The 57,671-nt window shown below is 60.9% G+C and carries 47 protein-coding genes and 1 riboswitch (1 of these 48 running past the window's edge); of the genes, 35 read left to right on the top strand and 12 right to left on the bottom strand.

Annotated features, from left to right (window positions below; all coding sequences use genetic code 11):
* On the top strand, positions 1–477 hold the 3' portion of the coding sequence (locus ACTQVX_RS07360) for a M18 family aminopeptidase (protein ID WP_441063020.1). Its footprint begins 909 nt before the window's first position; 477 of the gene's 1,386 nt are visible here — the last part of the coding sequence; its start codon lies off the left edge, out of view; its stop codon occupies positions 475–477.
* A 285-nt stretch (positions 478–762) separates the two neighbouring features.
* On the opposite strand, the gene ACTQVX_RS07355 is transcribed toward ACTQVX_RS07360, so the two are convergent.
* The 3 genes from ACTQVX_RS07355 to ACTQVX_RS07345 form a co-directional block, all read right to left on the bottom strand.
* Complete coding sequence (locus ACTQVX_RS07355; RefSeq protein ID WP_441056356.1) at positions 763–1,704, bottom strand: D-2-hydroxyacid dehydrogenase; 942 nt, start codon at positions 1,702–1,704, stop codon at positions 763–765.
* Between the two features lie 123 nt (positions 1,705–1,827).
* The gene (gene map / locus ACTQVX_RS07350) at positions 1,828–2,715 is read right to left on the bottom strand and encodes a type I methionyl aminopeptidase (RefSeq protein ID WP_441015202.1); all 888 of its coding nucleotides are present in this window, start codon (positions 2,713–2,715) and stop codon (positions 1,828–1,830) included.
* Between the two features lie 169 nt (positions 2,716–2,884).
* Positions 2,885–3,661 carry a radical SAM protein gene (locus ACTQVX_RS07345; RefSeq protein ID WP_441560721.1) on the bottom strand — a complete coding sequence of 259 codons (777 nt, stop codon included), beginning with the start codon at positions 3,659–3,661 and terminating at the stop codon, positions 2,885–2,887.
* Positions 3,662–3,897: 236 nt separating this feature from the next.
* On the opposite strand from ACTQVX_RS07345, the gene ACTQVX_RS07340 reads away from it, so the two are divergent.
* Positions 3,898–4,695 carry an alpha/beta fold hydrolase gene (locus tag ACTQVX_RS07340; protein WP_441547031.1) on the top strand — a complete coding sequence of 266 codons (798 nt, stop codon included), beginning with the start codon at positions 3,898–3,900 and terminating at the stop codon, positions 4,693–4,695.
* A 211-nt stretch (positions 4,696–4,906) separates the two neighbouring features.
* A complete protein-coding gene (locus tag ACTQVX_RS07335) occupies positions 4,907–6,787 on the top strand; it encodes a diguanylate cyclase (RefSeq protein WP_441015197.1) in 1,881 nt (626 codons plus the stop codon).
* Positions 6,788–6,857: 70 nt separating this feature from the next.
* Here ACTQVX_RS07335 and ACTQVX_RS07330 read toward each other — a convergent pair whose 3' ends face one another.
* The 6 genes from ACTQVX_RS07330 to ACTQVX_RS07305 all read right to left on the bottom strand — a co-directional run bounded on the left by ACTQVX_RS07330 (position 6,858) and on the right by ACTQVX_RS07305 (position 13,530).
* Positions 6,858–7,667: a gamma-glutamyl-gamma-aminobutyrate hydrolase family protein gene (locus ACTQVX_RS07330; RefSeq protein WP_427718223.1), complete on the bottom strand. Its 810-nt coding sequence runs from the start codon at positions 7,665–7,667 to the stop codon at positions 6,858–6,860.
* Positions 7,668–7,754: 87 nt separating this feature from the next.
* Positions 7,755–8,519: an amino acid ABC transporter ATP-binding protein gene (locus ACTQVX_RS07325; protein WP_022094659.1), complete on the bottom strand. Its 765-nt coding sequence runs from the start codon at positions 8,517–8,519 to the stop codon at positions 7,755–7,757.
* Positions 8,520–8,555: 36 nt separating this feature from the next.
* Positions 8,556–9,389, bottom strand: a complete 834-nt coding sequence (locus ACTQVX_RS07320; protein WP_427747661.1) for an amino acid ABC transporter permease — start codon at positions 9,387–9,389, stop codon at positions 8,556–8,558.
* A complete protein-coding gene (locus tag ACTQVX_RS07315; protein ID WP_441560719.1) occupies positions 9,386–10,045 on the bottom strand; it encodes an amino acid ABC transporter permease in 660 nt (219 codons plus the stop codon). The genes ACTQVX_RS07320 and ACTQVX_RS07315 overlap by 4 nt, the downstream gene beginning before the upstream one ends.
* A gap of 138 nt (positions 10,046–10,183) precedes the next feature.
* The gene (locus ACTQVX_RS07310) at positions 10,184–11,179 is read right to left on the bottom strand and encodes a glutamate ABC transporter substrate-binding protein (protein ID WP_427718227.1); all 996 of its coding nucleotides are present in this window, start codon (positions 11,177–11,179) and stop codon (positions 10,184–10,186) included.
* 569 nt (positions 11,180–11,748) lie between these two features.
* Complete coding sequence (locus ACTQVX_RS07305; protein ID WP_441560718.1) at positions 11,749–13,530, bottom strand: 1-deoxy-D-xylulose-5-phosphate synthase; 1,782 nt, start codon at positions 13,528–13,530, stop codon at positions 11,749–11,751.
* Positions 13,531–13,757: 227 nt separating this feature from the next.
* Here ACTQVX_RS07305 and ACTQVX_RS07300 point away from each other — a divergent pair, with 227 nt between their 5' ends.
* The 9 genes from ACTQVX_RS07300 to ACTQVX_RS07260 all read left to right on the top strand — a co-directional run bounded on the left by ACTQVX_RS07300 (position 13,758) and on the right by ACTQVX_RS07260 (position 27,132).
* Positions 13,758–14,294, top strand: coding sequence for an HD domain-containing protein (locus tag ACTQVX_RS07300; protein ID WP_441560716.1), 537 nt, complete (start codon positions 13,758–13,760; stop codon positions 14,292–14,294).
* A 3-nt stretch (positions 14,295–14,297) separates the two neighbouring features.
* Entirely contained in the window at positions 14,298–15,317 is a 1,020-nt protein-coding gene (locus ACTQVX_RS07295; RefSeq protein WP_441560714.1) for a putative ABC transporter permease, read from the top strand.
* A gap of 198 nt (positions 15,318–15,515) precedes the next feature.
* Entirely contained in the window at positions 15,516–16,793 is a 1,278-nt protein-coding gene (locus ACTQVX_RS07290) for an ammonium transporter (protein WP_441560712.1), read from the top strand.
* Positions 16,794–16,945: 152 nt separating this feature from the next.
* On the top strand, positions 16,946–17,284 hold the full coding sequence (locus ACTQVX_RS07285) for a P-II family nitrogen regulator (protein WP_117629936.1): 339 nt from the start codon (positions 16,946–16,948) through the stop codon (positions 17,282–17,284).
* 84 nt (positions 17,285–17,368) lie between these two features.
* Complete coding sequence (locus ACTQVX_RS07280) at positions 17,369–18,226, top strand: HAD-IIB family hydrolase (protein ID WP_441560710.1); 858 nt, start codon at positions 17,369–17,371, stop codon at positions 18,224–18,226.
* Between the two features lie 120 nt (positions 18,227–18,346).
* Positions 18,347–19,057: a TetR/AcrR family transcriptional regulator gene (locus ACTQVX_RS07275; RefSeq protein WP_154514843.1), complete on the top strand. Its 711-nt coding sequence runs from the start codon at positions 18,347–18,349 to the stop codon at positions 19,055–19,057.
* Positions 19,058–19,068: 11 nt separating this feature from the next.
* Positions 19,069–23,850 (top strand): acyl-CoA dehydratase activase-related protein, encoded by a 4,782-nt coding sequence (locus ACTQVX_RS07270; RefSeq protein WP_441560708.1) that lies wholly within the window; start codon positions 19,069–19,071, stop codon positions 23,848–23,850.
* Positions 23,851–24,131: 281 nt separating this feature from the next.
* Positions 24,132–25,091 (top strand): 3-hydroxyacyl-CoA dehydrogenase, encoded by a 960-nt coding sequence (locus ACTQVX_RS07265; RefSeq protein WP_154514839.1) that lies wholly within the window; start codon positions 24,132–24,134, stop codon positions 25,089–25,091.
* Positions 25,092–25,395: 304 nt separating this feature from the next.
* On the top strand, positions 25,396–27,132 hold the full coding sequence (locus ACTQVX_RS07260; RefSeq protein ID WP_441560706.1) for an aryl-sulfate sulfotransferase: 1,737 nt from the start codon (positions 25,396–25,398) through the stop codon (positions 27,130–27,132).
* Positions 27,133–27,195: 63 nt separating this feature from the next.
* On the opposite strand, the gene ACTQVX_RS07255 is transcribed toward ACTQVX_RS07260, so the two are convergent.
* Both ACTQVX_RS07255 and ACTQVX_RS07250 read right to left on the bottom strand, forming a co-directional pair.
* A complete protein-coding gene (locus ACTQVX_RS07255; RefSeq protein WP_441015161.1) occupies positions 27,196–28,335 on the bottom strand; it encodes a DUF389 domain-containing protein in 1,140 nt (379 codons plus the stop codon).
* A gap of 209 nt (positions 28,336–28,544) precedes the next feature.
* Positions 28,545–30,245 carry an OPT/YSL family transporter gene (locus tag ACTQVX_RS07250; protein ID WP_441560704.1) on the bottom strand — a complete coding sequence of 567 codons (1,701 nt, stop codon included), beginning with the start codon at positions 30,243–30,245 and terminating at the stop codon, positions 28,545–28,547.
* A 306-nt stretch (positions 30,246–30,551) separates the two neighbouring features.
* Between ACTQVX_RS07250 and ACTQVX_RS07245 the strand changes: the two genes are divergently transcribed.
* The 11 genes from ACTQVX_RS07245 (at position 30,552) to ACTQVX_RS07195 (ending at position 40,991) form a co-directional block, all read left to right on the top strand.
* On the top strand, positions 30,552–31,403 hold the full coding sequence (locus ACTQVX_RS07245; RefSeq protein ID WP_154514831.1) for a type III pantothenate kinase: 852 nt from the start codon (positions 30,552–30,554) through the stop codon (positions 31,401–31,403).
* Positions 31,404–31,491: 88 nt separating this feature from the next.
* Positions 31,492–32,016, top strand: coding sequence for a deoxycytidylate deaminase (locus ACTQVX_RS07240; RefSeq protein ID WP_154514829.1), 525 nt, complete (start codon positions 31,492–31,494; stop codon positions 32,014–32,016).
* A gap of 188 nt (positions 32,017–32,204) precedes the next feature.
* Positions 32,205–32,483: a NifU family protein gene (locus ACTQVX_RS07235; protein WP_370450539.1), complete on the top strand. Its 279-nt coding sequence runs from the start codon at positions 32,205–32,207 to the stop codon at positions 32,481–32,483.
* A gap of 109 nt (positions 32,484–32,592) precedes the next feature.
* A complete protein-coding gene (gene lgt / locus ACTQVX_RS07230; protein WP_441056382.1) occupies positions 32,593–33,414 on the top strand; it encodes a prolipoprotein diacylglyceryl transferase in 822 nt (273 codons plus the stop codon).
* Between the two features lie 146 nt (positions 33,415–33,560).
* The gene (locus ACTQVX_RS07225; RefSeq protein WP_441540260.1) at positions 33,561–35,744 is read left to right on the top strand and encodes a DUF6020 family protein; all 2,184 of its coding nucleotides are present in this window, start codon (positions 33,561–33,563) and stop codon (positions 35,742–35,744) included.
* Positions 35,745–35,909: 165 nt separating this feature from the next.
* Positions 35,910–36,716: a YebC/PmpR family DNA-binding transcriptional regulator gene (locus ACTQVX_RS07220; protein WP_154514825.1), complete on the top strand. Its 807-nt coding sequence runs from the start codon at positions 35,910–35,912 to the stop codon at positions 36,714–36,716.
* A 165-nt stretch (positions 36,717–36,881) separates the two neighbouring features.
* Complete coding sequence (locus ACTQVX_RS07215) at positions 36,882–37,427, top strand: hypothetical protein (protein WP_441540261.1); 546 nt, start codon at positions 36,882–36,884, stop codon at positions 37,425–37,427.
* Positions 37,420–37,797, top strand: a complete 378-nt coding sequence (locus ACTQVX_RS07210) for a DUF2273 domain-containing protein (protein WP_441040759.1) — start codon at positions 37,420–37,422, stop codon at positions 37,795–37,797. Before ACTQVX_RS07215 ends, ACTQVX_RS07210 begins: the two co-directional genes overlap by 8 nt.
* A gap of 44 nt (positions 37,798–37,841) precedes the next feature.
* Positions 37,842–38,363 carry an Asp23/Gls24 family envelope stress response protein gene (locus ACTQVX_RS07205; RefSeq protein ID WP_154514821.1) on the top strand — a complete coding sequence of 174 codons (522 nt, stop codon included), beginning with the start codon at positions 37,842–37,844 and terminating at the stop codon, positions 38,361–38,363.
* Positions 38,364–38,570: 207 nt separating this feature from the next.
* Positions 38,571–39,593 carry a YitT family protein gene (locus ACTQVX_RS07200; protein WP_441540262.1) on the top strand — a complete coding sequence of 341 codons (1,023 nt, stop codon included), beginning with the start codon at positions 38,571–38,573 and terminating at the stop codon, positions 39,591–39,593.
* 150 nt (positions 39,594–39,743) lie between these two features.
* Complete coding sequence (locus ACTQVX_RS07195; RefSeq protein ID WP_441540263.1) at positions 39,744–40,991, top strand: DUF4013 domain-containing protein; 1,248 nt, start codon at positions 39,744–39,746, stop codon at positions 40,989–40,991.
* A gap of 140 nt (positions 40,992–41,131) precedes the next feature.
* On the opposite strand, the gene ACTQVX_RS07190 is transcribed toward ACTQVX_RS07195, so the two are convergent.
* Positions 41,132–42,595 carry a M20 family metallopeptidase gene (locus ACTQVX_RS07190; protein WP_441540264.1) on the bottom strand — a complete coding sequence of 488 codons (1,464 nt, stop codon included), beginning with the start codon at positions 42,593–42,595 and terminating at the stop codon, positions 41,132–41,134.
* 304 nt (positions 42,596–42,899) lie between these two features.
* Between ACTQVX_RS07190 and ACTQVX_RS07185 the strand changes: the two genes are divergently transcribed.
* The 12 genes from ACTQVX_RS07185 (at position 42,900) to ACTQVX_RS07130 (ending at position 57,440) form a co-directional block, all read left to right on the top strand.
* Positions 42,900–44,543, top strand: coding sequence for an amidohydrolase (locus ACTQVX_RS07185; protein WP_441536872.1), 1,644 nt, complete (start codon positions 42,900–42,902; stop codon positions 44,541–44,543).
* Between the two features lie 920 nt (positions 44,544–45,463).
* Entirely contained in the window at positions 45,464–45,757 is a 294-nt protein-coding gene (gene groES, locus ACTQVX_RS07180; RefSeq protein WP_427718293.1) for a co-chaperone GroES, read from the top strand.
* 96 nt (positions 45,758–45,853) lie between these two features.
* On the top strand, positions 45,854–47,491 hold the full coding sequence (groL, locus tag ACTQVX_RS07175) for a chaperonin GroEL (RefSeq protein ID WP_154514811.1): 1,638 nt from the start codon (positions 45,854–45,856) through the stop codon (positions 47,489–47,491).
* Between the two features lie 368 nt (positions 47,492–47,859).
* A riboswitch (FMN riboswitch) is annotated at positions 47,860–48,052 on the top strand.
* A gap of 5 nt (positions 48,053–48,057) precedes the next feature.
* On the top strand, positions 48,058–48,648 hold the full coding sequence (locus ACTQVX_RS07170; RefSeq protein ID WP_441540266.1) for an ECF transporter S component: 591 nt from the start codon (positions 48,058–48,060) through the stop codon (positions 48,646–48,648).
* On the top strand, positions 48,645–50,549 hold the full coding sequence (locus ACTQVX_RS07165; RefSeq protein WP_441560702.1) for an energy-coupling factor transporter ATPase: 1,905 nt from the start codon (positions 48,645–48,647) through the stop codon (positions 50,547–50,549). Before ACTQVX_RS07170 ends, ACTQVX_RS07165 begins: the two co-directional genes overlap by 4 nt.
* Positions 50,549–51,349, top strand: a complete 801-nt coding sequence (locus ACTQVX_RS07160) for an energy-coupling factor transporter transmembrane component T family protein (RefSeq protein ID WP_441560700.1) — start codon at positions 50,549–50,551, stop codon at positions 51,347–51,349. The genes ACTQVX_RS07165 and ACTQVX_RS07160 overlap by 1 nt, the downstream gene beginning before the upstream one ends.
* A gap of 30 nt (positions 51,350–51,379) precedes the next feature.
* Positions 51,380–51,826 (top strand): pyridoxamine 5'-phosphate oxidase family protein, encoded by a 447-nt coding sequence (locus tag ACTQVX_RS07155; protein WP_441560698.1) that lies wholly within the window; start codon positions 51,380–51,382, stop codon positions 51,824–51,826.
* Positions 51,827–51,880: 54 nt separating this feature from the next.
* On the top strand, positions 51,881–52,291 hold the full coding sequence (locus ACTQVX_RS07150; RefSeq protein ID WP_427718303.1) for a pyridoxamine 5'-phosphate oxidase family protein: 411 nt from the start codon (positions 51,881–51,883) through the stop codon (positions 52,289–52,291).
* 261 nt (positions 52,292–52,552) lie between these two features.
* Positions 52,553–53,623 carry an N-acetyl-gamma-glutamyl-phosphate reductase gene (argC, locus tag ACTQVX_RS07145; protein WP_427795080.1) on the top strand — a complete coding sequence of 357 codons (1,071 nt, stop codon included), beginning with the start codon at positions 52,553–52,555 and terminating at the stop codon, positions 53,621–53,623.
* 134 nt (positions 53,624–53,757) lie between these two features.
* Positions 53,758–55,026 (top strand): bifunctional glutamate N-acetyltransferase/amino-acid acetyltransferase ArgJ, encoded by a 1,269-nt coding sequence (argJ, locus tag ACTQVX_RS07140; protein WP_441560696.1) that lies wholly within the window; start codon positions 53,758–53,760, stop codon positions 55,024–55,026.
* Positions 55,027–55,107: 81 nt separating this feature from the next.
* The gene (argB, locus tag ACTQVX_RS07135) at positions 55,108–56,088 is read left to right on the top strand and encodes an acetylglutamate kinase (RefSeq protein WP_427718310.1); all 981 of its coding nucleotides are present in this window, start codon (positions 55,108–55,110) and stop codon (positions 56,086–56,088) included.
* Positions 56,089–56,156: 68 nt separating this feature from the next.
* Entirely contained in the window at positions 56,157–57,440 is a 1,284-nt protein-coding gene (locus ACTQVX_RS07130; protein WP_441560694.1) for an aminotransferase class III-fold pyridoxal phosphate-dependent enzyme, read from the top strand.
* Positions 57,441–57,671 lie beyond the last annotated feature (231 nt).

Raw genomic sequence — 57,671 nt, 5'->3', positions numbered from 1 at the left:
TTGCGTCGCATTAACGGGTCGCTGGGCTTTGATGACGAGTCGTACCACCGTGCGCTTGCCGCCTCGATGCTCGTGAGCTGCGACAACGCGCACGCCGTGCATCCCAACCACGCCGAAAAGTGCGATGCTCACAACCAGGTCGTGCTCAACGGCGGTATCGTCATCAAGGAAGCCGCCAACCAGCACTACTGCACCGATGCCTTTAGCCGCGCAGTGTTCCAGGCCATCTGCGATGACGCAGACGTGCCCACGCAAGCCTTTGCCAACAAGAGCGATATGGCGGGTGGCTCCACGCTCGGCAATCTGTCCAATATGCAGGCGAGCATGCACGCCGTGGACGTGGGCCTGCCGCAGCTGGCCATGCACTCGAGCTACGAGACCGGTGGCGTGCGCGACGTGATGTACGCGATTCGTGCCCTCACGGCTTTCTACGAGCGCGACCTAAACATCAACGGCGCCGAAAGTGTGGAGCTCTAAAACCTGCCAAAAAAGGACGGGGTTATTTTGGCAGGTTTTATCTGGGCAAATGCCGCAATGTCAACGGTAAGACGGAGCTGCTAAGGCTTGCAGATGAAGCCGACGCCAGCGGAACCGCCGCAGGTAGAGCAAAAGTCAGCGAGAGCCCGCCGTTTGAGCCAAGGTGCCGTGAAATGAAAAGGCGCTGACCTTCTGGTCGCGCCTTTGAAATTGAACGGCAGATTGGCCAAACGGCGGGCTCGCAGCGTCGAGGGGTTCCGGCGTTTGGTAAAACGCCGGAACAATCTAATGCTCAATCCAACAACGTAAAGTTTCGCCGGCCAGCAGGTGACGCAGATTCTCCGCGGCGATGTCGACCACGTTATTGAGCGTGGCGGCCAGGTGGAACCAGCCCGAGACATGCGGCGTGATGAGCATGTTGGGTGCATCCCACAGCGGGCTTGTGGCGGGCAGCGGCTCGGGATCGGTGACGTCGACCGCGGCGCCGGCGAGATGTCCCGATTCCAGAGCGGCAACCAGGTCGTCGGCGACCACAAGATCGCCGCGGCCGCCGTTGGCAAAGAACGCGCCCGGTTTCATCGCGGCGAAGAACTCGGCGTTCGCCAGACCGCGGGTCTCGGGCGTGCTGGGCATAAAGGATGCGACGATGTCGGCCTCTGCCAGGCGCTCAGACAGGGCATCCATGCCGTCCATGTCCTCAAACACAATGGGGTAGACGAGCGGATGGCGCTTGATGCCGCGGACGTGCGCACCCATGCTGCGGCAGAGCGTGGCAAAGTGGCCACCGATATCGCCTGCGCCCAGCACCAGCACGTTGGCGTTTTTGAGCGAGGTGACCGGCCCCAAATCCTCCCAGCGATGCTCGCGCTGCAAGTCGTGATAGCCGGGCAGGCGCTTCATCATGGAAAGGACCATGGCAAACATGTGCTCGCTCACGGCCTGACCGTAGGCGCCGATCGAGCAAGACAGCTTGGCTTCAGCCGGCACGGTGCCGGCGGCAAGGTAGTCGTCATAGCCGGCGGTCTGCAATTGCAACAGCTGGAGATGGTCGCATGCCGTGAGCATGTCAGGGTCGATGTTGCCCAGGATCACGTCGGCATCGGCGACCTGTTCGCGCGTGATATCGCCGGCGCTCGTGTAGATAAAATCCTCGCCCGGAGCGCTCGACTCAAGAATTGCACGATGGCGGTCGTTGACGGGCAGCAAAACCAGGATGTTCACAAGCATTCCTCTCCGCTCAACCTGCCAAAAAGGGACAGGTTTATTTTGGCAGGTTTTATCTGGCAAAACGTTCAAATAAAACGCCGGATGTAAGACGAGCGTGCCCGTCAGCATCCGGCGCATCTACGGCTACCAGCTCAGCAGCTCGTAGCCGTCCTCGGTCACCACGAGCTGTACCTCGCACTGGGCCGAGTCGCTGCCGTCCTTGGTGCGCACGCACCACCCATCGCCCTTGCTGATCTTAATGTCGGGTGCTCCGGCGTTGACCATGGGCTCGATAGTAAAGACCATGCCCGGAACCATGATAGTGTCCACGTCGGGCGCCTCGGTGGTAAAGCCCACAAACGGGTCCTCGTGGAACTCCTTGCCAATGCCGTGGCCACCGTACTCGCGCACCACGCTAAAGCCGGCGTCCTCGACCGTCTTTTGTACGGCCTCGGCCATCACGGACAGCGGCAGCCACGGCTTGACGGCTGCCAGACCCGCCTCCACGCTGGCGCGGGTGACGTCGACCAAGCGCTGGCGCTCGGCCGAGACCTTGCCGATGCAGAACATGCGGCTCGAGTCGCTAAAATAGCCGTCTAAGATCGTTGAGCAGTCCACGTTGATGATGTCGCCCTCGTGCAGTACGTCCGTATCGCAGGGAATGCCGTGGCAGACTACGTCATTGATCGAGGTACACACGCTCTTGGGGTAGCCCTCGTAGTTGAGGTCGGCCGGCGTTCCACCATGCTCGACGGTGTAGTCGTAGATCATCTGGTCGATCTGGTTGGTGGTCATGCCCGCGGTGATATGCTCACCCACATAATCGAGCACGCCCACGTTGATGGCGGCCGAGCGCTTGATGCCCTCGATATCGGCAGGAGTCTTATAGAGCGTGCGGGGCAGGACGTTCCAGCCCTCTTCCCACAGGCGCTCGAGGCGCTCATCAAAGGAGCTGTGACATTTCTTGTATTTTTTGCCGCTGCCGCACCAGCAAGCGTCGTTGCGGCCAGGCACGGGTCCATTGTCAAACATGGCTAACTTCCTTTCATTCGCAGCTAGTATAGCCCACCCGCAGAGCAGCTAATTTGGGACGGGGCTTTTTTGACTGCTTTTGTCCGCGCGGCCTTGCGCCGCCCATATCGCTCCCAAAAGCAGTCAAAAAAGCCCCGTCCCAAATTAGCTGCTCTTGGGCAGACGGGTGCTAGTAACTCACCTGGCAGGGGATGCCGAGGGCTTGGACGCGCGCGGCAATGGCGTCGAGCACCTCAGGCGCCGCTTTGGCAAGGCCAGCGACTGGTGTCTCGCGCGCCACCGTGTAGATGGTCGCCTCCTGCGGACGAATGCGCTCGAGCGCCGCAAGCCAAGGGCCGACGTATTCGTCGCCCGTGTTGTCAATAGACTTGCCTTGGTACTCGCCGGTTAGGAATAGCGTCTGAATGATAACGTGGCCCTCAAAGCTCGCGAACGTCTCAATCTGGTGCTCGACGTCGTAGGGACCAACGGGCTGGTCGAGCAGCTGGATAAATGCCGGATCGACCGTATCGAGCTTGAGGATGTTGTCGTCGACCATCATGAGCGCATCATGCACCTGGGGACGGTCGGCGCGCGTGCCGTTGGAAAGCACGGCAATCTTGGTGTTCGGGGCCAACTGGTCGCGAAGCGCGACAGCGCCGGCGATAGCCTGCGGGAACTCCGGTGCGGCGGTGGGCTCGCCGTTGCCGGCAAACGTGATTACATCGGGCAGCTCACCCTCGACTGTCATCTCGCGTAGTTTGGCTTCGAGTGCGTCGAGCACCACGGCAGCCGTGTTGTGTGGCTCGTGGCAGGGGCGTTCGGCGTTGAGTCCGTTTTCGCAGTAAATGCAGTCAAAGGTGCAAATCTTGCCGCTGACAGGCATCATGTTGACGCCGAGCGAGAGTCCAAGGCGTCGGCTGCGGACGGGCCCAAAGATGGGGCTGGCATTCAAAAACGTAGACATAGGCATATGCTCCTCGGGACAGTTGCACTTAAGCATAGCATTGGCCCCCGTGCCAATCGCGGGTCTGGACACTGTTGTCTAAGCCGAAACTGTGCAGCCTGGTGAGTTTTCGGAACCCTATCATGAAAGGGTGCGAGTCGGGTACAGTAAACGCATTTAAGTATGCGCAACATGGCGCCAGACTGTCCAAGTCGCACCTCGGTGCGGCCTGATGGCGTTGACGATAGGATCACAACATGGATTTTACGGTCGAAAATGCGGGCACCACGATTGCCTGCCGCGAGTATGCCGGCCCGGATGTATCGTCCGATGCGCCCGCCTTGGTGTGCGTGCACGGTGCGTGCGTCGACGGCACATTTTTTGACGGCATCGCCCGCGAGCTCGCCTGTGGCTATCGCGTCATTGCCTATGACCGCCGTGGTTGCGGCGAGAGCGACGATGCGGCAGACGGACGCTACGATCTGGCAGTTCAGGCTGCCGACCTGCGAGCTGTTATCCAACATGCCGGCGCCCCGGCAAATGTCCTCGCGCACAGTGCCGGTACGTTGGTGGCCCTGGAGCTTCTCCGTGCAAACCCCGCCATAATCTCGCGTGCGATTCTGCATGAACCTGCCGTGACGGATGAGGGCGCCGGCCTGGGCGCGGCCCCGGTTTTGCTCGAGATGATCGCTGCGGGAAAGGTCTCCAGGGCGTTACGGGCCTTCCTTGGCGCCATCGGCGATTCGGACCCTGAGGCCCCCAAGTTAACCGAGGCAGAAGCCAAGCATGCCCTGCGCAACGGCCGCAGTTTCATGGCAAACGAATACGGGATTACTATGACCTGCGTTCCCGATTGGGATAGCGTTCGCGCGTCGAAAACGGTGGCCGCCGTGCTCTTGGGTGAACTCTCGATTGGCACGCCCCGCGAGGCGGGCACGAGGATGGCGGCTGAGCTTTTGGACTGTCCACTCGTAATGGTTCCCGGCGCGCACAACGGCCTGCGCGATCGCCCGGCAGCGGCTGCCCAGACTGTTCGTGGCATCCTGGGGCTCTAGCGCTTGCAATAGCCGAAACAGCCTTCACCCGCAAACGTTTCGGCCGTGTTAACAAATGTGCTCAAAACCTCACGTCTGCGGCTTCAATCGCGTCGCCTGCCAACTCATAAAAATGTAACAGCATTCACGTGCTTACCTGCATCGGCAAGGTGTTACCCTTGTAACATTTGGAACCCATCGCTACCATGCGAAACTATCGAAAGGGCCCCATATGCTCAATAGTCACGAGGCCAATCTAACCGACGAGGAGGCTGCCGCTGAGGTCGCCCGCGTCGCGAAGACCTACCCCGTGGTGCGTTTGCTGTCGGCCGATCAGATTAAGAGCGAGCCTAACTGCTTGCTCGCCGGCGATCGCTGCCCTTGTCTGCGTCAGTCGAGTCTTGAGGCCTTGGCAGATTCGGGTGAGGTGTCGGAGCAACTGCTCAACGATGGTGTTGAGTACCGCGCCCGTCTGCGCCCTCTAAAGGTCGAGGGTGAGCCTCACGTCTTGCTGATGGTGCGTCCGATTGATGAGCAAGAGGCCACAGAAGAGGACCTTGTCTACACCGACGTGCTGACGGGCGTGCGCAATCGCCGATATTACGAGGAAAAGCTCCGTAGCGCCCGCATGAATGCCGGCGTTGCGATGATCGACCTTGATGATTTTAGGGTCGTCAATGATACGTGTGGCCGTCATGCCGGCGACCTTGCGCTCGGTGCTGTGGCGACAGCCATACGCAGCGGAATCCGTTCGACTGACGAGCTTGTGCGCTATGGCTGTGACAAGTTTGTGGTCGTCATGCCCAATATTCCCTCCGATGACTTCACCCGTCGCCTGCATCAGGTATCCGATGCCGTTCATGCCACGATTATTCCGGGCCATGAGTACGTGAGCTTGACGGCATGTGTTGGTGGCGTTCGCATTCATGGCGAGACAGTCGATGAGGGCGTTGGCCGCGCTGTCCAGTTACTGAGCCACGCTAAGACAAAAGCCGGTACGGTCGTGACCGATGCCGATTCCATCGAGGCCTTCCAAAGCCAAAAGCCCCTGGTGCTGATTGCCGACGATTCCAAAGTGAGCCGGTCCATCCTCGGTGAGATGCTCAAGGACGACTATCGCATTCTAGAAGCCGATAGCGGTCGCGCCACGCTCGATGCGGTTGACCGTTATGGTGGCGACCTGTCCCTCGTGCTGCTCGATATTGTCATGTCGGACATGAGCGGCTGTGAGGTGCTGGCCGAGCTTTCGCGTCAGGCAGCCCTCGATAGCCTACCTGTTATTATGATCTCGAGCGAAGATACCGACGACGTGGTGTTACGTGCTTACGATTTGGGCGCCTCGGACTATATCAGTCGCCCGTTCGATGACCGCATTGTGCGCCGTCGCGTCAACAATATTATTCGACTGTATACCAAACAGCGTCGTCTGACGAGTCTGCTGTCGCAGCAGTACAATGCGCGCGTCAATAACAGCCGTATACTCGTCGACATCATGGCGAGCGTCATGGAAGTCCGTAATGGCGAAAGCGGCAGGCATGTCACGCATATCGAGAAGTTGACTGAGCTGCTGCTTGGCGACTTGGCGCGACGGAGCGACAAGTACTCTCTTGGCAACGAGGAGCGTTCTTCGATTGCGTTGGCGTCGGCGCTGCACGATATCGGCAAGATGTCGATCGACGATGCGATTCTCAACAAGCCCGGACGTCTGACGCCCGAAGAGTTTGAAATAATGAAGACGCATACTACCATTGGCGCCGACATGCTGCGCAATCTGGGCAGAAACCATGAAGGAAGTGCCCTTTTGGACTATGCGTACCAAATCGCCCGCTGGCATCATGAACGTTGGGATGGTACGGGCTATCCTGACGGTCTTAAGGGCGACGATATCCCCATTGCCGCTCAGGTGGTCTCGGTGGCCGATGTGTACGATGCGTTGACGAGCGTGCGTGTGTACAAGGACGCCATTTCGCAAGAAGAGGCGATTCGGATGATTTTGGACGGTGAGTGCGGCGCTTTCAATCCGCTGCTTATCGAGTGTCTGCTCGAAGTGCGCGATCGCATTGCCGAGACGCTGGAGCGCCCTGCGGACGTTGTCGCGTTCCCTTCGGTTTAGCTAGGCAAAGGGACGCCCCGTCGGACCATGTGGCCGGCGGGGCGTCCTTATCTGTTGTGCGGTTCGCGAGCTAGCGGGCCTGCTTTACCTTGGCCGCCGCCTCGACAAACGACTTCCACAGGTTAAAGTCGGTCTCGAGCGTCTGCCAGGTGTACTCGGGATGCCATTGCACGCCCAGGCAGAAAGGCTGGCCTTCGACTTCGATGCACTCGGGAACGCCGTCGGTTGCCTTGGCGACCAAGCGCGTGCTCTTACCCAGACGCTCGACGCAGCAGTGGTGTGCGGAGTTGGTCTGGATAAGCCTGTGCCCGCCAACCGCGCGCTCCAGAAGCGAGCCCGGCACGACCTCGACGGGATGCACGGGGTCGTTGAGCACGTGGGTATGGCGCCACTGCGTGCGGCCCTCGCGCGCGCCCAGGCTCGGTACGTCCATGCACAGGGTGCCGCCGGTGGCGACATTGAGCAGCTGTGTGCCGCGGCAGGTGGTAAAGAGCGGCTTTTTGGCGCGGAGCACCTCGTCGACCAGCTTAAACTCAAAGCTATCGCGGATCTCGCAGCAGAGGGTGGGGTCGTAGGGTCGATCATCGCCCCAACGTTTGGGATTGACATCGGGGCCGCCGGGAATGGCGATGCCGTCGGCGATATCGACGTAATGACGGATGACCTCAATGTCCTCGGTGATGGACATCTGCAGCGGCAGGCCGCCGGCGGCAAGGATGGCATCGACAAAGACACTGGCGATTTCCTCGTTGGGGGAGAGCGTCTCGCTTAAAAACGGCTTTGCCTCTTCCCAGCGCGGCGCCACCAGGATGAGCGGGCGGTCGGCGGGGGCAACGTCGACGTGCGGGGTATAGGACGAGGAAGTACGTGTTCCGATCATGGGTGCTGCTTTCGAATCTGAAGGTGACAGGGCGCATGAGAGACGTGGGACAACACTTTCAATGGATTTGTCCCACGGGGTTGCTGGTTAGTGGCCCTTGATGGAGTTGAGGAAGTCCTGGGCGCGCTTGGTCTGGGGGTGGTCGAAGAACTCGTCGGGCGTGCCGGTTTCCACGATTTGGCCGTCGGCCATAAACACGACGCGATCGGCCACGCGGCGGGCAAAGTTCATCTCGTGCGTAATGACGATCATCGTCATGCCCTGCTGGGCCAGACGGACCATGACCTCGAGCACCTCGTTGATCATCTCGGGGTCAAGGGCGCTCGTGGGCTCATCAAAAAGCATGGCCTTGGGTTGCATGGCAAGCGAGCGGGCGATGGCTACGCGCTGCTGCTGGCCGCCCGAGAGCTGTGCGGGCACCTTATCGGCCTGTTCGGCAACGCCCACGCGGCCCAGCAGGTCCATGGCGCGCTCGCGGGCCTCGTCCTTGGAGACGCCCAGCACGTCGACCGGTCCCAGCATGACGTTCTGCAGCACGGTCATATGTGCGAACAGGTTGAACTGCTGAAACACCATGCCCAGCTCGGCACGCATACGGGCAAGGTCCTTGCCTTCCTGCGGCAGGGGCTCGCCCTCGATGAGGATCTCGCCCGAGTCGATGGTTTCCAAGCGGTTGATGGTTCGGCACATGGTCGACTTGCCCGAGCCCGAGGGGCCGATCACGACGACGACCTCGCCGCGGTCGACCGAGAGATTGATGTCGTTGAGGACGTGCAGATCGCCATAGTGCTTATCGACGTGCCTGAGCTCGATCAGCGGCTGATTGCCGGTGGAAGAGGTGCTCTGTGCCATGGTGCTCGGCTCCTTATGACTGGAAATGGTAAAGCGTTAGCGGATGATGGTCGCGCCGGTCTTGTGCGAAACGTAGACAGCGGCCTTGTTGATCGCGACGTTGATGAGGATGTAGATGACCGCGATTACCAGGTAGACCGACACGAGGGCGTCGTAGTTGGTAATGAGCACGCGGGCATTTTGCATGAGGTCGGGGTAGCTCACCACGTAGGCGACGGTGGTGTCTTTGACTACGACCACAAGCTGCGAAATCAACGACGGAATGATAAACCGAATCGCCTGCGGCAGCACGATTTTAAAGGTGATTTTAGCTTTGGAGAGACCGAGCGCTTGGGCTGCCTCGACTTGCCCGCGCGGCACGGCGTTGACGCCCGCGCGAAAGATCTCGGCCAGCACGCCGGCTGCAGCGAGCGCGACGGGGAGCGTGAGCATCCAAAACGACGGTAGCGCAATTTTGTACTGAGGCAGCACCAAAAAGAAGAAGTAGATGAACAGCAGGCTCGGTACGCCGCGGAAGAAATCGGTGAGCACGCGGCAGACCAGCTGCAGCGGCTTAATGTCGCTGGTGCGGCCGAGCATAAGGGCTAGGCCCAACACCAGCGCGATGGCGCCAGCGGTGAGTGCGACTTTAACGGTGCCCTCAAAGCCGGCAAGCAGGAACTTCCAGGTGGTGAGGTGCGTAAAGAAATACCAATAGTGGACCGAAAGCTGACCGGTCACATAAAAGCGCTGCAACACGAGGACGGCGAGCGCGGCGACGGCAACAAGTGAGATAGCGGTGCCGATGCGAATCTTGGCGCGCATCTTGGGGCCGGGAGCCTCGTAGAGCGCATCGCGCATGGTGAGCGCAGAAGAGGAGTGCTTGCTCATCGGAGGATCCTCACCTTCTTATCGATGTAGTTGCCAATGTGGCTCACCACAAAGGCCGTGCCCAGGTAGCCGAGCGCCGAGATAAAGAACGCGGCGACGCCGCCGAGCGAGCGCGTGTTGATGTAGCTCACCACGCCGGTGAGCTCCTGCGGTTGAAGCGGTACCTGGCTGCCGAGTGCGGTGGTGAGCATGACGGCGATAAAGAGGTTGGTCATGGGCAGCACGCTCGAGCGCAGCGCCTGCGGAATCACGATCTTGGCGAGGATATGGCTGAAGCTCATGCCGAGCGAGCGCGCGGCTTCCACCTGGCCGACGCCGACGGTGTTGATACCGCTCATAAAGTTCTCGGAACCAAAGGCCGAGCCCAAAAGGACCGTGGCGACGATAACGCAGGTGCGGTAGGGCAGGACGACTTTGAGCGGCGGCAGCGCATAGACGACGATGATGAGCAGCGCGATGCCGGGGATGTTACGGAAGACCTGAACATACAGGTCGCCAAAAATGCGCAGCGGCTTGAGCGGCGACACGCGCATCACGGTGACAGCGACGGCCAGCACCATGGCGATGGCAAACGACTCAAGCGTCATGCCCCAGGTTGCTAGCAGCGCGTCGATATAGTTCTGGCCATAGAGCGACCAGAGCTCGGAGAGACTCATGCGGACCTCCCGCCGATAAGGAAAGGGGCTCCCGTGTGTACGGAAGCCCCGACAACTCAGTGTGGAAACAGTTTAGCGCAATAAAGCGCATCGTGCGTTTCCGTATGGTTTCGTAGCGGCCGTTACTGGGCTCGCTGTCTAGGCGCCGATCTCGGGCAGCTCGGGAACGTTGGTGTCGCCCGTGCGATCGCCGATGCAGATCTGCCACAGCTCGGTCCAGGTGCCATCGTCCTCGATCTTCTTAAGGAAGTCGTTGACAAAGGCGACGCCGTCGGAATCGAGCGGCAGGCCGATGCCGTAGGGCTCTTTGCTGCCGAAGGGCTTGCCGGCGATCTTGTACTTACCGGGCTCGCGGACCAGGGCGCTCTGCTGCATGTTGTTGTCGATGACGTAGGCGTCAACGCGGCCCTGCTGAAGTGCCTGGCGGGCCTCCTCGTCGGTCTTGAACTCCTGCTGGCTGGCCTTGGGGGCGAACTCCTCCAGGATGGCGGGGCCGTTGGAGCCGGACTGGACGGCGACGTTCTTGTCGGCCAGGTCGTCGACGCTCTTGATGTCGTCGTTGTCGGCGAGCACCAGGATGGCCTGCTGGGTGTAGTAGTAGGGGCCGGCAAAGGAGACAAGCTTCTTGCGCTCATCGGTAATAGTGTAGGTGGCAAAGACGGCGTCGACCTGGCCGTTCTGCAGGACGGACTCACGCGTGTCCGAGGTCACCTGGGTGATCTCGACCTTGTTCTCGCCCAGAATGTAGTTGGACAGGAGCTGCGCGATGCCGGCGTCGAAGCCACGGGTCTTGCCGTCCTTCTCGTTGAGGAGGGAGAAGAGCGTGGAGGTCTGAACGCCACCGATCTTAAAGACGCCGGCGTCCTTGACGGCCGTGGCCCAGGTGCTGGCGGCGATGGCGTCGTCATCGGCCTTGGGGCCGTTGTCGACGAGCTTGTCGAATGCCTTGGCATCGAGCGTGGTGGAAGCCTCGGTGTCCTCGGGGCTCTTGGAGGAGCCGGCGGCGGAACCCTTGTCGGCCTCGGCGCTGGTGTCGGAGCAGCCGGCAAGACCAAGGCCGGCGACGGTTGCAAAGGTGGCGGCGATGAAGCCGCGACGGTCGAGAACGACCTGCTGGGAGAGGTTCTTGCTCATGGTAGAACACCTTTCTCAATAAAATCCCTAGCGGTTGAATAGAGTTATACCCTATCGCGCTCAAATGGGTCAACACGAAATAACTCAGAAACATACTTACCTTATGGGTAATTCTACCTACCAAAAAGGGACAGGCTTATTTTGGCAGGTTTTATCTGGTCAAACGTCGATTATTACAGCTGAGATAGCGTTTTGCGGACGGCATGGTCGCTCGCGGCGGTCGCTATAATGGCGGCAACGCGACATATATAAGTAAGGAGATCGCGTATGAACGGCTATTCGTTTTTCGCGCCGACCATGACTTAAAACTATCACAAAGGGGACAGGCACCTTTGTGGTGGTTCTTGCAGATGTGGCGGCCTGCCTCGCTGTTTTGTCTCGATCTGTAACATCTGGACGGACAAAAGGTCTCTATCTGTTACAGATTGAGATAAACAACAGGGGCAAAGACGGTTTGTCTAGATCTGTAACGATTGGGCGAGGATTTGTCCTCTAGGTGTTACAGATCGAGACAATTGAGTTGGGGAAATAAAAACCTCCGCAGGGGTGCTTCCCTTGCGGAGGTTTTTCTACTCGTTCAGCAGGCGTACCGCTTCGGCGGCCATGTTCTCGACCGTTATGCCGTTCTGAGCAAGCAACTCGTTGGGATCGTAGCGGTCGGGAAAGCCCTTGGCGATGCCAAAGGTGCGCGTGCGCACGGGCGTGCAGGACAAGTAGCACGCGACGCGCTCGCCCCAGCCACCGTCCAAGATGCCGTCCTCGAGGGTGACGACAACGCGATGCTCGGCGGCAAGGCCATCGAGAGACTCGCGGTCAAGCTCGGTTGCAAAGCGCGGGTTGACGAGCGTGGCCTCTATGCCGTATTCGGCAGCCAAGCGGTTTGTCACGCGCTCGCCCAGCTCAAAGAAATCGCCAAGCGCGAGCACGGCAACGTCGCGGCCCTGACGCAGCACGTCGTAGCGAACGGCGCTGTAGTCGGTGTCCTCGGCGGGCGCCAAATCGGGGCGGCTAACCAGGCCAATGCCCGGAACGCGGATCGCCACGGGATGCTCGCGGTGGTCGAGCGACCAGCTCAGCATGGACAGGTATTCCTCCATGCAGGCCGGTGCCAGATAGCGCATGTTGGGAAGTCCGCCCAGCATGGATATATCAAAGAACGAGAGGTGCGTCTCGGATGTGGTGCCAAAGATCGACGCGCCAAACACCAGGATGGTTGCGGGGGTGTCGTTGAGGCACAGGTCGTGCCACAACTCGTCGTAGGCGCGCTGTAAAAACGTGCCGTACACACCAAAGACTGGCTTGGCGCCCGAGCGCGCAAGCGCGGTGGCAAAGGTCACGGCGTGCTCCTCGGCAATGCCCACATCGACGAACTGTTTGCCGGCCGCGGCGCGAAGCTCGGGTGTAAAGCCCATGATGTAGGGCGTGGCGGCCGTGATGCCCACGACCTGTGGATCGCGCTCGATGGCGGCGCTGAGCGCCTCGCCCGTAATGTCGGCATAGGTGCGCGGCGCAGGCTCGCTCGGATGGCCCGGGCAGAGCTTGCGCCCAGTAGTCATGTCAAACGGACCCACATGGTGCCAGCGCTCGGGGTCGCTCTGGGCTGGCTCAAAGCCCTTGCCCTTGGCGGTGGAGACGTGCAGCACGATGGGATGATCGATATTGCGCAGTTCCTGCAGCGCGTCGACGAGGGCCAACACATCGTTACCGGCGTCCAGATAGCGGTAGTCGAGCCCCATCGCGCGGAAAACATTGCGCTCACAGGTGCCGTTGCTGGCGCGCAGTTCGGCCAGATTGCGATACAGGCCGCCATGGTTTTCGGCGATGGACTGGTCGTTATCGTTGACGATGATGATCAAGTTGCTGTCGAGCTCGGCGGCGTTGTTAAAGCCCTCAAACGCCAGGCCGCCCGAAAGCGAACCGTCGCCAATGATGGTAATGACGTTGTACGCGTCACCCGCCAGGTCGCGCGCGTGGGCAAGGCCGCAGCCCAGGCTCACCGACGTGGAAGTATGGCCCATGGCAAACAGGTCGTGCTCGGACTCGTCGGGATTGGCAAAGCCAGAAGCCTCACCATAACGCTCCGGATCGATATAGGTGTACGCGCGCCCCGTCAGCGCCTTGTGGGCGTAGGTCTGGTGCGAAACGTCAAAGACAATCTTGTCGATGGGGGAGTTAAACACGCGATGAAGCGCAACTGTAAGCTCAACGACGCCCAGGTTGGGAGCAACGTGCCCACCGACGGCGGCGGAGCTTTCGAGGATTGCCTGGCGGATCTCGCCGCAGAGCAGCGGAAGCTCGGCGCGGTCGAGAGCCTTGACGTCCTCGGGCGTTGTCGTTTGCGTAAGCAGCATCGTTGTGGGTTACTCCATGCGAATCGAGCGCCGGCGCTCCCTCGGCCGGCACAATTGCACAAAACAGTCTCGCACATTTTGGCGTTTGATATGTGACGGCGGCGCGGTAATTCGCCAACTGGTGGGGCAAAACGTTTTGTCCGATGCCATACTGGTAGATTCGATGATGATTAATTCAATGCGTGCAGGCCGTGGCTTGTCGCCGTGAGTCGCTGGAAGGAGGCAGCATGTCCGATGTCGTTCGTGCCGAGAAAATCGCGTGCGAAGTAGACCATGCTGCCCGTCAACTGGCGCAGGCGGGCCGTCTGGACCTGACGCGCGAGTTTATCCAGCATGGCGATGTGACGGTCTATGCACATGTGACTTCGGTAGCGCGGGCGAGCCTGTCTTTTGCCGAGCGCTTGGGCCGTGTCGGTATCTCCGTCGACCGCGCCTCGTTGCTGCGCGGGGCCCTGCTGCACGATTACTTTCTTTATGACTGGCACGATCCCGACCCAAGCCATCGCCTGCACGGATTTCGGCATCCGTTTTTTGCCCTGGCGCGTGCGGAAGAAGATTTTGAGCTGACGTCGCGCGAGCGGAATATTATCGTGCGGCATATGTTTCCGCTGGTGCCGGTGCCGCCGACGTGTCGTGAGGCATGGATTGTGTGCCTGGCGGATAAATGGTGTGCTCTGCGCGAGACGGTCGCCGGCCGTCTGCCGCGCAAGGACGAGGCAGACGATGGCGTGAGTAAAGAATCGAGCGAAAAGAGGAGAGGGTAGACGGTGGGAACCGCGATCGACATGGCATTTGGCGGCGCGACGCTTGCCGCCTGTCCGCTCTCGGCACTGGTGCTCTCGTTTGCCTTTTACGGGTTTTGCGGTTGGGCATGGGAGTCAACAGTCTGCGCCATGCTCAACCAAGGACGCTTCGCCAACAGCGGATTCTTGCTGGGGCCGTGTTGCCCTATCTATGGTGTGGGCGGCATAGCCTGCTGGCTTTTGCTGCGCGGGATTTCGGATGCCTCGAGCCAATTTGTCGCCGCGGCGCTTGTGTGCAGTGTAATCGAGTACAGTGTGGGCCTTCTATTGGAAAAGACAACAGGCGCACGCTTTTGGGACTACTCGCACCTGCCGTTTAACTTGCACGGACGTATCTGCCTGTACTGGGCCTGCGCGTTTGGCCTGGGCGCGTTGTGCATTTGTCGTTTAGTGGAGCCGGCATTGCTGGGACTGCTTGGCCATCTGCCGGTGCTGATTGTGCGGCTGTCCGCCTTTATCGTCGCGGTTGCGATGATGGTCGACGCGGTGTTCTCTTTGGCCAGTTGGCGTCGCCTGTCCGATCAGCTGGAGCGTGTGCGCGCCGACCTTGCCGACCGCATCAATGAGTCGCTTGCCGATGCCTCGGACTCCATGCTCGAACGTATTCCCGATTCGACGATCGACTCGGTAGCGCAGACGCATATCCGCAGTCGCGCCGTTAACGCGTGGCTGGCCGAGCTGGGCGACGCGGCGCTCGATGCCCTTCGTGAGAAGGCTTCGATGCCGACGTTTATCTCGGATGGTGCTCGCGGCCTGGCGCTTGCCGCCCGCCGCGTCGCCGATGCCGCGCCGAGCATGCCGCGTCCGTCGCTCAGTCGTCGCCTTGCCGGTAAGCGCATGAGCCGTCCGGTGCCGAGTGTGTCGCTCAGCCGTCGCGACCTGCGCTTCTTCAATGCTTTCCCGCGCTTGCGCATCAATCGCTACGAGGGCGTCATTCGAGCAACTAATCTCCGCGACCGCGCCCACGAGCTGTTTCGGCGCTAGCCGGGATGGGCGCGCACACGGCTCCCTTGCTCGCGTATTTCCCGTTCGTTTCGCGTCCGTTGCCGCGCCGTTTCCAAGATTGCGGCACCGTTTCCATTCGACAACGCAGCGTTTAACAACGCCGTATCTGGTCTACACCAGTTGCCCCTCGGCCGCATTATGGGCGCCGACAACGTTCATGCGACCAAAGGGGAGCGAATGTACGATACGGGATCGACAACGTTTATGCTCATCTGCACCATGCTCGTGTTTTTAATGACACCGGGTCTGGCGTTTTTCTATGGCGGCCTGTCCAGGCGCAAAAATGTCATCAACACCATGCTTATGTGCTTTGGCGCCATTGGTCTGGTTGGTGTGCTGTGGATTGTCGCCGGCTGGTCGCTGGCCTACGGTGGCGACGGCTCGAGCCCGTTTATTGGAGGCCTTGACCAGCTGCTGTGCCTGCCGGTGCTCAACCAGGTGCTGCAGGCGGCCGAGGGCAATGCTGCGGACGGTGCCGTCTACCCTCAAATCATCAACATCGCCTTCCAAATGGCGTTTGCCATGATCACGGCTGCTATCGTCACGGGCAGCCTGGCCGGCCGCGTTAAGTTTGGTGCCATGGCGGCCTTCCTAGGTATTTGGCTGCTCGTGGTCTATGCGCCGCTCGCCCACATGGTCTGGGGCGGTGAGGGTTCCTTTATCGGCGACATCATCGGCGCGCTCGACTTTGCGGGCGGCGACGTGGTGCACATCTCGTCCGGTCTCACGGGCCTGATTCTCTGTTTAATGCTTGGCCGTCGTCGCGGCTTTGGCATGGTGAGCTACCGCCCGCATAACGTGCCGTTTGTGGCGCTGGGCGCCGGCCTGCTTTGGTTTGGCTGGTTTGGCTTTAACGGCGGCAGCGAGTTTAAGGCCGACGCCGTGGCCGCGCTCGCCATCCTCAACACCGTGACGGCCAGCGCGGCGGGTATGGTCTCGTGGCTTGTCGTCGAGCGCGTGCGCACCGGTCGCCCCACGCTGGTGGGTGCCAGCACCGGTCTGGTTGCGGGCCTTGTGGTGGTCACGCCGGGTGCGGGCTTTGTCGAGCCGTGGGCAGCGCTGGTCATGGGCCTGATCGTATCACCTGTCTGCTACCTGGCTATCAGCCATCTTAAGACCAAGTTTGGCTACGACGATGCGCTCGACGCGTTTGGCTGCCATGGCATCGGCGGCATCTTGGGCGGCGTGCTCACGGGCCTGTTCTGCGTGCCGGAGCTCTCGTGGACCGGTAAGGGCGGCCTGTTCTACACGGGCGACGTGTCGCTGCTCATCTCGCAGATTTTGGGCATTGTGGTGACGGTCGCTCTTGTACTGGTGCTCGACTTGGTGATCGCTGCGGTGGTCAAGGCGCTGTTCCACGGTAGCCTGCGCGTGGACGAGGCAGACGAGGCGCTGGGCCTGGATGCGAGTCAGCACGGCGAGAGCGCGTATCCTTCGTTCTCCGGACTCGATTAGCAGCACGGCTTTCCCAGGCACCCGACCTTGCCCCTCAAACCGTCGCTTGCGTACCGAAGTACGCGGCGCTCCTCTTTCGGGGCAATCTCGGGCACCTCGAAAACCCGCGTCGTTGAATGGCAATTCATTTCTTTTATTGAGAGGAATTCACTATGAAGAAGATTACGGCGATCGTTCGTGCCGAGAAACTTGAGGTTCTTAAGGACGCGCTGTTTGCTGCTGATGTTCGTGGCATGACTATTAACCAGGTGCAGGGCTGCGGCGCGCAGCATGGCTGGAAGGAATACGTGCGCGGCAACGAGTTGCTAGTCAACACGATCCCTAAGGTACAGTTCACCCTTATCTGCGCCGATGAGCATGTCGACGGAATTGTCGACATCATCTGCAACGCCGCCCGCACCGGCGCCGTCGGCGACGGCAAGATCTGGGTCGAGCCGGTCGAGGAAGTTATCCGCATCCGCACCGGCGAACACGGCCCCGCCGCGGTGTAGAATCGACCGCCTGACGGGTGTGCCTCTCTTGGGGCGCGCCCGTTCTCGTCTACAATATCGTGCAGACGAAGGAGAGGCATGCCCATGATCAAGATGTTTGCGAGTGACTTAGACGGAACGCTGCTGAACGCCCTGCACGAGGCAGACGGGACCATTCGCCGTGCCATTCGCGAGCTGACCGAGGCTGGCCTGCATGTGGTTCCCGCGACCGGGCGCTCGACGTTGCCGATTGGCGAGCATGGCTTTACAGGTCTGGCACTCGACGCCTGCTGCTCCAACGGATCCATCGTGCGCAACAGCCATGGCGAGGTGCTCAAGACCTGGACCATCGACCCGCAGATTACTGAGGAGCTGCTCAAGGCGTTCCCGGACATTTGCTTTGACTGCTCCACGCCCGATGGCATGTTCTCGAGCGGATCGTTCGAGATGCACCAGGCGGGCTTTAAAAAGGACAGTCCTATCAGGCGCATCGTGATGCGCGGCATGCGTGCACGTGGGGGGTATCACGAGGAGCAATATTTCGACCAGTCGATCGGTGACATCCTGCGCCATGACGTATGCAAGATCAATTGTCGCGTGACCTCGCCCGAGCTGGAGCGCGACCTTAAGGCGTATTTGGCCGAGCGCTCGGACCGCGTGGTCAACGCGCCGTTCGATCCGGTGATGTTCGAGATCACGGACGTGGCGTGCAACAAGGGCGAGAGCGTGGCTTGGCTGGCGGGCTACTACGGTATTGCCGAGGATGAGGTCGCGGTCTACGGCGACGGCGGCAACGACATCGCCATGCTCAAGCGCTTCCGCCACAGCTACGCGACCAAAAACGGCAGCGATGCCGCCAAGGCCGCCGCGAGCGCGACTATCGGCAGCTGCATGGTCCACGCCGTTCCCAAACACATGCTTGCCACCATGCATAAGCAAAACTCCCGCACCATCATCGAATAATGTGACAAAGGGACTGCCCCTTCGTCGCATCCAAATATTGCCTTTACGTGTTGATGCACACGGTGTGCAATAATACTCGCACTGTGCAATAGCGCACAGGCAGAGTAACAAGGAGGACGCTTGTCCCAGCTCGAGAAATGCGATCGCCGGTCCCTTCGCTCGCAGCGTGCCCTTCGCCAGGCACTTGCCAGCGAACTAGCCGAAAGCGGCGATCTTTCGCGCATTAACGTCGCTTCGCTCACCGAGCGTGCTGGCCTCACGCGCCGTACGTTCTATTCGCACTACCGCGATATCCCCGACTTTATCAATCAAATCGAGGACGGCTTGCTGGCCGAGATCCGTGAGCGCATTGAGCTCATCACCGCAGCTCGGCTGCCTGATCTCTATCACAACATCGATGAGCTCGAGCCGGCGCCCGGTTCGGTTGAGCTACTGCGTTATCTTGCGGCCAACCGCGACTTGATCGGTGCGCTGCTGGGTCCGGGCGGCGACCAGGCCTTCATTAAAAGGATTATCGACACCGCGCGTGAGGCTGTGGTGCCGCGTGCACAGACGGGCATTTTGGGCCTGGCGCTGGGCACGTTCTTTGACTACTACGTCACCTACGTCGTGAGTGCCGAGGTCGGCATGATTCAGCGCTGGTTTGAGCGTGGGCTCACCGAATCGCCCGAGGCCATGGCGCGCATGATGACGGTGCTCGCTTTTGTGCGTCCTGGTGACCTGTATGGCCAACCCATCGATATCAACGTGCCGGAGTACGGCATGAAGCTATTGAACTTGCAGCTCGAGGACGCGGCCGACACCGCCGTAACCGTCGAGTCCAACAACTAAGAGGAGAGACAATGAGCAAACTCGTCGAGGGCATCAAGGACCGTATGGTCGCCGCCGCACGCGAGGCTGCGCCCACCGTGGTGGACGCCGCGCAGAAGGCCGCGACCGCGGCTGCCGAGAAAGTTGCCGAGGCAGTTGCCGATGCCAAGAACTCGGTAGGGGAGACGTCCGTCGCTAGCGAGCCCGCCACCGCCGCCGAGCCCGCAGCCGCCGCCCACGCCCCCGAAGGCGCGATCTTCAACCCCGACAACGCCCACGGCAACCTGCACCTGGGCATCGATGTGGGCTCCACCACCGTCAAGCTCGCCGTGCTCAACGACGACAACCAGCTCGTCTACGCCAAGTACCAGCGCCACCACACCGACGTCCGCGCTTGCGCCCGCGACCTGTTCGAGGGCGCTGCGGCCGTGCTGCCGACGGCCCAGATGACCTGCGCCATTACCGGCTCGGGCGGTCTGCTGCTGTCCCAGTGGCTCGACCTGGAGTTTGTCCAAGAGGTCATCGCCAGCAAGCGCGCCGTCGAGACCCTCATACCTGCCACCGATGTCGCCATCGAGCTGGGCGGCGAGGACGCCAAGATCATCTACTTCGATAACGGCATCGAGCAGCGCATGAACGGCACCTGCGCCGGCGGTACGGGTGCGTTCATCGACCAGATGGCAACCCTGCTGCACACCGACGCCAGCGGCCTCAACGAGCTCGCGGCCAACGCCACCACCATCTATCCTATCGCCAGCCGCTGCGGCGTTTTTGCCAAGACCGACGTGCAGCCGCTGCTCAACGAGGGCGCCCGCCCCGAGGACGTGGCCGCCTCCATCTTCCAGGCTGTCGTGACCCAGACCATCTCGGGCCTGGCGTGCGGCCGTCCCATCCGCGGTAACGTCGCCTTCCTGGGCGGCCCGCTGCAGTATCTCTCCGAGCTGCGCCATCGCTTCTACCTCACGCTCAACCTGGACGAGGAGCACCGCATCGTGCCCCAAAATGCTCACCTATTTGTGGCGAGCGGTGCCGCCATGGCGCACGAGTCCAATAAGCTCAGCACGTTCCCGCAGCTCATCGAGGCCATCGATGCCCTGGGTGACACACAGGGCGCCGAGGTCGAGCGTCTGGATCCGCTCTTTGCCACCGACGAGGACTTTGCCGAGTTCAAGACCCGCCACGACCAGGAAGTCGTTCCCAAGGGCAAGCTCGAAGGCTACACCGGTCGCGTGTTCATCGGTATCGACGCCGGTTCCACCACCATGAAGGCCGCGCTTGTGGGTGAGGACGGCCAGTTGCTGCATACCTGGTACGGCAACAACAACGGTGACATCCTGGGTACGGCCAAGGTCATCATGGCCGATTTCTACAACCACATCCCCGCCGGCTGCACCATCGGCCACGTGACCACCACGGGTTACGGCGAGGCGCTGCTCATCGAGGCCCTCAAGGCCGATTCCGGCGAGATCGAGACCGTCGCGCACCTGCGCGGCGCCAAGGCATTCCTGCCCGGCGTCGAGTTTATCCTGGACATCGGCGGCCAGGACATGAAGTGCCTGCGCGTAAAGGACGGCGTCATCGAGCACATCATGCTCAACGAGGCCTGCTCGTCGGGCTGCGGTAGCTTTATCGAGAGCTTCGCCGTCTCTATGAACATGGACGTGCGCGCGTTCGCCGACGCCGCCATCCATGCCAAGGCTCCGGTGGACCTGGGCAGTCGCTGCACGGTCTTTATGAATTCGCGTGTTAAGCAGGCGCAAAAGGAAGGTGCCACGGTGGGCGACATCGCGGCCGGTCTGTCCTATTCCGTCATTAAGAATGCCCTGTTCAAGGTCATTAAGCTGCGCGATCCCAAGGAGATCGGAAGCCAGGTGATCGTCCAGGGCGGCACCTTTATGTCCGATGCCACGCTGCGCGCGTTTGAGCAGCTCACCGGCGTTCACGCCGTGCGTCCCGACATCGCCGGCTGCATGGGCGCCTATGGTGCGGCCTTGCTCGCCCGCGATCGCGCTGGCGCCGACGGCACCTCGACCATCCTTTCGGCCGAGGACATCGCGCACCTCACTGTGACGCAAAAGCACGTCCGCTGCGGTCGCTGCTCCAACAACTGCCAGCTCACCGTCAATGACTTTGGCGGCGGTAGGCGCTTCATTACCGGCAACCGCTGCGAGAAGGGCGCCGGCCACAAAAAGAAAAAGACCGAGGCCCCTAACCTCTTCAAAAAGAAAAACGAGTTGCTCTTTAATCGCGAGGTACTGAGCCCCGACGAGGCCCCGCGCGGCACCGTGGGTATCCCGCGCGCACTCAACATGTACGAGAACTACCCCTTCTGGCACGCGTTCTTTACGCGCTTGGGCTTTAGCGTGCAGCTGTCCGACCAGTCGAGCAAGAAGACCTACCAGGCGGGCATCGAGTCCATGCCGTCCGAGAGCGTGTGCTATCCGGCCAAGATGAGCCACGGCCACGTGATGAACCTTATCGACCGCGATGTCGACTTTATCTGGATGCCGTGCGTGCGCTGGGAGCGCAAGGAGGATCCGACGGCTGGCAATTGCTATAACTGCCCCATCGTCATGAGCTACCCCACGGCGCTGGCACTCAATATCGACGAGATTCGTGAGCAGAATATCGAGTTCCTGTACCCGTTTGTGCCCTATCACGACAAGACCGAGCTCAAGCGCCGCTTGTACCAGGTGCTTGCCGTCGACCGCGTGGCCGATGCTGAGGCCGGTCGCGGTCGCGTGCGCGGTCCCAAGATCACGCGCTCCGAGGTCGATGCCGCCGTCAACGCTGCCTTTGAGGCCGATGCACGCTTCCACGAGGACATCCAGACCATGGGCGAGGAGACCCTTAAGTGGGTCGAGGACCACGGCGGTCACGGCATCGTGCTCGCCGGCCGCCCCTACCACAACGACCCCGAGATCAATCACGCCCTGCCCGAGCTTATCTCGAGCTTTGGCTTTGCGGTCTTTACCGAGGATTCGCTTGCGCACCTGGTGAAGCCCGAGCGCCCCATCCGCGTCGTCGACCAGTGGATGTACCACAGCCGCCTGTACGCCGTCGCCCGTTTTGTGACGATGCGCAACGACCTGGACCTGATCCAGCTCAACTCCTTCGGCTGCGGCCTGGACGCTCTGACTACCGATCAGGTGCAGGAGATTCTGGAGGCCAGCGGCAAGATCTACACCGTGCTCAAGATCGACGAGGTGTCCAACCTGGGCGCCGCGCGCATCCGCATCCGCTCGCTCATGGCCGCGCTTAAGGACCAGGAGGCCGAGCGCTTGGCCGAGGCCGCGGCCGCGGGCGAGACCTACGAGCAGGGCGATGCCGCGCCGGTGGCTCCCTCCACGGATGCCCCCGCATTCGCGAGCCGCAAGTACACGTTCGAGGCTCAGCGCGAGAGCGCATCGACCGCGTGGCCCAAGGTGCCCTTTACCGAGCAGATGCGCGAGGAGGGCTACACCATCCTGTGCCCGCAGATGGCGCCGATCCACTTTGACCTGGTCAAAGAGGTGTTCCGCGGTGCCGGCTACAACTTGGAGCTGCTGCCCTCGACCGATCACGACGCCGTCGAGGCCGGCCTGCGCTATGTGAACAATGACATTTGCTATCCGTCCATTTTGGTGACCGGCCAGATTATGGAGGCCATCGAGAGCGGCCGGTACGACCTGTCCAAGACGGCCGTGGTTATCAGCCAGACCGGCGGCGGCTGCCGTGCCACCAACTACATCGCACTCATCCGCAAGGCCCTGCGCGAGAGCGGCCACCCCGAGATCCCGGTGATCTCGCTTTCGGCGGTGGCGCTCGGTGAGGACAACCCCGGCTTTAAGATTACGCCGGCGCTGCTTAAGCAGGCAGTCTACGCGGTGCTCTTTGGCGACGTGATGATGCAGATGCTTTATCGCTGTCGTCCATACGAGGCTACGCCCGGTGCCGCCAACGCACTCTACGAGGAGTACATGGCGCGCGCCCGCAAGCTGGCGCCCAAGTTCAACCGCCACAACTACACCAAGCTGTGCCGCGAGGCCATCCGCGCGTTCGACACCATGCCGCTCGTGGGCGAGGGCACCAAGCCGCGCGTGGGCGTGGTCGGCGAGATCTTGGTCAAGTTCCACCCCACAGCCAACAACCACGTGGTCGACGTTATCGAGCGCGAGGGCTGCGAGGCCGTGGTGCCGGGCCTGCTCGACTTCTTCCTGTACTCCATGAGCAACGCCGAGCTGCAGAAGGATGAGCTCGGAAGCTCTGCAACCACGCGCGCTGGTATGCAGGCGCTCATCAAGCTCGTGGACTGGATGCGTACGCCGGTGGAGGAGCTGCTCCAAAAGTCCCGCCGCTTTGAGGCGCCCGAGCGCATCGGCACCATGGCGGACAAGGCCCGTACGGTGCTTTCGGTGTGCAACAACATGGGTGAAGGCTGGCTGCTCACGGCCGAGATGCTCGACCTGATTGACCATGGCGCGCCCAACATCATCTGCACGCAGCCCTTTGCGTGCCTGCCTAACCACGTGGTGGGCAAGGCCGTGATCAAGGAGCTGCGCCGTCAGCACCCCGAGAGCAACATTGTCGCAGTGGACTACGACCCCGGCGCGTCCGAGGTCAACCAGCTCAACCGCATTAAGCTCATGATCAGCGTGGCCAAGGAAAACATGCGCGCCGGTAAGGGCTTTAAGCTCGAGAAGGTGGCGCCGCTCGCGATGGACGAGGTCACCGGCCAGATGCGTGACCATGATGGCTGCGTGAGCTGTGGCTCGGCCAGCGAGGAGGCCGTTGCATCGGTCGCCAAGCGTCTGGGACGCGGCATTAAGAAGTAGTTGGCCTGCTATGTGCTAGATATGAGACAAACGGGTGGTAGTCGTGCCGGCTACCACCCGTTTTTGCTGGACATATGCTGCGTAAACGCCCCAACTATCACCTCTTCCGAAAGCGACGTGTCAGTGGCACCGAAAATCGCCCTTGGAACCCTGAGATAATGAACATATGTAGCCGTTCGCCGCAAATTACCGTCCGTTTATGGAACCCACCCTCAGCGCGCGTCATCCTTACGGTTGAATAAATACACATCCATGGAATTACGTAAGAGAGGACTGTTCCTATGAGCTACAAGACCGTTTGTGTTGCCGGTGGCGGCGTGTTGGGAAGCCAGATTGCCTTTCAGGCTGCCTACTGCGGCTTCGATGTGACGATCTGGCTGCGCAGCGAGGGCAGCATCGGCCGCACTCAGCCCAAGATCGATCATGTGCGCGAGGAGTACATCGCGGCTATCGAGGGCATGGCGGACGGCACGGGCGAGTGGTGTGCCGGTATCGCCGATAGCGACCAGCCCTTCGACAAGGAGGCGGCGCTCGCCGCCGTCGAGCGTGCCTACTCCACACTCAAGCTAGAGCTCGATCTTGCCAAGGCAGTGGCCGACGCCGATCTGGTTATCGAGTCGATGGCCGAGGACACCCAGGCAAAGATCGACTTCTACAAGAAGCTCGCCCCGGTTCTCCCGCAAAAGACCGTTGTCGTGACGAACTCCTCCACGCTGCTGCCGAGCACCTTTGCCAAGTACACCGGCCGCCCCGAGAAGTACCTGTCGCTGCACTTTGCCAACTCCATCTGGAAGAACAACATGACCGAGGTCATGGCTCAGGACCAGACCGACAAGCGCTATTTCGATGAGCTCGTCGACTTTGCCAGCGACATCCGTATGCTTGCCCTGCCCGTCAACAAGGAAAAGAACGGCTATCTGCTCAATTCCATGCTGGTGCCGTGGCTGCTTTCGGGCCTTGATCTGTACGTCTCGGGCGTCAGCGACCCCAAGAGCATCGACCTCGCATGGACGCGCGGCACTGGCGCGCCCAAGGGCCCGTTCCGCGTGTTCGACACCGTGGGCATCCAGACGGCCTATAACATCGTCATGCAGTATCAGAAGGTGCCGGGCTTGGTGAGCCCGCTGCTCAAAAAGATGATGATGCCCTACAACTTTAAGGCCATGGCATCCGTCCTCAAGCAGATGCTCGACGAAGGCAAGCTGGGCGAAAGCTCGGGCGAGGGCTTCTTCAAGTACTAAAAAGATTCCTCGGCCACATTGAGAAACGTATCATTTGCAGTGTCAGTGCGCCGCAGCGCCGCTCGGCAACGGGACAATCCGCTTTATGCGCCAACGCGAACTTGTCGACTTTGCCGTGGACTGGATCGAGCACCATCGCGGCCGCTCCGATTGATCACTTGGGAGCGGAAGGGTTGCGGATTCCCTTCGCGCCCCGCGTTTCCGTATCGCTACAAGCTTAAACTTGCATTAAGGGGCGTTTGTTAAACTGCGAGTCATAATTAGACAGGGCTGGTCAAACGCCGTGGTATATGAGGGAACAACAATGGTATTCAAAGACGGTAACGATATGGAATTGAGTGACAAGGACAGCAGACTGTTTTCGCGTCGAGCGGCTCTTGCGGGTGCGGCGGGCACGCTGGCGCTTGCCGGGACAGGGCTCATGGGCTGCTCGGTCGGCGGGGCCGGCACGGGCGCCGCATCTACTGCGAGCAACGAGCTCACTGACGAGCAAAAGAAACTCCACAAGCAGATCGTCGCGACCTACGACGTCGAGAAGCAGGCGGCCATCAAGGAGCGGCTCGATGCCGAGTACGCTGACGGCGGCTACAACGAGACCACTCCGTTTATCGCGCAGGATCCCTTTGGCACCGATACCCTGAGCTGCTACGTTCGCTTTGCGACAACGGATTCCGTAACCGTCTCCTACAAGGTCGCCGGTCGCAAAAAGACTGGTGACACGCCCAAGGTCGCCGCGTTTTCCCATACGCCCCACGGCGGTGACGCGCCGGCCACGGAACACGAGTTCAAGGTCATCGGCCTCATTCCCAACCACAAAAACACGGTAACCATCACGTGCACGGCACAAGACGGTATCAGCCGCACCTCGACGTTCACGGTCAAGACGCCGGCTCTCAAAGGCGAGGAAGAAGAGCAGCTCGCCGTCACGTCGGGGGAGTCCAATACGCCGCTTGCCGATGGTCTCTTTACTATTCTGGGCAACGACTCGTCCAAGCTCGACTTTATGTACCTCTACGACAACGACGGCCAGATTCGCGGCGAGGTGCCGATTGTCGGCTACCGCAGCCACCGCCTGCTGTTCCCGGGCGATGGCAGCATGATCATGAGCGTCTCGACTACCAAGATGGCCCAGATCAACGCCATCGGCCAGGTGGTAAACGTCTGGAGCACGGGCGACTACGAGCTACACCACGACTACGCTTTCGATGACGATGGCAACCTGCTGGTGCTGGCGAGTCACGCCGGCTCCGAAGCCGATTTGGACGTCGATCGCCCGGCTGCCAAAAAAGATAAGGACGATCGCGTTAATGTAGAGGACCTCATCATTAAGGTCGACATAACAACAGGTGACGTCTCTCTCGTCGTGGACCTGGGCGATATATTCCCCAACCTCAAGGCAAGCGCCAAGGTTGCCTCGGACGGCGACCTGGATTGGATTCACATCAACACGATTCAGTGGCTCGGCGGCGGCACCGTTTTGCTCAGCTCGCGCGAGACCTCAACGGTCATCAAGCTCACGGATATCTACGGTACGCCTACGGTCGATTGGCTTATGGGCTCGCCAGAGTTTTGGGCCGGCTCGGGCTTTGAGGACAAGTTGCTGCAGGCTCAAGGCGATTTTTCGCTCAACGCAGGCCAGCATAGTGTGACCTATCTGCCAAACGACGAGACGACCGCGACTGGTCGCTACCAGGTGCTGCTATACGACAACAACTTTGGTGCTGCCGAGAGCTATCCCAAGTTTGACTGGGGCCAGCTGGGCGCTGCGGTAGTGACCGACTACAGCAAGGGAACGCATTCGTTTGGGCGCATTTTTACGGTGGACGAGACCGCGCGCACCTACGAGCTTGTGGACCAGATCGCAGTGCCGTTCTCAGGTTACGTAAGTAGTGCGCAGCGCGTCGGCGATTCGAATAGCATGCTCGTGGCATCGGGCATAGCCAAGACCTTTGCCGAGTACGATCGCTATGGACTGCCCATTGCCACGTACGAGATGGAAGCCGAGAAGTACATCTACCGCGTGTACAAGTACGAGCTGTAGCGCTGCGCTTGGCTGTGCCCCGCGGCTGCGCGCGCTCGTACCGGGCCTACCTCACGTTCCGCATCACTTCACGTCAAACTCCACGCGATCGAGTTCGGGTACGTTGAGGTCGATGAGCTTGCGGGCAACACGGCGGTCGTGCGCCCCGAGCGTCTCGCTTGTCGTTACGCGAGCGACAGTCTGGCGCTCGACAACGCCCTCCTTGTCGCCCTCGGTAGCCGAGGTCTCGACGGCGACGGTGTAATCCTTAAAGCCCGGCAGCACCGCCGCAAGTTCGCGCGTGGTTTCAGTGACGCCGTAGCCGTCTTGCACGCCGGCCTGCGCCGAGCCAATAGACCCCGCCGTCATAATAATGCAGGGGATGGCAAAGATCACCGTGCCCACGATGATGCGGCGGCGCACCTTGCGCGATAGCTCGTTGACCTCGGCGTTTTCTTCAGCAGTCACAATACCGTCGCCGTTCAGGTCGCGCTTGAGCGGCACGCGCAAAAGAAGCAGCACGGCTTCGGCAGCCAGTGCGATAAAGACCACGTTGATGCCAAACTCATAAAGCGCCGAGAGAAACAGTGACCCGCTTGCAATGGCGATGCCATAGCCCGCCGCGCACAGGGGCGGCATGAGCGCGGTCGCCACGGCCACGCCGGCGATAAGCGTGGCAGGTTCCTGGTCACGCGAGTTGCCCAGCCCGCCCGCAAAGCCGCCCGCGAGCGCGACGGCAAGGTCCCACACAGTGGGCGTCGAGTTGTCGATGATGGCGGCCGTGGTGGTGCCAAGGGGCGAGAGCTTAAAATACAGCGTGGACGTGATCAGACAAAAGGCCATCTGTAGCGCGAGGCCGGCGACGGCCTCGACGGCAATCTCGCGGTCGAGCGTGGCGATGCCATATGCCATGGCAAGGACCGATCCCATGAGTGGGCAGATGAGCATGGCGCCCACGATGGCAATGTCCGAGTCGATATCGAGGCCGATGCTCGCGATGAGCATGGCGATGATGAGGATGCATAAGTGCGAGCCGGTCAGCCGCGCCCCGTTTACAAAGCGCTTGCGAATCACGTGATAGGGTGCGCGACCCTCGCGAATGTTGAATGCGCGCTTTAGGAAGCGGCCGGTGTTCTCCAGGGCCTCACTATGGGCAGGTCGAATGCCGTGGCGCCGGTGATGGCGTTTGCGTAGTCGCTTGATCTGTTGTTTGTCGAGTTCCATGTCCACCTCGTATTGCCGCAGGAACGCGGGTGCGCTCGCAGCATGTACTCTACACCGTGGCGGGCGGGGCGGTCATCTTGACGTGAAACTTAGACGAGCAGGTAAGGGGGACGTCAAATGCGGTTGCGGCCGAGTGTTTCGACAGATACAGAGCGCGGGGCCGGATGGTCTCCGGCCCCGCGCTCTGTACGGGTACGTTGTTGTTAGGTTTAGCCCAGCAGACTCAGGCCGACGGAGACAAACGCCAGGATAACGCCAACGACAGACTCGCCTCCCAGCAGGCCGCTGGCGACGACCAGGCCCTGCTCCTGGAAGGCAGCATCCTTGGAAGCCTTCTCTTTGCCCGAAAGACCGGCGGCGTCGCGGTGTGCGGCCCACTTGTCGTAGGCGAGCTTGACGCAGGAGCCCAAGAAGGCCGTGAGCGACATGTAGAACGGCAGGTACACGCCCAGACCGATCATCATGGCCGGAATGCCGAGCCAATACATGACGATGCCGGCGATAAAACCGCCTGCGAACCACGGCACGCTCGGGATGCCCGAGACCATGGTGGCGACTACGCTTGCCTGCGCGGCCACAAAGCTCTTGTCAGGACCAAAGGCGTCCGGACCATAGGCGGTGACGAGCGCGACCATGACGGCGGCAGCGACCAGTGCGCCCACGATGCCGCCGATGGCCTGGCCGATCCACTGTGCGCGCGGGTTGGTGCCCAGCACGGCGCCGGCCTTAAAGTCGTTCATGACGTCGCCCGCAAGGCCGCACGCCACGGCCACGATGCCGGCGATAAAGAACAGCTTGACCTGCGCAAGCTGCGCGAAGGCCGCTACGATGAGCATGACGATGAGGCCAAAGATCTCCATGGGGTCGATACCCGTCTGACCGCAGCTCTGCGCACTCATGATGGTGGTGACAAAGGTGAACAGTGTGACGATGACGGCTGGGACGGGGCCAAGGTCGAGCGCGATGGCGATGATCACGGCGATGGCGGCGGTGCCCAGGCCGATGATGCCGGCGTCGAGCTTAAGCGAGCCCGAGATGAGCGACTGCTCGTCGGTGTCGGTGGAGCTGTCGGCGGCAAGACCGCGGACGATACCGGCGACCTGCGGCAGGATGTCTTTAAGGACGACGGCGACGCCAAAGCCCATCATAAGGCCCATACCTAAGGACTTGACGATACCCTGCGCGGTCACAATATCGAACAGGCCGGCAGCGGTGCCGCCGACGATAATGCCAAAGTTGCCCAGCAGCGCGCCGGCAAACCAGAAGGCGACGGGGGCAAAGCCCACCAAAAAGCCGATGGACAGCAACATGGGCGAGTTGTAGATGGCAAAGGTCACGCCGGGGATATTGAGCGTGCACAGCATGCTGGGCACCACGCCCAGGGCGTCGCGCAGCACGCTATAGATGCCTGCGATGGCCATGGAGCAAAAGAGCTGCTTGCCGGTCTTGCCGCCGGCCTCGGTAGCACGCAGGGTCTGGGCTGCGGCGTTGCCGGTGGGAAACTCCAGCGCGGCGTCCACGATAAAGTGACGGTGGATGAGCGCCGTTGCTAGAAGGCCCAAGATGGTGCCGGCGAGCGCCACGATAAACATGTCGAGCCAGCTGATCTGGTCGGCATAGCCCAGCATCCAGGCGCCCGGGATGGTAAACGCCAGGCCGCCGGCGACCATGGCACCCGCGGACATGATGGTGTGGGTAACGTTGGCCTCGTTGAGGCTGGCATTGCCCATGAGCTTAAGGAAGAACAGCGAGATGACGGCAGCGAAAATGATCGGCCAGGGGAGGGCGCCCATCTTGAGGGCCGTGTAGGCCGAGCTTGCCGTGATAATCACGCAGCCAAGGACGCCGATGACGACGCCGCGCAGCGTGAGTTGACCGCGCATAGAAGTGCGGTTCGAGGGATTGCCCATATAGAACTCCTTTGCGTATATCCGCTTCCCCCGAAAGCGCCGCTACGGATACGGCGCGGGAAGTCGGGTTACCAAGGGCCGCCGCGTGAGCTCGCGCACGACCGCGCATCAGTATAGCGGCAAGGTAGTCATTTTGGGACGGGGCTATTTTAGCTACCCTTTGACAGTCGACGAATTATCTGGGATTGGGGCAAATATCAACCGACATATTGGGGTAGCTAAAATAGCCCCGTCCCAAAATGACTACCTGGGATGGCTGGTTCGGGTAGGCGATATACTGCTGGGCAGACGAAAGGAGCGCCGGCGATGCTTAATGGGTGCGCATATATATTGACGGTCGACGTGGGCAACACGTTCATTCGCTTTGGTCTGTTTGCCGAGGATTCGGCCGCGGCGCAGGAATGCCCGCTTGCGACGTGCGAGATCACGACGCCGCCGAGCATTACGGCCGATGAGGCGCGCATGAGGCTCGCGCGGGTCATGGGCGCACTGGCAGCCGATGCGGGCATGCCTGGTGTGCTCGTTCCCGCGGCAGCAGTGCTGAGCTGCGTGGTGCCGGCGCTCGAGCGCCCGTGGAAGGCGGCACTTTCCCGTACCTGCACGGGGCGCGTGCTCACCGTGGGGCCGGGACTTAAGACCGGCATGCCCGTGCACTACGACGACCCGGCCGAGATCGGTCCCGATCGCATCGCCGACGCCGTGGCGGCCCGTGCCGTCTACGGCTCTCCGTGCATCGTGATCGACCTGGGCACTACGACCAATATCGAGGTCATCGATGCACGCGGAACCTTTGTCGGCGGTGTTATCGCGCCGGGGCTGGCGCTCGGCGCTCGCTCGCTCTCGGCCGCTGCGGCGCGCCTGCCGCAAGTCGAGCCCTCGGCACCCACGCATGTGATCGGTCGCAACACGCGCGAGGCCATGCGCTCGGGCGTGGTCTTGGGCGAGGTTGCCCGTATCGACGGCATGCTCGACATGGTGCTTGCCGAGATGCGCTCGACCAAGGCGGCAGGCGAGGGCAGCGTGCCCATTGTCATCACCGGCGACGATGCCGAGGCGCTCGCGGCGTTGGTCGGCCACAGCCTGACGGTAGACGACGCGCTGACGCTGCGGGGTCTCGCCGAGCTGTACCGCATCAACCAAAAGCCTCGCCGCGCATAAAGCCAAGAACGTCGGCGCCGGGAGGAAACAGCCCCACCTTTCACCTGCTACAATGGGCCAAACTATTTCGATTTCGGAGGTGTCTGCCATGTCGGACGATCTTCATCAAACCGCGTCGGGCAAGCGCCGCGACGTTATTAGCTGGGACGAGTTCTTTATGAGCGTGGCCATCGCCGCGCAGCGCCGCAGCAAGGATCCCAATACGCAGGTGGGCGCGTGCATCGCCAGCACCAACCACCGCATTCTTTCGGTGGGCTACAACGGTACGCCCTCGGCGCTCAACGACGACTTTTTCCCGTGGGGCACGAGCGATGACCCGCTGCAGGACAAGCATAACTACGTAGTTCATGCCGAGGCCAACGCCGTGCTCAACTACCGCGGCTCGCTCAAGGACCTTGAGGGTTCCACGGTCTACGTCACGCTGTTCCCGTGCCACGACTGTGCCAAAATCCTGGCGCAGGTAGGTGTGGGCGAGGTTGTCTATCTGGACAATAAGTACGCCGACACCGACGACGGCCGCATCAGTCGCCGCATTCTCGACTCCTGTGGCATTAGCTTCCGCCAGGTTATCGTCGATGTCCACATTGGTACCGGGGAACAAACGCAGCAGTAGCGGCAGCGTGTACGAGCGCCGGGCGTTGGCAAAAGCGGCTAATTAAGCCCCGTTCCAAATTGACTGTCAAATTAACTGCTCGTGAAAGTCGTGTCCGCGCGCATGGACGGCTCGCGAGCGGGTACATGGCTGTAGTAACATAGCTCTGTCCGCGGGCGCGCCCGCGTTATTGTGAGAAAGGAGCCCCTGTGGCTGTTAACGAAGAGCTGCTTAAGAAGGTTCTTGAAGAGATTCGCCCCAACCTGCAGGCCGACGGCGGCGACATGGAGTATATGGGCGTTGATGACGAGGGCGTCGTCAAGCTGGAGCTCCAGGGCGCCTGCGCCGGTTGCCCCATGAGCGCTCTGACGCTTTCCATGGGCGTCGAGCGTATCCTCAAGGAGCACGTGCCCGGCGTTACGCGTGTCGAGCAGGTCAATGCCTCCGGCGAGGCCGAGGATCTGTACGACGAGTATGCGCCGTTCTGAGAAGCGAAAGCTGCGGGCGATGTGCTCCGCATAGACGTCATGCCCAAATGTGCGGCTGCGAGCGAAAGGCCCGCGGCCGCATTTGTATGTAGGGAGCAGGGGGACCGATATGCTCAACGACCTCTACCATATGCTTGATCCTGTCGCCATTTCGGCGGGGCCCATCACCATCTACTGGTACGGCTTGGCCTATGTGGTCGGAGCTCTGCTCACGGCGGTCGTCATGTACCGCACGCAGCGTCGTTGGGGTTTTGACATTACGGTCGACGACCTGATGAGTGTCGTGGTTGGTGTGGTCTTTGGCCTCATCATTGGCGCCCGTCTGTTCTACGTCATCTTTTACGGTGACGGCTACTACTGGGCGCATCCGCTCGAGATCTTTGCCACCAACGAAGGCGGCATGAGTTTCCATGGCGGCCTGGTGGGCGGCATCATCGGCGGCGTGCTCGTGTGCCGTATGTACAAGCTCGACGCCTGGACCATCGCCGACCTTGCCGTTATCGGTGCTCCGCTGGCCCTGTGCCTGGGGCGCTGCGCCAACTTTGTCAACGGCGAGCTGTGGGGCAAGCCGACCGATTTGCCCTGGGGCGTGATCTTTGGCGGCACCGCGGGCGATATGCCGCGCCATCCATCCCAGCTCTACGAGGCATTTCTCGAGGGCATTGTGCTCTTTTGCATTCTGCAGGTGCTCAGCCGCAAAAAACCGCTGCTGCCCCAGGGTGCGTTTATGGGTGTGTTTGTGATGGGTTACGGCATCGTCCGCTTTTTCGTTGAGTTCGTGCGCGTGCCCGATGCCCAGCTGGGCTATCTGCTGGGCGGCGTCATCACCATGGGCCAGCTGCTGAGTTTGCCGCTCGTGATTGCGGGCCTGGCGCTCATCATTTTTGCCCTCCGTCGCAACCGTCCCCAGCGCATCTATCTCGACGCCTAACCACCACATACACCACAAAGGGGAACAGGCGCCTTTGTGGCGGTTTTTCCAGGCAACGATGACAGAACCGTAACGTTTCCCCAGATAAAACCTGCCAAAATAAACCTGTCCCTTTTTGGCAGGTTTCTAGAAAGGCTTTTCGGACTGTGAAGGATTCCGATCTCTCCACAACGGCTGCGCGCGACGCCGCCCGCATCGTTTGGTTTAAGCGCTATCCCGCCAAGCAGACGCTCGTCGCATTTTTGCTCGCCCTGCTGGCGACCACGGCGTTTTCCATCGATCCCGCCCCGGTGTCGAGCAACGCGGTCCTGGCGATCGATCCAAAGGCGACGGGCATGCTTTACGTGTGCTACGAGGTACTCCTCTCATTTGCCGGCCATACCGACGCTGTGATGCTGCTCGCGCTGGCCTGCCTACTCACGCTGCCGTTTCGCTATGTGTTCTTTGGCCGCGGTGACGCTTGGCGCCCCTCGGTCGTGCTGCCGTCGCTGTTCTTTGCCGTCTGCATGGTGTTCGGCCGCAGTTACGACCTCACCGATTCGGCCGAGATTGTGCTGGGCGACAAGGCGCGCGTTATCTGCGCCTGGATTGGCGGCGCGGGCTGGATGCTTCTGGCGATTGTGTCCTTCTATCTGGCTTTTGAGTTTTTGGATTGGTTGAGTTCTCGCCGCATTCCGTTTTCGGAGGCGCATTTTGGCCGCGTGTGGCGTGTTACCCACGCCGTGCTCTCGGTCCATCCTTTTGTTGGGCCGTTTCTTGTGCTCATGATTGTCTGGGCGCCCACGCTTATCGCCTCGCTGCCCGGCCTCTTTATGGGAGATACGGGCGCGCAGATTCGCCAATGGTTCAACTACCCCAATGGCACGAGCGACTACCTGCGCCTGCTTAACCCCAACGTGCTACTCAACGGCCATCATCCGGTGGTGCACACGGCCATCATCGGCTCGTGTGTGCAACTGGGGCTTTCGCTATTCAATAGCGCCAATGCGGGTCTTGCCATCTACACCTGCGCCCAATTTGTCATCACGGCCGCCTGCGTGGCCTATTCCATATCGTCGCTGCGCAAGCTGGGCGTGAGCCTGCCGGTCCGCGGCGTCATCTTGCTGTTCTTTGCGTTTATGCCGATGTTCTCCAACTACGCGGCGCTGCTGACCAAAGACGTACTGTTTGCCGATGCGTTTCTGGTACTGCTCGTTCAGACCGTCAAGCTCGTGGCATGTGGCCTGCCCCGTCGCGATGTCAATGCCGAGCGCGCGGGCGAGCGCACGCCTGTGCTCTTTGCGCGCCACGACTGGCTGTTGCTCGTGCTGGGCGCCATGGGTTCCACGTTTTTGCGCAATGGCGGCCTGGTCTTTCCGTTGGCGGCCTGCGTGATTGCGGCGGCGTTTTGCGCCTGGGACGCGCATGTGGCCCGTCGCGTGGTCAAACAGTCTGGCGTCGCACCCTCATGCGCCACGCCGCGCTTCCGCTGGGCCGGCGTTCTCGCGGTGCTCGTGCTCTGCCTTGCCTCCAACATGTACTTTACCAAGGTCTTTATGCCCGAGCACGATATCACGCCGGGTTCCAAGCGCGAGATCCTCTCGATTCCGTTTCAACAGACGGCGCGCTTCGTCCAAAAGCACGACGGCCTTAATTCGGGCGTTAACCCCAAGGTCAAAGACGACGGCACGATTGAGGAAGCTCCCTGCGACGGTCTGGTGACCGATAAGGAACGCGCTGCGATCGATCGGGTGCTTAAGTACGAGAATCTGGGCCGCCGTTACAACCCCGACAAGTCGGATGCCGTAAAAAACTGTTTTAACGAGTACGCCTCACAGGAGGACATCAAGGCCTATTTTGAGGTGTGGGCCCAGATGTTCAAAAAGGATCCCGAGTGCTATATCTCGGCGCTCATCAATAACTACTACGGCTACTTTTATCCGAGTGCCCGCGATGCGTGGGTCTACAGCACGGCGCGCAGTGCCGAGATCATGGCGAAGCCCGATAACCTCAAGTACTTCGACTTCCATCCGGTCGATAGCAAGGTTGTGCGCTGGTGCGACCACCTGATCAACCTGTATCGCGTGGCAGTACAACGCATCCCGTTTATCTCGCTCACCATGAGCTCGGCCACCTATGTGTGGATCATGATCGCTGTGGTGGTCTATCTGCTACGTCGTCATTCGTGGCGCGGGCTGGCCATTTGGGTGCCGCTGCTGGGCGTGCTCGCCGTGTGCCTGATCGGTCCCTGCAACGGCTCGACCTACATGCGCTACCTGTATCCAGTCATCGCCTGCATGCCCTTCGCCATCGGCGCCACCATTACCCGCAGCGACCTCCTCTGGTTCTAACTTGGTGCAAAGGGGACAGGTTACTTTGCACCAAGGGGCTGCATCATCACGACGCCTTCATTTTGGGGTTTATCTCGCAGGCCAGTAGGTATATCATAACGACGTTTGTTTATATTGCCCGAGCATCTGCGCTGGGCTTTAGGTCGAAACCGATAGGAGACACGTATGTCCGGACACTCTAAGTGGGCCACAACCAAGCATCGTAAGGGCGCGCAGGACGCCAAGCGTTCCGCCCTCTTCTCCAAGCTGAGCCGCAACATCACCGTTGCCGCCCGTCTCGGCGGCGACCCGCTGCCCGAGAACAACGCCAGCCTCGCCGCCGCCGTTGCCAAGGCCAAGGCTCAGTCCATGCCCAAGGACAAGATCAAGTCCGCTATCGACAAGGCCTTCGGTTCGGGTGCCGATGCCGCCGTCTACGAGAACATCGTGTACGAGGGCTATGGTCCCGCCGGCGTTGCCGTCTACGTCGACTGCCTGACCGATAACCGCAACCGTACCGCCGCCGATGTCCGTTCCGCCTTCTCCCACGCTGGCGGCAACCTGGGCACCTCCGGCTCCGTCGCCTTCCAGTTTGAGCGCAAGGGCCAGATCGTCGTCGCCAAGGAGATCCTGGACGAGAACGCCAAGAAGGAGACCATGATCGCCAACGGTGCTGCCGGTGACGAGGAAGAGTTCATGATGGCTATCGCCGAGGCCGGTGGCGACGACTACGAGGACGCCGGCGAGGAGTGGATCGTTTGGACCGCCGCCAACGACGTCATGGCTGTTTCCAAGGCGCTCGAGGAGCAGGGCATCCAGGTCAAGGGCTCCGAGACCACCATGGTTCCGACCACCCCGACCGAGGTCTCCGGCGCCGATGCCAAGAAGGTCCAGCGCCTCATCGACCGTCTCGAGGAGCTCGACGACGTTCAGGATGTTTACAGCACCATGGACATGACCGACGAGGTCATCGCTGCCCTCGAGGAGGAGTAGCGCCTGCACGGGTTAAGCCGTGCATATCTGGGCATAATGAAGCGAGCATACAAGCCTCGTGGAATAGATGAGCCGGATCCGCGTGCGTATGGCACCGGACCCGGCTCTTTTATAATGATGCGAATCGTTTTGCATTCTGTGGACCGAAACCTGAAGGGAGCGCGCGTGCGCGTACTCAAACGAGCCCTAGCAACCGTGTACCTTGCCGCCGCCATCGTGGCGCTGGGCACGCTTGTCTGCCAGTTCTGGGGACCGTATACGTATCGCTTTATGCTGCTGTTGCGTGACACCATGCCTCGCGTCGTCGTTACGGTGTGCGCCGCCATCGTGGCACTTGGCGTGCTCATCGGGTTTTTCCGCCTGATGTTAGCGCGTCGCGAGCCGTCCTGCGTGCATCCGGCGGGGGAGCGCAACATCGAGGTCACCCTCGCAGCGCTTTCCTCGTGCGCTCGCGCTGCGGCAGAGCGCGACGACCGTGTGATGGTCGAGCATGTCGAGGCGCGCGTGCAGGGTTCCGACGAATCGCTCGTCCGTTTTAAGGTCGACGCCATCGCGCTCGATGACCGGGACGTGGCCTCCCTTGCAACCGCGATGCAGCAACGTATCGAGGAGGCCTGCGACACCATGCTCGGCACGCCGGGCACGACCGCGCGCGTCCGTTTTTTGCCGTCCAAGACTACCGTCCAGACCGTGGAGGTTTCCGGTGAGTGATACCAATCAAGACAAGACCGTCCGCACCCCGCGCCTGACGATCGACCAGAACGCTACGCCGGCAGGCGAGTCCGCCGACACCACCCCCGAGGCCGGCGAGCAGCACGACAGCGCCGCCAACGACTTTGACGAGGCCATGGGTCTCATCAAGGGTACGGGGGCGGCCATCTGGAGCTATGCCGTCCGTCATCCCAACACCACGCTCGGAGCCGTCGCTGGTTTTGTGCTCGCCGTGCTGGTGCTCACGCTCGGCCTGTGGGACACACTCGTCATCGCATTCTTTGTGCTGATCGGCGCCGTGATTGGCCAGATCCGTGACGGCGAGAACGGGATCGTCAACTTCTTCGGCCGTCTGTTTAGCGGCCGCTAGTATGTATTCGACCGCCGCGTGTGCGGTGGGCATAAGGAGGAACCATGGCTTTTAATACGAAGGTCGATGTGGCCGATACCGAGCTCGAGGCAGACGAGACCGTCGCCGCCGAGGCTGAGGACGTAACGCTCGAGGACGGGGCGCTCGTCGAGGCCGAGCCCGCCGACGATGCGGACGAGGATGATGAGGAAGCGGACGAGTCCGAGGATTCGCTGACCTATTCCAACGGTGTGATCGAGAAGATCGTCGCCATGGCTACCCGCGAGGTGCCGCACGTCCTGGGCATGAAGGGCAACCTTATGCACTTTGTTCAGGAGCAGTTTGGTGCCGAGAACCTGACCAAGGGCGTGACGGTCGAGGTCACCGATGACAACCGCGTGGTCGTCAACATTTCCGTCATTATCGAGTACGGCGCCTACGCACCCGCGATTTTCGACGACGTTAAGGCGCGCGTGACCGAGCGTCTGGCCGCGATGACCGGCCTTGAGGTGGCAGGCGTCAACCTGCGCATCGAGGATGTCATCACCCCCGAGGAGTACGAGCACCGCACCAGCCAGCACGAGTAGCCTACCAAATAGGGACAGGTTTGTTTCGATAGGTTTTACCTGCGAAAACGCTAAACGGTCGACCGCACGGATGCATGTGCGGCCGGCCGTTATTTGTATGCCCCCGATGTAGGCATACCGCTCGTCTAACTAAGGGTTGCAATCTTCGCGCTCCGCGTTACCCTAATGGGCGCATTGTTTCCAAATCGTTAACGAGGGGTTGCCGTAATGGCCGACGAGCACGAAACAGAAAGCAAGGCATGGGCGATTGAGGCCGCTGCGGCAGAGGCGGCGTCGCGTGCCGCCGAGGAGGTGCATCGTCCTCCCGTGGTGCCGATGGAGCGCGTTGTCGGTCGCGAGGATATCGAACGTGGCGAGCGCGCCGGCCGCAAGCGCAGCCAGGAGCCGGGCTTCCCGCGCTTTTTCGCCGAGCTCAATCTGGGCCTGATCCTCACGGCGTTCGCCATCGTGGCCTTTAAAACCCCCAATCACTTTGCCTTCGGCGGAACCTCGGGCGTGTCGGTCATTCTTTCCACGCTGTTCCCGACTCTGCCCGTCGGCGTCTTTATGTGGATTATCAACGCGGTTCTCGTCGTCTTGGGCTTTATCTTTTTGGAGCGCAAGGCAATCCTTTGGAGCGTTTTTGCCTCGTTTGCGCTTTCGGCCTACGTCTCGCTGTTTGAGCTCTTCATTCCGACGGATGTTTCGATGACGGGCGATATGTGGCTCGACCTGTGCTTTGCCGTTATCTTGCCGGCGCTGGGCAGTGCCATTGTCTTTGACATTGGCGCCTCAACGGGCGGCACCGATATCCTTGCCATGATCCTCAAGCGTCGCACGACGCTCGAGATCGGACGCGCCTTGCTACTGGTCGATATCGGCATCGTGACCATCGCGGCCTTTTTGTACGGTCCGCGCGTTGGCCTGTACTGCGTGCTCGGCCTGTTTGCCAAGACGCTTGTGGTCGACAAGGCCATCGAGAGCATTCATTTGCGCAAGGTCTGTACGATTATTTGCGCCGAGCCACGCAAAGTCGAGGAGTTTATCGTCAAGCATCTCAACCGCACGGCAACGATCAGCCGCGGCTACGGTGCCTTCTCGGGCAATTGCGTGACGGTGATCATGAGCGTGCTGAGCCGTCGCGAAGCAGTGCAACTGCGCCGCTATACCCGCGATATCGATCCAGATGCGTTTATCACGATCGTTGACAGCTCCGAGATCGTGGGCAAGGGCTTCCGCGGCACGAACTAGCGCGGATATACCCTTCGAACCATTGAATAAAGCCGCCAACGTTTCAAATCGGTCATCTTGGGGTATTTGTCCCCACATTGCGCGATAATGTTGCCAAAGACGTCGTTTGCGATCCAGGTGGTTCACTCTAGATACGAAGGGATGATTTCGATGTTCTGTTCGCAGTGTGGCGCCCCCATGGGCGATAACGACAAGTTCTGCGGCGTGTGCGGTGCCCCTAATACCGTGGTCAAGGCCGCCGGCCCCGCTCCCCAGGGACAGTCTCAGCCCCAGCAGTTTGTTCCGCAACCGCCCGTGGCGAATGCGCCAAAGGGCTGTGTGGCTCAGGCGTTCCAAGACATGACCAAGACTCCGGGCGTGCTGCAGCGCGTGTGCCAGATTGCTTTTTTGCCGGCGCTTATCTGTGTCGTGTCGGTGCTCGTGCTGTTCATTCCCGTTATCGGCGGTATTGCAGCTGCCATCGGCTTTTTGGCCGCCTGCGTGGCGAGTGTGTGCGGTTCGGGCTTTGGCATCGAGTGGGGTCGCGACCTGTCGCTTAAGATCGATGACGGCATGGATCGTCCGTTGATGCGTTCCACATCGTTTGGCCTCGGGGTCTTTTCGAGCGTTATTTCGGTCGTGCTCGAGATTATCGCTGCCATTCCCGTTATTGGTGTAGTGCTTTCGCTGGTGGAGAGCGTGGTAATTGGCGCGGCGGGCTCGTATTCGTATTACGGCTCTTCTGCGCTCGAGACTGCGCTGTTTGGCTCGCTTGGCCTGCTTGTCCTGGCTATGATTGCCACGGCGGTCCTGGGAGTCTTCTTTAAGATGTTCGCCGATATCGCCGTGATGCACTTTGCGGTGACCGGTCGCGTCGAGAGCGCGTTTTCGCTCGACAAGGTCTGGGCGGCCTTTAAGAACAATAAGACCAAGCTGTTTTGCGCTTCATTCCTTCCCGAGTTTTTGACGGGCCTGGTCGCCAACGTTGTCACATGGATCTTGACGGCGGTCTTTGGCGCCATTGCCTCTGTCGGTATGTATAGATACTACTATCGTCCTACGGGTATTGAGGCAATTGTTACCGGCGGTGGCATCTCACTCGTGCTGTTCCTGGTGCTGATCGCTTTCGTCACCGTATTTCTAACGGTCTTTGGCAAGATGCTCAAGCACCGTGCCGTTGGCTATTGGGTCGCACGTTATGCAAGCGAGTGGGCCGACGAGGATAAGGACGACGTCCTGACTTTTGTATTGCCCTTCGAGAAGAAGTCCGCTCCTTCGGGTTACAGCGCTCCGGATGTCGCGCCTGAGCCCGAGCCTGAGTCTGTCCCGGGATCTGCGCCGGAGTCCGAGCCCACGACGGAGCCCGAGCCCGAGACGGAACCCGAGCCAAGCTCCGACGAGGACCCGCAAGACGAGTAGCCCTGTCACCTGCCATTTGGGGACGGGATAGAAATGGTAGAAATAGTGCTTGACGAATGAGCGGGGGCGGACGTGTCGAAACGTCCGCCCCCGCTTTGACATCGCGATGTGGCTACGGCTGCGAGATGGTCGCGATTCGACTACTCGTTGTGCTTCTCCTCGTGACGAGCGGCGGTGCGAGCTTCGTGGATGCCCTTGATGGCGGCATGGCGGGCGGTGCGGGCGTCGTGCATGGCGTCGCGGGCCTCGGCGGCCGTTGCCTTGGCAGAGCGTAGCTTGGCTGCCAGATCGGGATTGGTCTCGGCAACCGCGGCGATAGCGGGGCCGTCGAGCTCCTCTTGCGTGGGCTCGGCCAAAAAGTCGATGGCATACTGAGCGGCCACCATGGAGCCCTTGGCGAGCACGCTCTCGTCGATCTTATAGAAGCAGGAGTGCTGGGCGTACGTGGCGCCAATCTTGGGGTTGCGCGTGCCCACAAAGGCAAGCACACCCGGTACACGGCGCAGGTACTCCGAAAAATCCTCGCCCGAAAGCGTGCCGCGATAATGGCCTTCGCCGGCTGCACCCAGACACTTGACCACGGCCTGACGACAACGCTCACTCGAGGCGACGTCGTTTTCGACCTTGTAGTTGGCGATGGTGTAGTCGGTAAGTTCAGCCTCGGCGCCCAGGGCCGCCGCAGTGTGCTCTACGATGCGGCGCATGAGCTCGGGCATTTCCTCGTGCGTCGAATCGCCATAGGTGCGCACCGTGCCGGCGAGGTAGGCGGTACCGGCGATAACGTTGCGCGCGGTGCCGCCGTGCAGCTCGCCGACGGTAATGACGGCCGGCTCGTAGGGGCTGATCTCGCGCGAAACGATGGTCTGCAGGGCGTTGACGATCTCGGCCGCCACCATGACGGCGTCGTGGCCGCGCTGGGGCATGGCGCCGTGGCACGAGGTCCCGCGGACATCAATGCGGAACCAGTCGGTATTGGCCATGCGCGGACCGGGCTCGCAGCTTACGGTGCCGGCGTTGACCTCACTCCAGATGTGTGCGGCGTAGGCGCCATCGACGCCGTCGAGCACACCCGTGCCGATCATGAGTTTGGCGCCTTGGCCGTTTTCCTCACTGGGTTGGAAGACGATGCGGACCTCGCCGTGGATGTCGTCGGTCATATGGCGCAGGATCTGCAGCGTGCCGAGCATCATGGCAATGTGGCAGTCGTGGCCGCAGGCGTGCATGCAGCCCTCGTTGACGCTGGCGAACTCCTCGCCGGTCTGTTCGGTGACGGGTAGGGCGTCGATATCCGCGCGCAGCAGGATGCGGCGGCGCGGCGTGCCGTCCTCGCGGTAGGCGTCGGGTGCGGTGCCGCGAAGGGTCGCCACCAGGCCCGTCTTAAGCGGGCGCTCGTAGGGGATATTCATGGCGTCGAGCTGGTTGGCGATGTCAGAAGTCGTGCGCTCTTCGGCGAGGCTCAGCTCCGGGTGCTTATGGAAGTGCCGGCGCTGCTTGATGATGTAGGGCTCAAACTCGGCGGCGATATCTTGGATGGCTGCGGTGACGTCATCAGCCGCGCGGGCCTCGGTCGCTGCCATAATCTGCTGTGCCTTGGTCTTCGTCATGGTCGATTTGCTCCTTGCTGGTTTATCGCAAAATCGTACAGGCTCTTTCCAGTATGCCACCTGCCACTTGGGGACGGGGCAGAAATGGTAGAAATGGATACCTCCGTAACCTTGATAGGTGCAAATTGCTTGTGCACGCAGCCTTGGATGCGGATTTCAAGCTTGAAATCTACCATTTCTACCCCGTTCCCAAGGGGCAGGCGGGGCCGTTGGGGTTGGGAAAGGTGCCGTTTACCGCTTGACGTTTTGCAACTGTGGCGGTGGAGTACACTCGGGGGTGTTGAATTTCCTGCCAGAGATGGGGATGCCCATGCAACATATCGATCGGATTATCCGCTCTAAGAACGTCTTTACCTCGCAAGACGGCATCGATACCGCCCGTGAGCTGGCGATTGCCATCGCAGGCGACCGTATCGTCGCAGTCGGCAAGCCCGATGACGTGATCGCCGCCGCGCCTGCCGCCACGCCGGTTATCGACTACGGCGAGCAGTTTGTCTGCCCCGGTTTCCATGACGCTCATCTGCACTTCTTTCATACCTCGGTCGGTTCCTCGCCGTATATGCTTATGGATGGGGGCACGTCCGAGGTGGCGCTGGTGCAGCACGTGCTCGAGTTTTCCCAGGATCTGCCCGACGACGCTTGGGTTGTGACGCAGGGCTGGCGCGACTACCGTTGGGACCCGCCCGAGCATCCTACCAAGGCGTCGCTCGATGCGGTATTTCCCGATCGTCCCTGCGTTATGTACTCGGGCGACGGCCACACGCTGTGGCTCAACAGTCGCGCTCTCGAGGCGCTCGGCGTCACGCGCGATAGCGAGCCGCCAGCGGGCGGCAGCTACGACAAGGACGCAAACGGTGAGCTCACGGGCATTGCTCACGAGGCGGCCGCCATGCAGCTGTTGCCGCGCTGCCTTGAGTGGCTGGGCGAAGATCGCATCGCAAGCGCTTACGCCGATCAAATGAGGCGCATGGCCGAGCAGGGCATCACCTCGATCTGCGACATGTCGCTCATGCCCATGCCGGGCTGCGATTTTATCCGCGACGACGTCTACGACAAACTGCAGACAGCCGGCAAGCTGGGCATTCGTGCCCATCTGTTCCCCACGCTGCTGGATGACCAGTCGCGTCTAGAAGAGCTGCAGGCACGTTACGCGAACAACGCACTGCTTTCGGCGCCGGGCTTTAAGCAGTTCTTTGACGGTGTGTCGAGTGAACATACGGCATATCTCACCGAGCCCTATACCAATCCGCGCTTCCCGGGCGACCAAGGCCGTCTGACGGTTTCCGCCGAGCGCATGCGCAAGCTGGTTCTGGCGGCTGCGGAGCGCGGCCGCGCCGTGCGCATCCACGTTATCGGCGACGGTGCGATTCATGCCGCGCTGGATATCTTCGAGGAAGCCGCCGGTCTGTACGGCCTGCCCCAGCACGGCCACAACACGCTCGAGCACCTGGAGAACCTCCTGCCCGAGGACATCGACCGCCTGCGCAAGCTCAACGTGATCGCCTCGAGCCAGCCCTGCCACATTACGCTCGACCCGGGTGGACCGGAGCGCGATTTGGGCTTGGAGCGCAGCCGCATCATGTGGCCGTTCGCAACCTATAAACAGCGCGGCATTCGCCAAGCCTTCGGTACCGACAGCCCCATCACGCCCGTTACCAGCATGGACGTGCTCTACACGGCTATCACGCGCCAGGACCCCAAAAGCCACTGGCCCGAGGGCGGCTGGTTACCGAGCGAGCGCATCGACGCGGCAACGGCTTTGCGCAACTACACCTTGGGCAGCGCCTATGCAGCAGGCGACGAGCAAAACCTCGGCAGCTTGGAGCCCGGCAAGTATGCTGACCTGGTAGTCCTGGACCAAAACCCGCTCACTGTTGACCCCCAAGAGCTGCAAGCCACCAACGTTCAGGCCACCTACCTGGCAGGTAACGTAATCTACGAGCGCTGATGCTCATGCCGTGTCGTTAAACGCGGCCCGGGCGACTTATTTTGGGATGGCGCTCGAGCCACGTCTGCATATCGGTGGGGACTCGTTATGAGCGTCCCTGCTCTGCCGGATTTGTGCGTGGGGTGGAGGCGCTGCTGCCCCGCGCGTTCAAATTGGACATTTGCAATGCTGCCTCATGGTGTTTGCATACTTCCCATTACAGATTGCATAAAAAGGTTGGGATGTTCTTTCTGGCCCTGATGTACCCCCGCCTGGGCCGTGCAAAAAACGGAGTATTCAGCACTGCGAGCTCTGCCGGCGCCGTTGCGGTCGGGTAATGTCATGGGGATTGACGTTATTTTGGCGTCCGGGCAGGCACGAGGCATGCCTTTATGCCCTGATGGGGTCTGCCTGCCGACCCAAATCGCCGGTCGAAGGCGTCCTTGGGACCAATAAGATGTGTCTGGCGCGTATACAGCCATCCTGGTCTGCTGAATACTCCCAAAAATGCACGGTGCTCCCCAGGGGACCCGTGCGTGCAGCGAAAGCCATGCCCATGTTCCCATCCGCATCGCCATTTTGCTGCACTGACGTTTCTGAATGCCGGGCCCGAACTAGTTAACTTGGCTCCCGTGTGGCGCCGGAGAGGCGGGGTATAAGGTTTATCGCGAGTTCCGCACGAGCCGAAGGTCACGTAATGTGGCCTTCGTGCGAGCAGGACTGCCCGAGCAGGAAACCTTATGCCCCGCCCCTCCGGCGCCACACGGGAGCTGCGCACAAGTTATCCCCCCGGCATTCAGAAAATCTAAGTGCCAAAAAATAAGATTTTTTGACTCTATGTTGTATAACCCGCCATTCGTGGGTACCATTCAACGCGTACGCAAACAAATAGGGTTAATTCGCGTGGCATAACCACGCGGCCCAAAAAGGAGGAGACAAGCATGTCGTCTTTGAAACCGCTTGCAGATCGTGTTCTGGTCAAGCCCGACGAGGCCGAGCAGAAGACCGCTTCTGGTCTGTATATCGCCAGCAACGCTCAGGAGAAGCCGCAGCGCGGCACCGTCGTTGCCGTTGGCGCTGGCAAGGTCAACGACAAGGGTGAGCGCATCCCCATGGACGTCAAGGAAGGCGACGTTGTCATCTACGGCAAGTTCGGTGGCAACGAGGTCAAGGTCGACGGCGAGAAGTATCTGCTGATGCGCGCCGACGACATCTACGCCGTCGTCGAGGCCTAGTCTCATCAGGCTCTCTGATTCGTCTTTGAACGCGGTCGCCGCATAGGACTCGGAAGCGGCGACGTGAGTCACATTTCTTTTGGAGGATTACCTACCATGGCAAAGAACATTACGTTCAATACCGATGCCCGCGCTAAGCTCGCCAAGGGCGTCAACACTCTGGCCGATGCCGTTACCGTCACCATGGGCCCCAAGGGTCGCTATGTCGCCCTGCAGCGCACGTTCGGTGCCCCGACCATCACCAACGACGGCGTTTCCGTCGCCAAGGAGATCGAGCTCGAGGACAACATTGAGAACATGGGTGCCCAGCTGGTGAAGGAGGTCGCCACCAAGACCAACGACACCGTGGGTGACGGCACCACCACCGCAACCCTGCTCGCTCAGGCCATCGTTAACGACGGTCTTCGCAACGTCGCCGCTGGCGCCAACCCGCTGGCCATCCGTCGCGGCATCGACAAGGCCGTCAACGCCGCCGTCGCCGAGATGAAGAAGCAGGCCAAGCCGGTCGAGACCAAGGAGCAGATTGCTTCCGTCGGTACCATCTCCGCCGGTGACCCCGAGGTCGGCGAGAAGATCGCCGAGGCCATGGAAGTCGTGGGCAAGGACGGCGTCATCACCGTCGAGGATTCCCAGACGTTCGACATCACCATCGACACCGTCGAGGGCATGCAGTTCGATAAGGGCTACGTCTCCGCTTACTTCGTCACGGACAACGACCGCATGGAGGCCGTGATGAAGGATCCGTACATCCTCATCACCGACCAGAAGATCTCCAGCGTCCAGGACATCATGCCTGTTCTCGAGGCTGTCCAGCGCGCTGGCCGTGGCCTGCTCATCATCGCTGAGGACATCGACGGCGAGGCTCTGCCCACCCTCGTCCTCAACAAGATCCGCGGCGCCCTCAACGTCTGCGCCGTCAAGGCTCCGGGCTACGGTGATCGCCGCAAGCGCATTCTCGAGGACATCGCCGTCCTCACCGGTGGTCAGGCTGCTCTGGACGAGCTGGGCGTGAAGGTCGCTGACATCACCGCCGATATGCTCGGTACCGCTAAGTCCGTCACCATCTCCAAGGACAACACCGTCATCGTCGGCGGCGCTGGCTCTAAGGAGGCCATCGACGCCCGTATTGCTCAGATCAAGGGCGAGATGGAGAACACCACCTCTGACTTCGACCGCGAGAAGCTCCAGGAGCGCCTGGCCAAGCTCTCCGGTGGCGTTGCCGTCATCAAGGTCGGCGCTGCCACCGAGTCCGAGCTCAAGGAGATCAAGCACCGCGTCGAGGACGCCCTGCAGGCAACCCGCGCTGCTGTCGAGGAGGGCATTGTCGCTGGCGGCGGCGTCGCCTTCATGGACGCTGTGCCTGCGCTTGATGCAGTCGAGATCGACGACCCCGAGGAGAAGATCGGCGTCGACATCGTCAAGAAGGCTCTGACCGCTCCGGTCGCAACCATTGCCAAGAACGCTGGCTTTGAGGGCGCTGTCGTGGTCGACAAGGTCGCCGAGCTGCCCGCTGGCCAGGGTCTCAACTCTGCCAGCGGCGAGTGGGGCGACATGATCGAGATGGGCGTCCTCGACCCCGTCAAGGTCAGCCGCGTCACCCTGCAGAACGCTGCTTCTGTCGCCAGCCTGATCCTCATCACCGAGGCCACGGTTTCCGATGTGCCCAAGAACACTCAGCTTGAGGATGCTATCGCTGCTGCTACCGCTGGTCAGCAGGGCGGCGGTATGTACTAAGGCCGACAAGGTCTAGAACTCCCACCGGGGATCCGGGGGCGTGACGGGGCTTCTCTCCGGAACGTCCTCGGACATGCAAAGAGGCTCCGCATCGCGCTTCGCGCTGCGGAGCCTCTTTGCGTCCTGCGGAATGTTCCGGAGAGAAGCCCCGTCACGCCCCCGGATCCCCTGCGTTTACGGCTTTGAAGTCGGCTCGCGGAGAAGGACGTGGTTGTTGGGGATACGTATCCCGGACGCTGTTTCGCGCTTTGCGCGAAAGGCGCGTTACTGTGGGATGGGTGGGGAACGTGGTTGTTGCGGCAACTGATCCCCACCATAAATTACCCTTGGCATACTTGCGCGAATACCTGCTCGTGCTACACTTCCAATTGCTGTTTCAGGGCGGGGTGTAATTCCCCACTGGCGGTAAATCGGACGGTGCCAGAGGGGCGCCGTGGCGCAGGCGAGGTACCTGCGTCCGAGCCGATGAGTCCGCGACCCGTGCGTGCGTTGGTTCGCATGCCGGCTGAACTGGTGAGATCCCAGTACCAACGGTTAGAGTCCGGATGAAAGAGGCAGGTGATCTTATGTCTGAACAGTCGCAGCATATCCATTTTGAGAACACGAATAGGTGGAGCACCAAACAGCTCGTTACCATGGCGCTGATGTGCGCCTTGGGCGCCCTGTTTATGTACGTGCAGCTGCCCATCCTTCCTTCGGCGCCGTTTTTGACCTACGACCCGTCGCTGGTGCCGGCGATGGTGTGCGGGTTTGCGTATGGTCCCGGCGCCGGTACTGCTGTTGCCGCTATGGCTATCGTTATTCACGCGCTCACCACGGGTGACTGGGTCGGTGCGCTTATGAACCTGGTTGCCACGCTGGGCTACATTCTGCCCGCGGCTATCGTCTACCAGAAGATGCATACCTATAAGGGTGCCGTGATTGGCCTGGTGTTCGGCGTCATTACCGCTACGGCGCTGTCTATGGTCGCAAACCTTACCATTGGCGTATGGTTCTGGTATGGCTCGGTCGATGCGATCGCCCCGCTCATGGTTCCTGCCGTGCTGCCGTTCAACCTTATCAAGACCGTGCTCAACTCGGTGCTCACGCTTGCAGTGTACAAGGCGGTCTCCAACCTCATCACGCCTAAAAAGGACCAGGTCAAAGGCCGCGCATGATTGATTGTCGAGGCGTTTCCTTTAGCTATGACGGTGTCACGCCGGCGCTCGACGGTATCGATCTGAACATCGAGGATGGCGAGTTTCTCTGCATCCTCGGCGGCAATGGGTCGGGCAAGTCGACGTTTGCCAAGCATCTGAATGCGCTGCTGCAGCCCGATGCAGGAACGGTGCGTATCAACGGCATGGATGCATCAGATCCCGAGTTGGTCTACGACATTCGTTCGACCGCGGGCATGGTGTTCCAGAATCCCGATGATCAGCTGGTGGCAACGCTTGTCGAAGATGACGTTGCGTTTGGTCCCGAAAACCTTGGCGTGCCATCGGCACAAATTGCGCAGCGCGTACGCGAGGCGCTGAAGGGTGTGGGCCTGGTGGGCTTTGAGCGCCACGAGACCCATGCACTTTCGGGCGGCCAAAAGCAGCGCGTGGCGCTTGCCGGCGTGCTCGCCATGGAACCGCGCGTGCTCATATTGGACGAGGCTTCCTCGATGCTCGATCCGCGTGGACGTAAGGGCCTCATGAAGGTTTGCCGCGCGTTGCACGATCGCGGCATGACCATCGTGATGATTACGCACTTTATGGAAGAGGCCGCCGAGGCCGATCGTGTCGCGGTGTTTCGGGCGGGGCGCGTTGCCATGCTCGGTGCGCCCGAGGAAATCTTGACGCGGGCGGACGAACTTGCCCAGCTCAACCTGGATATGCCGGCGTCGTGCTCTCTAGGTAGGGCACTCCGCGCGAAGGGCGTACCCGTTTGCGCGCAGGTGCGTGAGGTGGATATGGTCGCCGAGATTGCACAGGTTTATGCTGAGCGGAGCGGGGCGGACGTCGCTGGGCGGCCCTCCGCATCCGATTCTCGTGTGCTTGACTATGCATCCTCTGCAGCCGGCGGGATGGTCGCGTCGGAGCCCGTCATCGAGATTTCGCACCTCTCGCATAGTTACACGCTGAGCGCCCGCGAGCGCCGCCGATGGCGCAAGCGCTCGACCACTGTGGGCGCATCGGGCAAACAGGCTCTTTGGGGCAGCGATCCAAACAGCCCCTGGGCGCTACGTGATGTTTCGCTGACGGTGCGTCGCGGCGAGTTTCTGGGCCTGGCGGGTCATACCGGCTCGGGTAAATCAACGCTGGTTCAGCATCTCAACGGGCTGATTCGTCCACAGGAGGGGAGCGTTTGCGCACTGGGACTCGACCTATCAAGCAAGAAAGGCGCCGCCGCGGTTAAGGCCAAGGTCGGCGTGGTGTTTCAGTATCCCGAGCGCCAGCTATTTGCCGAGACCGTGGCGCAGGACGTGGCGTTTGGCCCGCGCAACCTTGGCCTGCCGCAAGACGAGGTTGTTCGCCGTGTCGCAACATCGCTTGCGCGCGTGGGCCTCGACCTTGCCGCGATAGGCGACAAGAGCCCCTTTGAGCTTTCGGGCGGTCAGCAGCGCCGCGTGGCGTTTGCCGGCGTGCTCGCCATGGAGCCCGAGGTCCTGGTGCTCGACGAGCCCATGGCGGGGCTCGATCCGGCTGCGCGCAGGGATTTCCTGGAGCTTATCGATCGGCTCCATCGTGAGGGCCTGACCGTTGTCATGGTTTCGCACAGCATGGATGACCTGGCAAATTGTTGCGACCGTATCGTTGTGATGAACGAGGGCGCGGTGTTTGCCGATGGAACGCCCGCACAGGTTTTTGCGCACGCGAACGAGCTCAAATCGATCGGTTTGGGCGTTCCCGCTGCGCAGCGCATGGCATTGTCGCTCGTGCAAGCCGGTGTGGCGCTCCGCTGCGACAAGCTTTATACGGTTGAGGCGCTGGCCGACGAGTTGGCCGGCATGCTGCTAGGCTGCGCGGACGGACCTTTGAGGGCGTCGCGTCAGGCTGGTTCCAAGATGGCCACGCAAGAGGAGGGCTGCTAATGGAGGCATTCTCATTTGGCAGCTACTATCCGGGGGAAAGCGCAGTGCATCGCCTGGATCCGCGCACTAAGTTGCTCCTAGGTTTCGCATTTCTGATCACTGCGCTCACCGTCGGCAGCTTCCGCGGGCTGGTTCCGATCGCAATTTTTGTCGTGCTGGTCTATGTCGCGGCCCGGGTTCCGTTGCGTCGGGTCCTATCGTCGATGGCACCACTGCTGGCGATTGTCGTGCTGGTCGCGGTGCTCAACCTGTTTTCCGATCAGAGTGGCCGCATCCTGTGGCAGTTTGGCTTTTTGCAGGTGAGCGAGGGCTCGCTGCGTTCTGCGACGTTTATGGCGTGTCGCCTGACGATGATGATGGCCGGCATGAGCGCCATTACGCTCACCACGCCGACGCTCGACCTCACCGCGGGTTTTGAGCGCCTTCTCGCACCATTCGCGCGTGTGGGGCTTCCGGCGCACGAGCTCGGCATGATTATGGGTATCGCACTGCGATTTATGCCACAATTTGCCACCGAGATGAAGCAGACGGCCGATGCACAGGCAAGCCGTGGCGCGCGCGTGATGGGCGGTCCGCTCGGTGGCGTGCGCATGCTCGGCAGTGTGGCGATTCCGCTGTTTGCTGGCGTGTTCCGTCATGCCGAGACGCTTTCGGCCGCCATGGATGCGCGCTGCTATCACGGCGAGCGGGGACGCACGCGTCTGCATGCGCTTACGTTTGGCCGCGGGGATGCACTGGCCGCGGTGGCGATGGCGCTGCTGGTGGCATGCGTTGTCGTTATCAATCTTCAACTCGTCTAAGCTCGATTCGAGCGCAAGAAAGGGGTCTCTATGACCGACATCGATCGCACGGCTCAGCTCGAGCGCGTCTGCTCGTATCTCAGACGCATTCCGGCGTGGTATCTTGCCACGACCGATGCAAACGACGGGCATCAGCCCCGCGTGAGGCCGTTTTCGTTTGCCATGATCGATAACGACAAGCTGTGGTTTTGCACGTCGCGCGACAAGGACGTGTGGGCGGAGTTGAGCAAGAATCCCAAGTTTGAGGTATCGGGCTGGAAGCCGGGGGAGTGCTGGATCGTGTTAACTGGCGAGGCCGCACTCGAGGACGATGCATTCGTGAGTGACAAGGTGCGCCAGACGGGCTTTAAGCACATGGTGGGCATTGGCGAGCAACACGATAGTGCCAACGATGGCCGCCTTGCGTTCTTCTCGGTCCGCAACATCGCCGCTCGGTTCTGCGATATCGACGGCAGCGAAGAGCTCCTCGAGCTTTAATTTCCCAAATTAGCTGCCCATTCCAAAAAGACTGGTCAGATGACAGGAGGAAACGTGGACGGATTGAATACGGTGCTGGAGTATCTGACGTCGGTGCCGGCGTGGTACCTAGCGACGAGCGTGGACGGGCAGCCGCATGTGCGTCCGTTCTCGTTTGCGCAGATTCAGGACGGCAAGCTGTGGTTTGTAACGGCGCGCACCAAAGATGTGTGGCAAGAGCTGCTGCAAAACCAGCGCTTTGAGGCCACGAGTTGGTGGCCGGGCCATGGTTGGTTGATCCTGCGCGGACGTGCGGGTCTGGACGACCGGGCTTCGGATGAAATGCGCGAGGCCGGGTGGAAGCATCTTGAGCGCTTGAGCGAGCACTATGAGGGGCCTAACGATCCCACGCTCGTCTTCTTTAGCGTCGAGGACCCCGAGGCTTTTATCTGCAATCACGACGAATGGGTTCCGGTCGAGCTCTAGGCTGCTCTGGGCGACCCTTAAGTTTGGTATTCCGTATAAGGTGGGCTCTGCATTGGCCAGCAGCATGATGCGCTGCGGCTAATGCAGAGCTCGCTTTTTTTGTCAATTCCTACAAGCGAATGTGTCGGGTATGTTTCAATGCATGAAGACACAAATTATTTGCGTAAATATGCATTCTCGGGTGCTAAAGTTTCAACCTACCTCATAACGACGGCTGCGGAATGCGCAATGACGCATAAGACCGCAGACAAGGAGTCCGATATGTCTTTAAAGGTTGGAATCGTCGGCGCGGCTGGATATGCCGGCGCCGAGCTTATTCGCCTCGTGCTCGGCCATCCCGAGTTTGAACTTGTTGCCATTACGTCCAACGCCGATGCCGGCCAGCTGCTGTCCGCGGTGTATCCCAGCTTTGCTGGCGTGAGCGATCTGGTTTTCACCACGCATGACGCCCCTGAACTTAAGAGCTGCGATGCGGTTTTTCTCGCCGTGCCGCACACGGCTGCCATGGCACAGGTGCCCGCTCTGCTTGCATCGGGTGTCTCTTGCTTTGATCTTTCGGCCGATTACCGTCTGAGCGACGCGTCCGTCTTTGAGACATGGTATGCCGCCGAGCACACGAGCCCCGAGTTGCTCAAGACACGTGCCTTCGGTCTGCCCGAGTTGTTCTGCCAGGACTTAGAGACCGCTGCATCCGACCACGCCGACGGAAAGCCCGTACTGGTCGCCTGCGCCGGTTGCTATCCCACCGCAACGAGTCTTGCTGCCGCGCCTGCCGTGCGTGCGGGCTGGGTGGCCCAGAGCGGCCCCGTAGTCGTCGACGCCATCAGTGGCGTGACGGGTGCCGGTAAGTCGTGCAACACCCGCACCCATTTTTGCAGCGCGGACGAGAATCTGGAGGCCTATGGCGTAGGAAAACATCGCCATACGCCAGAAATCGAGCAAATTCTGGGCCTTACCGATCGCGTCGTCTTTACTCCGCACCTGGCACCGCTCAAGCGCGGCCTGCTCTCTACGGTGACGCTGCCGCTCGCAACGCAGGCTCTCGAAGCGCTGACTCTTGAGGATGCCGTCGACCATTACAAGAAGTTCTACGCCGGTCGTACCTTTGTGCGCGTGCTCGATGCCGGCCAGCAGCCAAAGACGGCTTCGGTTGTCGGTACCAATGCCGCCCAGATCGGCCTTGCGCTCAACAAGCGTGCGGGCGTGCTGGTGGCGACGGGCGCCATCGACAATTTGTGCAAGGGCGCTGCGGGCCAGGCGGTCCAGTGCGCCAACATCGTCTTTGGTTTTGACGAGCGACGAGGCTTGCCCACAGTGGCGTGCCCGGTGTAGCACATTCGATTATTAACGATTTGGTAGTCGGGTATCGAGTTTGGCGCCACTTTTAAGCTGGTCTCATGATTGTGGCTGGCATGGCGCACCAACCGATGCCCATTTTTTGTTTGACATAAGGAGTCGTAAAGACGATGAATGCTGAGCAGTTCGATATCAAGATTCGTGCCGTAGAGGGCGGCGTAACGGCGGCAGCCGGCTTTAAGGCGGCGGGCATCCATGCCGGATTCCGCAAGAATCCCGCGCGCCTGGATTACGCGCTCGTTGTGCCCGATAAACCCTGTCCCGGGGCCGGCGTGTTTACGACTAACCGCTTTTGTGCGGCGCCCGTGCAGGTGAGCCGTGCCAACCTGGGCGGTACGGACAAGGGCTATGGCATCATCGCCGGTGTTTCAATCAACTCCGGCAACGCGAACGCCGCCACGGGCGAGACCGGCCTTGCCTGTGCGCGCGAGACGTGCAACATCGCCTCGCAGATCATTGGCTGTGAACCCCAACAGATTTTAGTTGCCTCCACGGGCGTGATCGGACAGATTCTGCCGATCGACACGTTTGAGACGGCAATTCCGTCCGCCTACGAGGCACTCTCTGCCCATGGCGGCGCCGATGCAGCCCGTGCCATCATGACGACCGATACGCATTCCAAGGAGTATGCCGTGTGTTACCGCAGCGAGGCCGCGGGGCACGCAGGCAATACCTATACGGTGGGCGGCATGTGCAAGGGATCGGGCATGATCATGCCCAATATGGCCACCATGATCGCGGTCATTACTACCGATGCCCCCGTCGAGTCGGCGGCGCTCCATACCCTACTGCTCTCGACCGTTAAACAGACCTTTAATAAAGTGACGGTCGATTCCGATACCTCGACCAACGACACCTGTATCATGCTGGCTTCTGGCGCTGCCGCCGCGGATGCCGAGGCCGTCGTCGAGGGCACTGACGCCTTTGACGAGCTGGCCTTTGCCGTGCACGAGGTGTGCGAGAGCCTGGCGCGTAACATCGCGGCCGATGGCGAGGGTGCGTCAAAGCTCGTGACGGTTAACGTCACCGGCGCCGCCAACGACGAGGAAGCCGATATCGCCGCCCGCGCCGTCGCCAACTCGCCACTCGTCAAGACCTGCATCGCTGGCCACGACTGCAATTGGGGTCGCGTTGCCATGGCGCTCGGCAAGTGCGGCGTAAAGTTTAATCAGGAAGACGTTTCCATCGACATGATGGGCTTGCCCGTCTGCCGCGATGGCCTGACTGTTCCTTTTGACGAGGACGAGGCCCTGCGACGTTTTGAGGCGCCCGAGATCGTGATTTCGGCCGACCTGGGCGCAGGCGACGCGGCAACGACCGTGTGGACCTGTGACCTCACGCACGAGTACATCTCAATCAATGGTGACTACCGCTCCTAGATTCCAGGCACGCTGCGCATCTCGCCGCGATTGCGGGCAGCGGAGCACAGCGCGATAACGATACGAAAGACGAGGCAGATTATGAAATTCGCACGCGATTGTCGTTCGAGCGAATCCAACGAAGCAACTGCGCAGCTGCTGTTCGAAGCGCTGCCGTGGATTAAAAACCTGACCGGCAAGACGGTCGTTATCAAGTATGGCGGGGCCGCCATGGTAGACGAGCAACTGCGTCGCGACGTGATGAGCGACATCGTTTTGCTCAAGATTATCGGCATGCGCCCCGTCATCGTGCATGGCGGTGGTAAAGCCATCAACGAGGCGCTGAGCCATTACGATATGCCCGTCGAGTTTAAGAACGGCCAGCGCGTGACCACGCCGGCGACCATGGATATCGTGCGCGAGGTGCTGGGCGGCAAGGTTAACCAAGAGCTGGTGGCGGCAATCAACCACCACGGTAACTTGGCCGTGGGCGTATCGGGCAGCGACGCCGGCACGCTCATCGCCGAGCCGCTCGACCCCGAGCTCGGACGCGTGGGCAAAGTGACGCATGTCAACACCGACTACATCGAGAACTTGCTCGATAGCGAGTATATTCCCGTCATCGCTACCGTCGCGGCGGGGGAGGACGGTGGCTTCTTCAATATCAACGCCGACACCGCCGCCGGTGCCGTTGCGGCGGCGCTCCACGCGCACAAGGCGATCTTTTTGACCGACGTCGACGGCCTGTACAAGGACTTTAGCGATAAAGACTCGCTCATCTCCAACCTAACGCTCGACGAGGTTAATGAGATGCTCTACGGTGGCGAGGTCGATAAGGGCATGATTCCCAAACTGCGCGCGGCCGTCGATGCGCTTGTCGGCGGCGTATTTCGCGCTCACATCATTAACGGTACCACGCCGCATTCGCTGCTCCTGGAGCTGCTGACCGATGCCGGCGTCGGCACCGTGATCCACTCTACCGAGACGGCCTACGAATTTGATACGCACCCGCACCCGCTTTCGACCTTTGCGGCGCGCCTGACCGAGAACCTCGACGAGGTCGAGAAGCTCCAGACGGTCTAGCTGGTTAGAAATCGTCACACCGTTACACCCACAGTCCGCGCCACCTGGCGCTTAACGAAAGGCATCTCATGTCACTTGCAGCTCAACAATCGCTCGAATCCCACTACGTTATGCAAACCTTTGGCCGCTCGCCGGTCGAGTTTGTCGAGGGCCACGGCATGAAGCTCACCGGCGACGATGGTCGCGAATATCTCGATTTTCTTGCAGGTATTGGCGTATGCAGCCTAGGCCACGGCAACCCGGCGGTGCTCTCGGCGCTCGAGGCCCAGGCCAAAAAGCTCCTGCATGTCTCCAACTACTTCTACATTGAGCAGCGCGGCCAGGTCGCGGCGTTGCTGTCCAAGCTCGCTAACGACGATGCGGACGGTGCGCGCGTGCTTGCCGACGCGATTGCCGCTGGCGACGAGACCACGGCGGCGGCGCTTGGCGCTCCGGCTGCGGGCGAGCAGGTGTGGGAGACGTTCTTTGCCAATTCCGGTGCCGAGGCCAACGAGGGCTCTATGAAGCTCGCGCGTCTGTATGCCCAACGTGCCGGCAACGGTGGCAACACCATCGTGTGTATGCGCGGCGGATTTCATGGTCGTACGCTCGAGACCATTGCCGCGACCATGCAGGATTGGCTGCAGGACAGTTTCCGCCCGCTGCCGGGTGGCTTTGTGGCATGCACACCCAACGATGTAGATGAACTGCACGCAATCTTTAAGCAGCTGGGAAGCGAGATTTGCGCTGTGATGCTCGAGCCGATCCAGGGCGAAAGCGGTGTGCATCCCATGACCGAGGAGTTTATGGCGGCGGCGCGCGACTTGGCACACGAGGTGGGTGCCGTGCTTATCGCCGATGAGGTCCAGTGTGGTATTTTCCGCTCCGGCAAGCCGTTCGCGTTCCAGACTTATGGTGTGGAGCCCGATATCATGAGTCTTGCCAAGGGCATCGCCGACGGCGTGCCCATGGGTGCCGTGGTGGCAAAGAAGGAAATCGCTGACATCTTTAAGCCCGGCGACCATGGTTCGACCTTCGGCGGCAGCTGCTTGGCCATCGCGGCGTGTGCCGCGACGCTCTCCGCGCTTGTGCGCGGTGACTACGCAGACCATGCCGCCAAGGTGGGTGCCTATATGGAGGCAAGGCTCGCCAAGCTGCCGCATGTTACCGAGGTGCGTGGTCGCGGCCTAATGCTCGGCTGCGATTTGGACGATGCTGCGGGTGATGCGCACGACGTTGTGGCTCGCGCGTTGGTGGCTGGTGCCGTGATTAACGCTACAGGTGCACATACACTGCGCTTCTTGCCGCCGCTCGTGTGCGAGGAAGCCGATGTGGACAGCCTAATCGAGATCCTGGCGGGTGTTTTAGCTTAGCGTCATCAGGCATAGAGCAGTTTGAAGCGGGTTCCAGACCGTCACGTGCCGTTTGGCGCACGATTGGGCGAACTGGAACCCGTTTTGCTATCGATTTACCATGGCTGGGATAGGCCGTATGCAAACAAAAACGGTCCCCTTGCGAGGACCGTTTCCAATTCAGTGGTGGGCGATGAGGGATGTCCGCGTGCGGCTGGCGCCGCCCGCGCCCCGCTTCGTCGCTCCGCTCCT

Origin of the sequence: Collinsella sp. LCP19S3_A6 (assembly GCF_052122015.1) — a bacterium.
In the GTDB taxonomy this organism is placed as follows: Bacteria; Actinomycetota; Coriobacteriia; order Coriobacteriales; family Coriobacteriaceae; genus Collinsella.
The sequence above is the reverse complement of the archived record's forward strand: the minus strand, read 5'-3'. Positions and strand labels throughout refer to the sequence as shown.

Bases quoted from the DNA above. Each gene is read 5' to 3' on its own strand.
- groES (WP_427718293.1), top strand. From the start codon at position 45,464: ATGTCGTCTTTGAAACCGCTTGCAGATCGTGTTCTGGTCAAGCCCGAC.
- ACTQVX_RS07160 (WP_441560700.1), top strand. From the start codon at position 50,549: ATGGAGGCATTCTCATTTGGCAGCTACTATCCGGGGGAAAGCGCAGTG.
- ACTQVX_RS07270 (WP_441560708.1), top strand. From the start codon at position 19,069: ATGAGCAAACTCGTCGAGGGCATCAAGGACCGTATGGTCGCCGCCGCA.
- map (WP_441015202.1), bottom strand. From the start codon at position 2,715: ATGTTTGACAATGGACCCGTGCCTGGCCGCAACGACGCTTGCTGGTGC.
- ACTQVX_RS07280 (WP_441560710.1), top strand. From the start codon at position 17,369: ATGATCAAGATGTTTGCGAGTGACTTAGACGGAACGCTGCTGAACGCC.
- groL (WP_154514811.1), top strand. From the start codon at position 45,854: ATGGCAAAGAACATTACGTTCAATACCGATGCCCGCGCTAAGCTCGCC.
- ACTQVX_RS07300 (WP_441560716.1), top strand. From the start codon at position 13,758: ATGTCCGATGTCGTTCGTGCCGAGAAAATCGCGTGCGAAGTAGACCAT.
- ACTQVX_RS07335 (WP_441015197.1), top strand. From the start codon at position 4,907: ATGCTCAATAGTCACGAGGCCAATCTAACCGACGAGGAGGCTGCCGCT.
- ACTQVX_RS07195 (WP_441540263.1), top strand. From the start codon at position 39,744: ATGTTCTGTTCGCAGTGTGGCGCCCCCATGGGCGATAACGACAAGTTC.
- ACTQVX_RS07305 (WP_441560718.1), bottom strand. From the start codon at position 13,530: ATGCTGCTTACGCAAACGACAACGCCCGAGGACGTCAAGGCTCTCGAC.
- ACTQVX_RS07220 (WP_154514825.1), top strand. From the start codon at position 35,910: ATGTCCGGACACTCTAAGTGGGCCACAACCAAGCATCGTAAGGGCGCG.
- lgt (WP_441056382.1), top strand. From the start codon at position 32,593: ATGCTCAACGACCTCTACCATATGCTTGATCCTGTCGCCATTTCGGCG.
- ACTQVX_RS07340 (WP_441547031.1), top strand. From the start codon at position 3,898: ATGGATTTTACGGTCGAAAATGCGGGCACCACGATTGCCTGCCGCGAG.
- argC (WP_427795080.1), top strand. From the start codon at position 52,553: ATGTCTTTAAAGGTTGGAATCGTCGGCGCGGCTGGATATGCCGGCGCC.
- ACTQVX_RS07190 (WP_441540264.1), bottom strand. From the start codon at position 42,595: ATGACGAAGACCAAGGCACAGCAGATTATGGCAGCGACCGAGGCCCGC.
- ACTQVX_RS07130 (WP_441560694.1), top strand. From the start codon at position 56,157: ATGTCACTTGCAGCTCAACAATCGCTCGAATCCCACTACGTTATGCAA.
- ACTQVX_RS07260 (WP_441560706.1), top strand. From the start codon at position 25,396: ATGGTATTCAAAGACGGTAACGATATGGAATTGAGTGACAAGGACAGC.
- ACTQVX_RS07155 (WP_441560698.1), top strand. From the start codon at position 51,380: ATGACCGACATCGATCGCACGGCTCAGCTCGAGCGCGTCTGCTCGTAT.
- ACTQVX_RS07355 (WP_441056356.1), bottom strand. From the start codon at position 1,704: ATGCTTGTGAACATCCTGGTTTTGCTGCCCGTCAACGACCGCCATCGT.
- ACTQVX_RS07250 (WP_441560704.1), bottom strand. From the start codon at position 30,245: ATGGGCAATCCCTCGAACCGCACTTCTATGCGCGGTCAACTCACGCTG.
- ACTQVX_RS07320 (WP_427747661.1), bottom strand. From the start codon at position 9,389: ATGAGCAAGCACTCCTCTTCTGCGCTCACCATGCGCGATGCGCTCTAC.
- ACTQVX_RS07345 (WP_441560721.1), bottom strand. From the start codon at position 3,661: ATGTCTACGTTTTTGAATGCCAGCCCCATCTTTGGGCCCGTCCGCAGC.
- ACTQVX_RS07290 (WP_441560712.1), top strand. From the start codon at position 15,516: ATGTACGATACGGGATCGACAACGTTTATGCTCATCTGCACCATGCTC.
- ACTQVX_RS07165 (WP_441560702.1), top strand. From the start codon at position 48,645: ATGATTGATTGTCGAGGCGTTTCCTTTAGCTATGACGGTGTCACGCCG.
- ACTQVX_RS07310 (WP_427718227.1), bottom strand. From the start codon at position 11,179: ATGAGCAAGAACCTCTCCCAGCAGGTCGTTCTCGACCGTCGCGGCTTC.
- ACTQVX_RS07315 (WP_441560719.1), bottom strand. From the start codon at position 10,045: ATGAGTCTCTCCGAGCTCTGGTCGCTCTATGGCCAGAACTATATCGAC.
- ACTQVX_RS07170 (WP_441540266.1), top strand. From the start codon at position 48,058: ATGTCTGAACAGTCGCAGCATATCCATTTTGAGAACACGAATAGGTGG.
- ACTQVX_RS07200 (WP_441540262.1), top strand. From the start codon at position 38,571: ATGGCCGACGAGCACGAAACAGAAAGCAAGGCATGGGCGATTGAGGCC.
- ACTQVX_RS07265 (WP_154514839.1), top strand. From the start codon at position 24,132: ATGAGCTACAAGACCGTTTGTGTTGCCGGTGGCGGCGTGTTGGGAAGC.
- ACTQVX_RS07185 (WP_441536872.1), top strand. From the start codon at position 42,900: ATGCCCATGCAACATATCGATCGGATTATCCGCTCTAAGAACGTCTTT.
- ACTQVX_RS07325 (WP_022094659.1), bottom strand. From the start codon at position 8,519: ATGGCACAGAGCACCTCTTCCACCGGCAATCAGCCGCTGATCGAGCTC.
- ACTQVX_RS07285 (WP_117629936.1), top strand. From the start codon at position 16,946: ATGAAGAAGATTACGGCGATCGTTCGTGCCGAGAAACTTGAGGTTCTT.
- ACTQVX_RS07205 (WP_154514821.1), top strand. From the start codon at position 37,842: ATGGCTTTTAATACGAAGGTCGATGTGGCCGATACCGAGCTCGAGGCA.
- ACTQVX_RS07245 (WP_154514831.1), top strand. From the start codon at position 30,552: ATGCTTAATGGGTGCGCATATATATTGACGGTCGACGTGGGCAACACG.
- argB (WP_427718310.1), top strand. From the start codon at position 55,108: ATGAAATTCGCACGCGATTGTCGTTCGAGCGAATCCAACGAAGCAACT.
- ACTQVX_RS07255 (WP_441015161.1), bottom strand. From the start codon at position 28,335: ATGGAACTCGACAAACAACAGATCAAGCGACTACGCAAACGCCATCAC.
- ACTQVX_RS07330 (WP_427718223.1), bottom strand. From the start codon at position 7,667: ATGATCGGAACACGTACTTCCTCGTCCTATACCCCGCACGTCGACGTT.
- argJ (WP_441560696.1), top strand. From the start codon at position 53,758: ATGAATGCTGAGCAGTTCGATATCAAGATTCGTGCCGTAGAGGGCGGC.
- ACTQVX_RS07240 (WP_154514829.1), top strand. From the start codon at position 31,492: ATGTCGGACGATCTTCATCAAACCGCGTCGGGCAAGCGCCGCGACGTT.